General features: G+C 64.8%; 54 protein-coding genes and 1 CRISPR repeat array (1 of these 55 only partly in view). Of the genes, 37 read left to right on the forward strand and 17 right to left on the reverse strand.

What is annotated here, in order from left to right; genetic code table 11:
- The coding region (locus tag HBJ55_RS16315; protein WP_167117315.1) for a dienelactone hydrolase family protein at window positions 1–516 on the forward strand (516 nt) is incomplete at its 5' end.
- Window positions 513–1,595, forward strand: coding sequence for a C45 family autoproteolytic acyltransferase/hydrolase (locus tag HBJ55_RS16320; RefSeq protein WP_167117318.1), 1,083 nt, complete (start codon window positions 513–515; stop codon window positions 1,593–1,595). The genes HBJ55_RS16315 and HBJ55_RS16320, both read left to right, overlap by 4 nt.
- A gap of 21 nt (window positions 1,596–1,616) precedes the next feature.
- Here the strand turns inward: HBJ55_RS16320 and HBJ55_RS16325 are convergent, their stop codons facing one another.
- On the reverse strand, window positions 1,617–1,844 hold the full coding sequence (locus HBJ55_RS16325) for a hypothetical protein (RefSeq protein ID WP_167117321.1): 228 nt from the start codon (window positions 1,842–1,844) through the stop codon (window positions 1,617–1,619).
- Between the two features lie 185 nt (window positions 1,845–2,029).
- On the opposite strand from HBJ55_RS16325, the gene HBJ55_RS16330 reads away from it, so the two are divergent.
- Window positions 2,030–2,401, forward strand: coding sequence for a DUF6746 family protein (locus tag HBJ55_RS16330; protein WP_167117324.1), 372 nt, complete (start codon window positions 2,030–2,032; stop codon window positions 2,399–2,401).
- A 148-nt stretch (window positions 2,402–2,549) separates the two neighbouring features.
- Complete coding sequence (locus HBJ55_RS16335; RefSeq protein WP_167117327.1) at window positions 2,550–4,097, forward strand: alkaline phosphatase D family protein; 1,548 nt, start codon at window positions 2,550–2,552, stop codon at window positions 4,095–4,097.
- 54 nt (window positions 4,098–4,151) lie between these two features.
- Here the strand turns inward: HBJ55_RS16335 and HBJ55_RS16340 are convergent, their stop codons facing one another.
- Window positions 4,152–4,742, reverse strand: coding sequence for a DUF4202 domain-containing protein (locus tag HBJ55_RS16340; protein ID WP_167117330.1), 591 nt, complete (start codon window positions 4,740–4,742; stop codon window positions 4,152–4,154).
- Between the two features lie 161 nt (window positions 4,743–4,903).
- Between HBJ55_RS16340 and HBJ55_RS16345 the strand changes: the two genes are divergently transcribed.
- Window positions 4,904–5,326: a DUF6746 family protein gene (locus tag HBJ55_RS16345; RefSeq protein WP_167117333.1), complete on the forward strand. Its 423-nt coding sequence runs from the start codon at window positions 4,904–4,906 to the stop codon at window positions 5,324–5,326.
- A 72-nt stretch (window positions 5,327–5,398) separates the two neighbouring features.
- Window positions 5,399–6,400: an aldo/keto reductase gene (locus tag HBJ55_RS16350; RefSeq protein ID WP_240936162.1), complete on the forward strand. Its 1,002-nt coding sequence runs from the start codon at window positions 5,399–5,401 to the stop codon at window positions 6,398–6,400.
- A 112-nt stretch (window positions 6,401–6,512) separates the two neighbouring features.
- Window positions 6,513–10,874: a CRISPR direct-repeat array (repeat unit 29 nt; unit sequence CGGTTAATCCCCGCTCCCGCGGGGATCGG).
- A 110-nt stretch (window positions 10,875–10,984) separates the two neighbouring features.
- Here HBJ55_RS16350 and cas2e read toward each other — a convergent pair.
- From cas2e to cas3, 8 genes are read right to left on the reverse strand one after another with little or no spacing between them, the layout of a single operon-like run.
- Complete coding sequence (cas2e, locus tag HBJ55_RS16355) at window positions 10,985–11,278, reverse strand: type I-E CRISPR-associated endoribonuclease Cas2e (protein ID WP_167117336.1); 294 nt, start codon at window positions 11,276–11,278, stop codon at window positions 10,985–10,987.
- Window positions 11,278–12,198, reverse strand: a complete 921-nt coding sequence (gene cas1e / locus HBJ55_RS16360) for a type I-E CRISPR-associated endonuclease Cas1e (protein WP_167117339.1) — start codon at window positions 12,196–12,198, stop codon at window positions 11,278–11,280. The genes cas2e and cas1e overlap by 1 nt, the downstream gene beginning before the upstream one ends.
- 9 nt (window positions 12,199–12,207) lie before the next feature.
- The gene (gene cas6e / locus HBJ55_RS16365; protein WP_167117342.1) at window positions 12,208–12,906 is read right to left on the reverse strand and encodes a type I-E CRISPR-associated protein Cas6/Cse3/CasE; all 699 of its coding nucleotides are present in this window, start codon (window positions 12,904–12,906) and stop codon (window positions 12,208–12,210) included.
- Window positions 12,906–13,649, reverse strand: coding sequence for a type I-E CRISPR-associated protein Cas5/CasD (gene cas5e, locus HBJ55_RS16370; RefSeq protein ID WP_167117345.1), 744 nt, complete (start codon window positions 13,647–13,649; stop codon window positions 12,906–12,908). The genes cas6e and cas5e overlap by 1 nt, the downstream gene beginning before the upstream one ends.
- An 8-nt stretch (window positions 13,650–13,657) precedes the next feature.
- Window positions 13,658–14,731, reverse strand: a complete 1,074-nt coding sequence (cas7e, locus tag HBJ55_RS16375) for a type I-E CRISPR-associated protein Cas7/Cse4/CasC (protein WP_167117347.1) — start codon at window positions 14,729–14,731, stop codon at window positions 13,658–13,660.
- 33 nt (window positions 14,732–14,764) lie between these two features.
- Window positions 14,765–15,430, reverse strand: a complete 666-nt coding sequence (gene casB, locus HBJ55_RS16380) for a type I-E CRISPR-associated protein Cse2/CasB (protein WP_167117351.1) — start codon at window positions 15,428–15,430, stop codon at window positions 14,765–14,767.
- A complete protein-coding gene (casA, locus tag HBJ55_RS16385) occupies window positions 15,427–17,109 on the reverse strand; it encodes a type I-E CRISPR-associated protein Cse1/CasA (protein ID WP_167117354.1) in 1,683 nt (560 codons plus the stop codon). The genes casB and casA overlap by 4 nt, the downstream gene beginning before the upstream one ends.
- Window positions 17,106–19,796: a CRISPR-associated helicase Cas3' gene (gene cas3 / locus HBJ55_RS16390; protein WP_167117357.1), complete on the reverse strand. Its 2,691-nt coding sequence runs from the start codon at window positions 19,794–19,796 to the stop codon at window positions 17,106–17,108. The genes casA and cas3 overlap by 4 nt, the downstream gene beginning before the upstream one ends.
- Before the next feature lie 150 nt (window positions 19,797–19,946).
- Between cas3 and HBJ55_RS16395 the strand changes: the two genes are divergently transcribed.
- Window positions 19,947–20,816: a WYL domain-containing transcriptional regulator gene (locus tag HBJ55_RS16395; protein ID WP_167117360.1), complete on the forward strand. Its 870-nt coding sequence runs from the start codon at window positions 19,947–19,949 to the stop codon at window positions 20,814–20,816.
- A 24-nt stretch (window positions 20,817–20,840) separates the two neighbouring features.
- Here HBJ55_RS16395 and HBJ55_RS16400 read toward each other — a convergent pair whose 3' ends face one another.
- Together HBJ55_RS16400 and HBJ55_RS16405 are read right to left on the reverse strand one after the other, a co-directional pair.
- Window positions 20,841–21,434: a malonic semialdehyde reductase gene (locus HBJ55_RS16400; RefSeq protein WP_167117363.1), complete on the reverse strand. Its 594-nt coding sequence runs from the start codon at window positions 21,432–21,434 to the stop codon at window positions 20,841–20,843.
- A 63-nt stretch (window positions 21,435–21,497) separates the two neighbouring features.
- Window positions 21,498–22,532: a LacI family DNA-binding transcriptional regulator gene (locus HBJ55_RS16405; RefSeq protein WP_167117366.1), complete on the reverse strand. Its 1,035-nt coding sequence runs from the start codon at window positions 22,530–22,532 to the stop codon at window positions 21,498–21,500.
- Window positions 22,533–22,641: 109 nt separating this feature from the next.
- On the opposite strand from HBJ55_RS16405, the gene HBJ55_RS16410 reads away from it, so the two are divergent.
- From HBJ55_RS16410 to HBJ55_RS16435, 6 genes are read left to right on the forward strand one after another with little or no spacing between them, the layout of a single operon-like run.
- Entirely contained in the window at window positions 22,642–23,646 is a 1,005-nt protein-coding gene (locus HBJ55_RS16410) for a TRAP transporter substrate-binding protein (protein WP_167117368.1), read from the forward strand.
- A gap of 3 nt (window positions 23,647–23,649) precedes the next feature.
- Window positions 23,650–24,147, forward strand: coding sequence for a TRAP transporter small permease (locus HBJ55_RS16415; protein ID WP_167117371.1), 498 nt, complete (start codon window positions 23,650–23,652; stop codon window positions 24,145–24,147).
- On the forward strand, window positions 24,144–25,421 hold the full coding sequence (locus tag HBJ55_RS16420) for a TRAP transporter large permease (protein WP_167117374.1): 1,278 nt from the start codon (window positions 24,144–24,146) through the stop codon (window positions 25,419–25,421). Before HBJ55_RS16415 ends, HBJ55_RS16420 begins: the two co-directional genes overlap by 4 nt.
- A 6-nt stretch (window positions 25,422–25,427) precedes the next feature.
- Complete coding sequence (locus HBJ55_RS16425) at window positions 25,428–25,973, forward strand: VOC family protein (RefSeq protein WP_167117376.1); 546 nt, start codon at window positions 25,428–25,430, stop codon at window positions 25,971–25,973.
- The gene (locus tag HBJ55_RS16430; RefSeq protein ID WP_167117378.1) at window positions 25,970–27,217 is read left to right on the forward strand and encodes a RuBisCO large subunit C-terminal-like domain-containing protein; all 1,248 of its coding nucleotides are present in this window, start codon (window positions 25,970–25,972) and stop codon (window positions 27,215–27,217) included. Before HBJ55_RS16425 ends, HBJ55_RS16430 begins: the two co-directional genes overlap by 4 nt.
- Window positions 27,218–27,219: 2 nt before the next feature.
- The gene (locus HBJ55_RS16435; protein ID WP_167117380.1) at window positions 27,220–28,431 is read left to right on the forward strand and encodes a four-carbon acid sugar kinase family protein; all 1,212 of its coding nucleotides are present in this window, start codon (window positions 27,220–27,222) and stop codon (window positions 28,429–28,431) included.
- Here the strand turns inward: HBJ55_RS16435 and HBJ55_RS16440 are convergent.
- Window positions 28,345–28,569 (reverse strand): tryptophan-rich sensory protein, encoded by a 225-nt coding sequence (locus tag HBJ55_RS16440; protein ID WP_167117382.1) that lies wholly within the window; start codon window positions 28,567–28,569, stop codon window positions 28,345–28,347. The genes HBJ55_RS16435 and HBJ55_RS16440 overlap by 87 nt on opposite strands.
- Before the next feature lie 115 nt (window positions 28,570–28,684).
- Here HBJ55_RS16440 and HBJ55_RS16445 point away from each other — a divergent pair, with 115 nt between their 5' ends.
- The 13 genes from HBJ55_RS16445 to bktB all read left to right on the forward strand — a co-directional run bounded on the left by HBJ55_RS16445 (window position 28,685) and on the right by bktB (window position 42,973).
- Window positions 28,685–30,214 (forward strand): winged helix-turn-helix domain-containing protein, encoded by a 1,530-nt coding sequence (locus HBJ55_RS16445; protein ID WP_167117384.1) that lies wholly within the window; start codon window positions 28,685–28,687, stop codon window positions 30,212–30,214.
- Between the two features lie 152 nt (window positions 30,215–30,366).
- Complete coding sequence (locus tag HBJ55_RS16450) at window positions 30,367–31,203, forward strand: class I SAM-dependent methyltransferase (RefSeq protein WP_167117385.1); 837 nt, start codon at window positions 30,367–30,369, stop codon at window positions 31,201–31,203.
- A gap of 108 nt (window positions 31,204–31,311) precedes the next feature.
- A complete protein-coding gene (locus HBJ55_RS16455; RefSeq protein ID WP_167117387.1) occupies window positions 31,312–31,977 on the forward strand; it encodes a hypothetical protein in 666 nt (221 codons plus the stop codon).
- 115 nt (window positions 31,978–32,092) lie between these two features.
- The gene (locus HBJ55_RS16460) at window positions 32,093–32,992 is read left to right on the forward strand and encodes a metal ABC transporter permease (protein WP_167117389.1); all 900 of its coding nucleotides are present in this window, start codon (window positions 32,093–32,095) and stop codon (window positions 32,990–32,992) included.
- A gap of 143 nt (window positions 32,993–33,135) precedes the next feature.
- Window positions 33,136–33,285, forward strand: a complete 150-nt coding sequence (locus HBJ55_RS16465) for a hypothetical protein (protein ID WP_167117391.1) — start codon at window positions 33,136–33,138, stop codon at window positions 33,283–33,285.
- Window positions 33,285–34,019, forward strand: a complete 735-nt coding sequence (locus HBJ55_RS16470; RefSeq protein ID WP_167117393.1) for a metal ABC transporter ATP-binding protein — start codon at window positions 33,285–33,287, stop codon at window positions 34,017–34,019. The genes HBJ55_RS16465 and HBJ55_RS16470 overlap by 1 nt, the downstream gene beginning before the upstream one ends.
- Window positions 34,016–34,906: a metal ABC transporter permease gene (locus HBJ55_RS16475; protein ID WP_167117395.1), complete on the forward strand. Its 891-nt coding sequence runs from the start codon at window positions 34,016–34,018 to the stop codon at window positions 34,904–34,906. The genes HBJ55_RS16470 and HBJ55_RS16475 overlap by 4 nt, the downstream gene beginning before the upstream one ends.
- Before the next feature lie 30 nt (window positions 34,907–34,936).
- Window positions 34,937–36,040, forward strand: coding sequence for a metal ABC transporter solute-binding protein, Zn/Mn family (locus HBJ55_RS16480; RefSeq protein WP_167117397.1), 1,104 nt, complete (start codon window positions 34,937–34,939; stop codon window positions 36,038–36,040).
- Between the two features lie 162 nt (window positions 36,041–36,202).
- A complete protein-coding gene (locus HBJ55_RS16485; protein ID WP_206022715.1) occupies window positions 36,203–37,312 on the forward strand; it encodes an SMP-30/gluconolactonase/LRE family protein in 1,110 nt (369 codons plus the stop codon).
- A gap of 449 nt (window positions 37,313–37,761) precedes the next feature.
- The gene (locus HBJ55_RS16490) at window positions 37,762–38,982 is read left to right on the forward strand and encodes an ABC transporter substrate-binding protein (RefSeq protein ID WP_167117399.1); all 1,221 of its coding nucleotides are present in this window, start codon (window positions 37,762–37,764) and stop codon (window positions 38,980–38,982) included.
- A gap of 42 nt (window positions 38,983–39,024) precedes the next feature.
- Entirely contained in the window at window positions 39,025–40,584 is a 1,560-nt protein-coding gene (locus tag HBJ55_RS16495) for a fatty acyl-CoA synthetase (protein WP_167117401.1), read from the forward strand.
- A 3-nt stretch (window positions 40,585–40,587) separates the two neighbouring features.
- Window positions 40,588–41,745 carry an acyl-CoA dehydrogenase family protein gene (locus HBJ55_RS16500; protein ID WP_167117403.1) on the forward strand — a complete coding sequence of 386 codons (1,158 nt, stop codon included), beginning with the start codon at window positions 40,588–40,590 and terminating at the stop codon, window positions 41,743–41,745.
- Between the two features lie 40 nt (window positions 41,746–41,785).
- Window positions 41,786–42,973, forward strand: a complete 1,188-nt coding sequence (bktB, locus tag HBJ55_RS16505) for a beta-ketothiolase BktB (RefSeq protein ID WP_167117405.1) — start codon at window positions 41,786–41,788, stop codon at window positions 42,971–42,973.
- On the opposite strand, the gene HBJ55_RS16510 is transcribed toward bktB, so the two are convergent.
- Window positions 42,974–43,981, reverse strand: a complete 1,008-nt coding sequence (locus HBJ55_RS16510; RefSeq protein ID WP_167117407.1) for an AraC family transcriptional regulator ligand-binding domain-containing protein — start codon at window positions 43,979–43,981, stop codon at window positions 42,974–42,976. It lies immediately after the preceding gene.
- Between the two features lie 119 nt (window positions 43,982–44,100).
- Between HBJ55_RS16510 and HBJ55_RS16515 the strand changes: the two genes are divergently transcribed.
- The 6 genes from HBJ55_RS16515 to HBJ55_RS16540 all read left to right on the forward strand — a co-directional run bounded on the left by HBJ55_RS16515 (window position 44,101) and on the right by HBJ55_RS16540 (window position 50,720).
- The gene (locus tag HBJ55_RS16515; protein WP_167117410.1) at window positions 44,101–44,784 is read left to right on the forward strand and encodes an ABC transporter ATP-binding protein; all 684 of its coding nucleotides are present in this window, start codon (window positions 44,101–44,103) and stop codon (window positions 44,782–44,784) included.
- Complete coding sequence (locus tag HBJ55_RS16520) at window positions 44,784–47,282, forward strand: FtsX-like permease family protein (protein WP_167117413.1); 2,499 nt, start codon at window positions 44,784–44,786, stop codon at window positions 47,280–47,282. The genes HBJ55_RS16515 and HBJ55_RS16520 overlap by 1 nt, the downstream gene beginning before the upstream one ends.
- Window positions 47,279–48,439, forward strand: coding sequence for a lipocalin-like domain-containing protein (locus tag HBJ55_RS16525; RefSeq protein WP_167117416.1), 1,161 nt, complete (start codon window positions 47,279–47,281; stop codon window positions 48,437–48,439). Before HBJ55_RS16520 ends, HBJ55_RS16525 begins: the two co-directional genes overlap by 4 nt.
- A gap of 19 nt (window positions 48,440–48,458) precedes the next feature.
- Window positions 48,459–49,373, forward strand: a complete 915-nt coding sequence (locus tag HBJ55_RS16530; protein WP_167117419.1) for a LysR family transcriptional regulator — start codon at window positions 48,459–48,461, stop codon at window positions 49,371–49,373.
- 81 nt (window positions 49,374–49,454) lie between these two features.
- Window positions 49,455–49,898, forward strand: coding sequence for a DoxX family protein (locus HBJ55_RS16535; RefSeq protein ID WP_167117422.1), 444 nt, complete (start codon window positions 49,455–49,457; stop codon window positions 49,896–49,898).
- Window positions 49,899–49,982: 84 nt separating this feature from the next.
- Complete coding sequence (locus HBJ55_RS16540) at window positions 49,983–50,720, forward strand: DODA-type extradiol aromatic ring-opening family dioxygenase (protein WP_167117425.1); 738 nt, start codon at window positions 49,983–49,985, stop codon at window positions 50,718–50,720.
- Window positions 50,721–50,733: 13 nt separating this feature from the next.
- Here HBJ55_RS16540 and gloA read toward each other — a convergent pair whose 3' ends face one another.
- Window positions 50,734–51,267: a lactoylglutathione lyase gene (gloA, locus tag HBJ55_RS16545; RefSeq protein WP_167117427.1), complete on the reverse strand. Its 534-nt coding sequence runs from the start codon at window positions 51,265–51,267 to the stop codon at window positions 50,734–50,736.
- Window positions 51,268–51,401: 134 nt separating this feature from the next.
- On the opposite strand from gloA, the gene HBJ55_RS16550 reads away from it, so the two are divergent.
- A complete protein-coding gene (locus tag HBJ55_RS16550) occupies window positions 51,402–51,923 on the forward strand; it encodes a C40 family peptidase (RefSeq protein ID WP_167117429.1) in 522 nt (173 codons plus the stop codon).
- 58 nt (window positions 51,924–51,981) lie between these two features.
- Window positions 51,982–52,596 (forward strand): thiamine phosphate synthase, encoded by a 615-nt coding sequence (gene thiE / locus HBJ55_RS16555; RefSeq protein WP_167117431.1) that lies wholly within the window; start codon window positions 51,982–51,984, stop codon window positions 52,594–52,596.
- Between the two features lie 45 nt (window positions 52,597–52,641).
- Here thiE and mntR read toward each other — a convergent pair whose 3' ends face one another.
- The gene (gene mntR, locus HBJ55_RS16560) at window positions 52,642–53,124 is read right to left on the reverse strand and encodes a manganese-binding transcriptional regulator MntR (protein ID WP_167117433.1); all 483 of its coding nucleotides are present in this window, start codon (window positions 53,122–53,124) and stop codon (window positions 52,642–52,644) included.
- Between the two features lie 166 nt (window positions 53,125–53,290).
- Here mntR and HBJ55_RS16565 point away from each other — a divergent pair, with 166 nt between their 5' ends.
- The 3 genes from HBJ55_RS16565 to HBJ55_RS16575 are packed head-to-tail and all read left to right on the forward strand — an operon-like array spanning window position 53,291 to window position 55,902.
- Complete coding sequence (locus HBJ55_RS16565; protein WP_167117436.1) at window positions 53,291–54,202, forward strand: metal ABC transporter solute-binding protein, Zn/Mn family; 912 nt, start codon at window positions 53,291–53,293, stop codon at window positions 54,200–54,202.
- Entirely contained in the window at window positions 54,195–54,983 is a 789-nt protein-coding gene (locus HBJ55_RS16570) for a metal ABC transporter ATP-binding protein (RefSeq protein WP_167117439.1), read from the forward strand. Before HBJ55_RS16565 ends, HBJ55_RS16570 begins: the two co-directional genes overlap by 8 nt.
- Window positions 54,984–55,026: 43 nt before the next feature.
- The gene (locus HBJ55_RS16575; protein WP_240936164.1) at window positions 55,027–55,902 is read left to right on the forward strand and encodes a metal ABC transporter permease; all 876 of its coding nucleotides are present in this window, start codon (window positions 55,027–55,029) and stop codon (window positions 55,900–55,902) included.
- Window positions 55,903–55,920: 18 nt separating this feature from the next.
- On the opposite strand, the gene HBJ55_RS16580 is transcribed toward HBJ55_RS16575, so the two are convergent.
- Window positions 55,921–56,442, reverse strand: the 3' portion of a protein-coding gene (locus tag HBJ55_RS16580; protein WP_167117446.1) for a DMT family transporter. It continues 354 nt past the right edge of the window; the window shows 522 of its 876 coding nt (coding positions 355–876); its start codon lies off the right edge, out of view; the stop codon is at window positions 55,921–55,923.

Genomic DNA, 56,442 nt, shown 5'->3' on the forward strand with positions numbered 1-56,442 from the left:
TTCGCCGTCGACCTGTTCGGCCAGGGCAACCGCCCCGAAACCACCGAAGCCCGCCAGGCCGCCACCCGGGCGCTCTACTCCGACCGCGAGCGCATGCGCGAGCTGACCCTTGCCGGCCTGGCCGAAGCCCGCGAGCAGGAAGCCGCCGAAAACGTGGTGATCATGGGCTACTGCTTCGGCGGGGCCGTGGCGCTGGAGGTCGCCCGTTCCGGCGAGGCCGAAAACGTGGCCGGCTACACCAGTTTCCATGGCGGCCTGGCCACACCGGAGGGCCAGGAGTGGCCCGACGAGGTGCCCCCGCTGCTGATCGCCCATGGCGGTGCTGATACCAGCGTGACCATGGAGGACGTCAGCGGGCTGGTGGAGGAGCTGGAAGCCATCGAGGCGACCTACACGATGGAGATCTACTCAGGCGCCCCGCACGGCTTCACCGAGTTCGAAAGCGAGCGCTACCAGGAACGCGCCGACAAGGCATCCTGGGCCGCCTTCCAGACCTTCCTCGAGGAGGTGCTATGAACCAGGCCCGGCCATTGACCATGACCGAACTGGCGGGAAGCCACCACGAGGTCGGCGCGGAACATGGCCGCATCCATCGCCACCTGATCCAGCGCGGCATCCAGGTCTATGGGCAGCTGTTCCACGATTTCGTCGGCATCCGCTGGGAAGAGGCGCGCGACCGGGCCTGTCACTTCGAAGCCCAGATCGCCCAGGGCTTTCCCGAGATTCTCGAGGAGATGAACGGCATCGCCTGGGGTGCCGGGGTCGATTTCATCGACATCCTGACGCTCAACTGCCGCAGTGAGATCGCCCTGGCCCATGCCAGCGGCGGCTGTTCGGCCTTCTCGCTGCAGCGACACGGCCGGCAGTGGCTGGCCCAGAACTGGGACTGGCGCCACGATCAGCTCGATAACGTTGTCGCCCTGCACATCCAGGGCGACGGACGCCCCGCGCTGGTCAGCATCGGCGAAGCCGGCATGGTCGGCAAGATCGGCCTGAATGCCCACGGCATCGGCGTTTGCCTCAACGCCATTCGTTCGCAGACCTGCGGCCCCGGCCTGCCGGTCCACATTGCCCTGCGCAAGATCCTCGAGAGCGAAGACATGCAGAGCGCGCTCGCCGTGGCCACCCACGACCGGGTATGTTCACCCGCCCACTTCCTGCTCGCCAGCGCTGAGGTCGGTAACGAAGGGGGCCAGGCCGTCGGCCTCGAGGTGCAGCCCGGCGAGCCGGGGCGCATCACACCGCGCGGTGGCATCGTCACCCATACCAACCACCTCTACGCCGAGGACACGCCCTGCCCAGTGCAGGACTTCCCCCGCGTCGACTCCCACCCGCGCCTGTGCCGGCTCGACGCGCTGCTCCACGACGAACTGGCCGCGGATGCCGGCATCGACGAGGCCAGGCTATTCGATGTACTCAGCGACCATCAGGGGGCGCCGATGTCGATCTGCCGCCACTTCAACCCCGACCAGCCCGCCGAGGAGCGCATGGAAACCCTGTTCTCGGTGGTGATGAACCTGAGCGAGCGGCGCCTGACCCTGCGCCACGGCAAGCCCTGTGAGAACGATGACAGCCTGAGCATCACTCTGGGCTGATGCGGCCCAGCCGCGCACTGGTCACAGCTCCCCTTTCAGGTAACGCTCGGAAGTGAGCAGGAACGAGCGCCGGAACAGATCGTGAATGGCCTCCTCACGGCGCAGCTGGAGCAGCGCCCATTCCTCCTCGGAGACACACGTATCCTGGCGCGGGTATTTCCAGGCCAGGCGCACCGAGCCCGAGGTGGCATCGCAGATCTGCAGTGAGGGGTTGGCCCCGCGGTTGGCGGTGTTGAAGCAGTACGGCATGGCGACCTCCGTTCGCGCAATTAATGATAACAATTATCATTAACCACGAAGAATCTAGTCCTCACCCTGACCTCTGTCAAATGCCACGAAGAAAAATCATTCTCGTTCTCTTTCTTCCTTGCTCGTCCTCGTCGCGGATGGTACACAGGATAACGAATACCATTCTCATTTGATGGAGACGAACCATGAAGAAACTCTTACATTCCGTCCTGCTGTCCGGCCTGATGGTCGCGGCTATCGCTCAGGCCAGCACCCCCACCGAGCATTTCGAGGGCGAGCCCGCCGACACCCTGAGCCAGGCGGTGGCCAACTTCTCCGAAACCAACCAGCAACTGGCCGAGCTGCTCGCCCAGGACGAACTGAGTATCGAGGATCTCGGCACCATCCACGAACTCACCTACACCCTGGAAAACGCGCTGGAGAAGATCAACGAGGAAGCGGACGCGATGGCGGTCAACCTGGAGGAGGTACACCTGGGTTCCGAGACCGGCGACTTCGAACGCGTGCAGAGCCACGGCGCCGACTACCTGGAAGCGGCCCAGACGCTGGTGCCCTGACCTGATCTAACCCGCGGCGCCACGGCATCGCGGCGATCTCCTTCCGTCGGGCCACTCGATCTCGCCCCGAGGTGTCACTTCGCTGCCAAGCCGCTGTCATGGCGTCCTGCCAGGATACTGGGGTCTTCCCCAACCTCAGGTGCCGACCATGCGTTTGACGCGACGAGATCTGTTGAGCCTGGGCCTGAAAGGGGGTGCCGTCCTGGGCACCTCCCTGGCCGCGCCCTCCATCATCCTGGCCGAGAGCCGCCGCCCCGTGATCACCAGCGGCGTGATGAGCGGCGACATGCTCGCCGACCGCGCCATGCTCTGGTCGCAGGTCGACCGGCCGGCCCGAATGCTGATCGAGATCGCCGACAACCCCGAGTTCCGTGGGGCTCGTCAATTGCTCGGCCCCGAGGCCCTGCCGGCCACCGGCCTGACCGCCAAGCTCGACGCCACCGGCCTGGGCGGCATGGATACTGCCCACTATCGCATCCGCTTCGAGGCACTGGACGACCACCGCGCCATCAGCGAGCCGGTCATCGGCCAGCTGCGCCTGCCTCCGGTGGCCCGCCGCGACGTGCGTTTCGTCTGGTCCGGCGACACCGCCGGCCAGGGCTGGGGAATCGACGAATCGCGTGGCGGCATGACCACCTACGACACCATGCTGCGCCAGCGGCCGGACTTCTTCATCCACTCCGGCGACACCGTCTACGCTGACGGCCCGCTGCAGGAGAGCGTAGAACTGCCCAATGGCGAGCTGTGGCGCAATCGAGTGATGCCCGCCAAGCTCAAGGTGGCCGAAACCCTGGACGAGTTCCGCGGCCAGTACGCCTATAACCTGCTCGACGCCAACGTGCGTCGCTTCAATGCCGCCGTGCCCATGCTCGCCCAGTGGGACGACCACGAAACCACCAACAACTGGTACCCCGGCGAGATCCTCGACGACGACCGCTACAGCGAGAAGAACGTCTCGCTGCTCGCCGCCCGCGCGCGGCACGCCTTCCTCGAAAACATGCCGCTGCGCCAGCGCCCCGAGGCCCCCGGGCGAATCCATCGCCGTTTCGCCTACGGCCCCAGCTTGGAGATCTTCATGCTGGACATGCGCTCTCACCGCGCAATCAACAGCCGCAACCGGCAGGCCGGCGGCGAGGAGGCCACCTTCCTCGGCCAGGACCAGTTGCGCTGGCTGCTCGACGGCCTGCGCCAATCCCGGGCGACATGGAAGATCGTCGCCTCGGACATGCCCATCGGGCTGATCGTGCGTGACGACGACAACTTCGAGGCCATCGCCAACGAACACCACGGCGAGCCCCTCGGCCGCGAGCTGGAGATCGCCGGACTGCTCAAGGCGATCCGCGACGAAGCCATCCACAACGTGGTGTGGCTCACCGCCGACGTGCACTACACCGCCGCCCACCACTACTCGCCGGAGCGCGCCGGCTTCCAGGAGTTTGCCCCCTTCTGGGAGTTCGTCAGCGGCCCCCTGCACGCCGGCACCTTCGGCCCGGGCGAGCTCGACGCCACCTTCGGCCCCGAAGTGGTCTTCCAGAAGGCACCGCCGGATGGCCGCGCCAACCTGTCACCCGCCGAGGGCTACCAGTTCTTCGGCCAGGTCGACCTGGACGGCGAGAGCGAAACCCTAACCGTCACCCTGATGGACTCAGCCGGCGAGGCCCTGCATCGGCAGGTTCTCGAGCCGCAAAGGGCTTGAGTGCCGAAGAGTGAACTGAACGATAGCCGCGCTGCCACGGTCGTGGCAGTGCGGTTACCCCGCCAGCGCCTCTTCCACCACTGCCCGCGCCTCGTCGCTCATGGGCAGTTCCAGCGCCAGCTCACGGGCACGCGGCGACATCTTCTTCCAGGTCATCTGCACGATGCGCACCAGGTGCTCGTGCTCCACCTGCTTGGAGAAGTCGGCAAAGTAGTTCTCGAGGAACACCAGGCAGGCGCAGTCCTCCACCGCCTGGGTGCCCGGGTCGCGGCCCAGGCCCTGCTTGCGTATCATCCGGGAAACCTCGGCGGCGTCCTCCGCGGAATAGCCGGCCGCTTCCATCACCCGCGCCGTGGTTTCACCGGCCCGCTTGCCCTGGTCGCGACGCCAGGTGAGATAGCCCACGCGCCCTTCCGGGTACTCACTGCGCGGCACCTCCCAGCGCTGCAGATGCTGCGAGCGCACGGCGAGCTGCACCAGCTCGCTCGGCGCGTCTTCCACCCGCTCCAGCCAGGCGCTCATACGCCCCGCATGCCACAGCTCAAGGGGCACGCTTTTACCGTCGACCTCCACCCGGCGAGGGTCTCCGGCATGCAAGACATCGAGCTCGGCGATGGCACGCTGAAACGGCGTTTGATCTGGCATAGGGATATCCTTGCAAGTCGTTATTGCCACAGCATACCGCATCCGAGCATGGCGCCGACAATACAACTCTTCTTAGCCAGCCCAAGAGAGATGGCTTGTAAGCCTCTGAATTCCAACTAACTTAATAACATTGCCATCGAACACCTCGAAGAGGTATCGCCATGAGACGCAGCGTCCCGATCTTCTTTCTCGCCCTGCTCACGTTCGGCGTCGCGCATGCCATAGCGCAAGATGCCAGCGTCGCCCCCGCCGACGATCGAGTCGAAGCGGAACTCAGGCAGGAACTCGAACAGACCCAAGGCCAACCCGTCGAGACCCTCCAACAGGCCGTGGATGCCTTGGAGCTGCGCAACGACCTGCTCGACGTACTGATGAAAAAGGAAGAACTGACCGACGGCGACCTGGCCATCATCCAGCAGCTCACACAAGACATCGAAAACGCCTTGGCGAAGGTCGAGGAAGAGGTCGGCACCATGCGTGAACGCGTGCAGGAAGTGCGCGCAGGCGCCGAAAGCCAGGGTCAGGAAGGCATACGCGAAAGCGGCAGGAAATACCTGAACCAGGTCAGGACGCTGATGCAATAAGGCATGTTCTCTTGCGGGGTAAGCTCCGGGCTCGGCATGATAAAGCACCCTAACCCTTGACCCGGAGCCCGCATGTCCTTCTTCTCTCGCCTCAAGGAAGTGGCCTCGCCCACCATCGGCCTGGGCTGCATGAATCTCTCCCACGGCTACGGCAACCTGGTTGCCGAGGCCGAAGCGCTGCGTGCCCTGAATGAAGCCTTCGAGATGGGCTACCGCCACTTCGACACCGCCACCCTCTACGGCGCCACGGCCAACGAGCGGGTGGTAGGCAAGGCCCTTGCCGGCAAGCGCCACGAGATCCTGCTGGCCAGCAAATGCGGCATGGCGATGGACCCCGAGCTGGGCAAGAAGGTGATCGACGGGCGACCCGAGACGATCCGCCGGCAGTGCGAGGCGAGCCTCGAGCGTCTGCGCACCGACCATCTGGACCTCTACTACCTGCATCGCCTGGATCGCCAAGTGCCCATCGAAGAGAGCGTCGGCGCGCTGGGGCGGCTGGTGGAAGAGGGCAAGGTACGCGCCATCGGGCTCTCGGAAGTTTCCGCCACCACCCTGCGCCGCGCCCGGGTCGAACACCCCATCGCCGCAGTGCAGTCCGAATACTCGCTGTGGACCCGCAACCCTGAGATCGCCCTGATCGACGCCTGCCGCGAAGCCGACACCGCGATGGTCGCCTTCAGCCCCCTGGGCCGCGGCTTCCTGGCCGGCGCCGTAACGGAGACCAGCCAGCTCACCGAGAACGACGTACGCCGCGGCATGCCCCGCTTTAGCGCCGAGAACCTGCCGCACAACCTGCGCCAGCTGGAAAAGCTCCGGGCCATCGCCCGCGAACAGGAAGTAACCACCGGCCAGCTCGCCCTCGCCTGGCTCATCGCCCAAGGCGACGACGTAATCCCCATCCCCGGCACCCGCTCCATCGCGCACATGCGCGAAAACCTGGCGGCCGAAGAACTGTGCCTGGATACCGCCACCCTCCAGCGGCTGAGCGAACTGCTGACACCCGATCAGGTGGCTGGCGTTCGTTACAGCGAAGCGCTGCAGGCGGAGATCGATACGGAGGAGTTTGGGGAGTAGGACGAGCAGGAATCGGGATGCAGCTCTACCATTGAGCTGCACCCAAGACGGCCTGTTTTCCCCGCCACTACGAGGAACAAAGCCTCACTAGTGAAACAATAAGCCGGTATTAGGGTTTATCCCCGCTCCCGCGGGGATCGGTCTGGGCGATGGGCCGGGAAAGCCAAAGCGCTCGGTTAAGCCCCGCTCCCGCGGGGATCGGAATTCCTGGCCGCCCAGCAGCTCGCACAACTCCGGTTAATCCCCGCTACTGTGGGGATCGGCCCTTGGTGCTGGATAACGGCGCCGAACTGCACGGTTGAGCCCCGCTCCCGCGGGGATCGGGCGTCGATGAGGTCCAGCAGCATCACGCCTCCTGGTTAATCCCCGCTCCCGCGGGGATCGGGGTATAGCATTCCTCAAGTACCCGTGCACTGCCGGTTAATCCCCGCTCCCGCGGGGATCGGACCCCAACACAGTTTACGAAGCCGTTTTTCGACGGTTAATCCCCGCTCCCGCGGGGATCGGTCAAGAACGGTGCGCTCGAGCACGACACCGAACGGTTAATACCCGCTCCCGCGGGGATCGGGCCTGACGATGGCAATCATCGCAGCACTGACCCGGTTAATCCCCGCTCCCGCGGGGATCGGACCCGGGCATTGATCGGCTGGGCGGCCTTGCCCGGTTTATTCCCGCCCTCGCGGGGATCGGGCCCTAGCCGTCAGCTCGTCGCGCACGAAGCGCGGTTTATCCCCGCCCTCGCGGGGATCGGGACAATCGAGCCAATCGGCGTATTGATCACGTCGGTTTACCCCCGCCCTCGCGGGGATCGGGAAGGCTTGTGCAGCTTCACACACCCAGCGGGCGGTTAATCCCCGCTCCCGCGGGGATCGGTGGCAGATCAGCTGTTTGCCGTTGGCGAATACCGGTTAATCCCCGCTCCCGCGGGGATCGGTTCACGGTGCCATCCACTTCGGCCAGGTCCAGCGGTTAATCCCCGCTCCCGCGGGGATCGGTCAGAAAGGCGTGAGGTAGCCATTACGGGCAGCGGTTAATCCCCGCTCCCGCGGGGATCGGTTGATGCGGTTGGCGTGCTCGGTGACCAGGGCCGGTTTATCCCCGCCCTCGCGGGGATCGGCCGCCCTCAAGCGGGCGGCCGCGCAATGACGTCGGTTTATCCCCGCCCTCGCGGGGATCGGAATACCTCGTCGAGAGTACAGTCGACCCCGTGCGGTTTATCCCCGCCCTCGCGGGGATCGGACCTGCAGGCGCTGCATCTCGCGCTCCTCATCCGGTTTATCCCCGCCCTCGCGGGGATCGGTGGCCCTGTACTGTGCGGCGCGCGGAGCCAAGCGGTTTATCCCCGCCCTCGCGGGGATCGGCGAGGCGTCGATCAATTCACTCGTATCAGCTGCGGTTTATCCCCGCCCTCGCGGGGATCGGGCACGACGACCTGCCGGCCATGGACGACGACGAGGTTTATCCCCGCCCTCGCGGGGATCGGATGGGCGTCTCGCCGATGCGAAGATTCTCAATCGGTTTATCCCCGCCCTCGCGGGGATCGGCGACCAGCTCCGGTCTTACCCAACGCTTATCGCGGTTTATCCCCGCCCTCGCGGGGATCGGTGGTCGGGTATCAATCCGCTGACGGTGATCTGCGGTTTATCCCCGCCCTCGCGGGGATCGGCGGTGACCGTAGCCCGCCGGCAGCAGCTTTTGCGGTTTATCCCCGCCCTCGCGGGGATCGGTATTCATCCAACGGGGCAGCGGGTTACTCGACCGGTTTATCCCCGCCCTCGCGGGGATCGGGAGGATACCGGCCTGGACGATGCCACGCTCGACGGTTTATCCCCGCCCTCGCGGGGATCGGTTCTCATCTCGTTGACCGAGGGTGCCGTAACGCGGTTTATCCCCGCCCTCGCGGGGATCGGCGCACACGAGCCGTCAGAACTGCGACATCAGGCGGTTTATCCCCGCCCTCGCGGGGATCGGTGACCCGGTAGTCCATGAGGTAGTGGATCAGCCGGTTTATCCCCGCCCTCGCGGGGATCAGCGAAAAGCAGAAGAGCAAGCCGGCCATGTCGCCGGTTTATCCCCGCCCTCGCGGGGATCGGGCTGTGGTACTCATGTCAACGTCACTGCCAGGCGGTTTATCCCCGCCCTCGCGGGGATCGGTCAGGTAGACGATACGCTCGTCTTGCCGAGCACGGTTTATCCCCGCCCTCGCGGGGATCGGTCGGCGAAATCCTGATAGACCCCGTAAGCAAACGGTTTATCCCCGCCCTCGCGGGGATCGGGCCTCGCTGCGCCACTGCTCGTCATTGGCGGCCGGTTTATCCCCGCCCTCGCGGGGATCGGAAGGTTTTCGGCCAGATCGCGCAGCTCGGCTACGGTTTATCCCCGCCCTCGCGGGGATCGGTACCAATGAAAACATTACTATCTCTAGCGCTACGGTTTATCCCCGCCCTCGCGGGGATCGGGACTGCGCCTCGAGCTCCACGCCCTTGCCGTGCGGTTTATCCCCGCCCTCGCGGGGATCGGCTAGCTGCTCGTACTTTCGATCCGCAAGGGGCCGGTTTATCCCCGCCCTCGCGGGGATCGGGAATAGTCCCTATGCTGGCGATTGGAACGTTACGGTTAATCCCCGCTCCCGCGGGGATCGGCGGATCAGCGGCCGGGTCGGTCGGTGCGTCACCGGTTAATCCCCGCTCCCGCGGGGATCGGTCATCTATGCTGCCGCCCTCTGCCAGCCACGACGGTTAATCCCCGCTCCCGCGGGGATCGGCCCGGTAGGAAATGCAGGATTTAGTTGTTCGCCGGTTAATCCCCGCTCCCGCGGGGATCGGCCCTGAACGTTGATGACGTGAACCTCGGCATGCGGTTAATCCCCGCTCCCGCGGGGATCGGGAGCGGCACCCAGATTCCAACTACCTGGCAGCCGGTTAATCCCCGCTCCCGCGGGGATCGGGGCAACGCCATAGGCGCCGTGCTCGACAAGTACGGTTAATCCCCGCTCCCGCGGGGATCGGTGGGCCGTCCGCTACTCCGGCGAGTGTTACAACGGTTAATCCCCGCTCCCGCGGGGATCGGGCCGACACAGCAAGAGGGACACGACATGTTGACGGTTAATCCCCGCTCCCGCGGGGATCGGTCCGCGACCGTTGCTCATACGCCACCTATCAGCGGTTAATCCCCGCTCCCGCGGGGATCGGCTCTGTTACGCAATCGAGGAAGGCCCGGCGAGCGGTTAATCCCCGCTCCCGCGGGGATCGGCTCGATATTGCCGGGATTGTTGTTGCGGATGCCGGTTAATCCCCGCTCCCGCGGGGATCGGCAGATAATTGAGCGTACTGTTCCACATATTCGCGGTTAATCCCCGCTCCCGCGGGGATCGGTTGGACTGCGTCCGCATCGTGGTCTCCGTGTTCGGTTAATCCCCGCTCCCGCGGGGATCGGGTTCATACAATCCGCCCAGGTCACAATGATGCGGGTTAATCCCCGCTCCCGCGGGGATCGGTCTCGGTGTAGCTCCGGGTCAATGAAAAGACCCGGTTAATCCCCGCTCCCGCGGGGATCGGTAGTGTCAACTCATGCCGGACAACACCGTTTTCCGGTTAATCCCCGCTCCCGCGGGGATCGGATTCCTGAGCCCTGGCAACCGCCGGGGCTTTTCGGTTAATCCCCGCTCCCGCGGGGATCGGTTTGTCCCGCAAATGCCGAATCCGTTCGATTTCGGTTAATCCCCGCTCCCGCGGGGATCGGAACTGGCTGGTGAATTTCCACCTGCCGATTAGCGGTTAATCCCCGCTCCCGCGGGGATCGGGGTCAGGGGTCATAGTTCGGGCTCCAATGGTCCGGTTAATCCCCGCTCCCGCGGGGATCGGTTGCTCCCACTCGACCGCGTAGCGCTCAGCCGCGGTTAATCCCCGCTCCCGCGGGGATCGGCGTGGCGTGTCCGAAATAGCTGATTATGTCGGCGGTTAATCCCCGCTCCCGCGGGGATCGGGCCCTCACCATGCGCCGCGAGATACTCGACACCGGTTAATCCCCGCTCCCGCGGGGATCGGTGCAGGTTACGGTTCATGTCGATGGCCCTCGGCGGTTAATCCCCGCTCCCGCGGGGATCGGCTGCGCCAGCAGCCGGCGTACGTATGCCGGGCCGGTTAATCCCCGCTCCCGCGGGGATCGGGACCTGCACGGGGAATGACCATGCGTAACGTCCGGTTAATCCCCGCTCCCGCGGGGATCGGATATATTGATTCGCTGGCTCATCGGGTTATCTCCGGTTAATCCCCGCTCCCGCGGGGATCGGGAGCCAATGTGAATTCCTGGCGCTGGAACGAGCGGTTAATCCCCGCTCCCGCGGGGATCGGCGCGAGGGTGGTAGCGACGGCGGCCTGGCTCGCGGTTAATCCCCGCTCCCGCGGGGATCGGTGGGGCCGCAGGTACTTGTCAGGCGCCGTGCCCGGTTAATCCCCGCTCCCGCGGGGATCGGACTAATCGTAGACAATTGATCTAAAAAAGGAAAATCGCCGTTGGTTTTTCCACCGGCGATTTTGCCTATTTTTTGTACAGACTAATTTCTTAAAGAGCCAGGATAATCAGCTACTTAACCTCCAAGGGGGTAAAGCGTACCAAGCGCAGTCCGTCATGATCCCAAGGCTCACGACGATTCGAGCCGTATGTTTGGAATTCAAAACCGGACTCATGATTGCTGGCCCAGGCCATCACGACATTGCCTTCCTCCGCCAGCGCATTGATCTGCTCCCAGATCATCTCGCGAATACGCCTGCTGACATCGCCGACATAGACTCCAGCGCGTACCTCGAGCAGCCACACGGCGAGCCTGCCGCGTAGACGGGGCGGTACGGCTTCGGTCACTACGACTAGCATGGCCATCAGCCGCTCCTGTGCCCGGCATCGCCCACGGAAGCAGGCTCCGGTATGGCCGGTGGCACGGCTTCGGGGGCTGGCGGTGGTGGTTCGATATCCCCTGCTGATAGAACTTCTTCGATCAACGGGATTAGGCTCTGGAGCAGCCTCGTCTGTCGGAAGGCATCGCGGCAGGCAATACGCACCTCCCGCTCTGGCAGAGGTGGGTTGCGCGCCGCCACGCGGAAAGCCGCAGGAACAACCGTTTCGAACTTGACGATATCGGCAATATCGTAGACGAAGCTCTTTGGCTTTCCGGTGTGCAGAAAGCCAATGGCTGGCGCATAACCCGCCGCCAGAATTGCTGCTTCAGTCACCCCGTAGAGACAAGCGGTGGCAGCGGAGAGGCATTGGTTGACGGTATCGGAAGCATCCCATTGGCTCGGATCGTAACGGCGCCCTGTCCATTTGATGCCGTACTGTTTGGCCAATTGTTGATACGTCTTGCGCACACGAGCGCCTTCAATTCCACGCAACTGTTCAATACTGCGCCGCTCAGGCGCCGGCTCACCGAAGCGCAGCTCGAACATCTTGCGCACCACCTTGAGCCGCAGCTTCTCCTCCAGGACCAATCTGGCCTGATAAAGCAGCTTGTCGGATCGGGCACCGCCAGGCTGCCCTGCGCTGTAGAGCCGCACGCCGGCATCCCCAACCCAGATCAGTAGGGTGCCCACCGCCGCGGCAAGCTTGATGGCCGCATGGGAGACTCTGGTGCCAGGCTCGAGCAGCAGGCAGGCAACCGAGCCGACCGGTATGTGCATGCGCTCGCCGTTGACATCGTCGATCACCACGAAGGCGCCATCACGTACGTCGATCTGGCCCATGCCGATGAAGATCATCGACATGCGATCCTTGATAGGAATGGGTTTGAGGGGGATAAAGCTCATGTCACCCCCTCAAGGTCGACGCAGCATCAGCAATCCACAGCCAAACGCCTTGGCACGGCCGATACCATGAGCCAGTGTTTCGACCAAGCGCCCCGGATCGGTCACTTCCAGAAGCCCTTCATAATCGACGCTGGAAAACCGAATGGCATCGCGCCGACCGGGCTTGTGGAGAGCATGCTGACGATAGGCGCCCACATTGGGCTTGACCGGTAGCCGAAATCCCCAGGATTCGGCCCGTGAGGCCAGCCAATCGTGAGCGGCATTGTCCATGGCCTCTACGCAGGCTCGACTGCTGCGGGCATCACCCGACTCAAAAGGAAACTTGGCGGCCATCAAGACATCGGCACGCTGCCCTCGTTTGCCCTCTACCGCCTTGGCTACCGTCGGATTGGCGCGAACACGAAACGCTAACTGCTCGCCTACCTCCAGCGCTGGGGCGAACGGCTTGCTCTGTACATCGAGCAACCCCGCTACTGCCACGGGTTCGCGATCAGAAAGCATGTAGAACAATGGCAGCCCTTTGGGCGCTTGGTCCGGCCCTGTGGGCTCCTCCATTTCCTGGCGGAACAGGAAAGGGCGAGCCTCCGAGTGGTCGGGAAAAAGTTGCCAAAGGAGCTGATGGGCACCGTAGGCGCCACCGCCCATGATTTCGAATAGCAGCTCACGGGAAAGGCCGTTGAGGTCCACACGTACGCGGGAAAGAAACATCAGCTGCCCTCCTCGAGGCGGACGAAGCGGCGATATTCGATACGCGGCCCAAACTGCCACCGCCTACGGTTGAGCGGGCTGTCCCAGATATCGTTGGACTCCACCCCCTCCTCTTTACCATCGAGCATGGCCGCTTCACCCTCCCAGCAATAAAGCGACTCGCTGGACAGGCGAAGCGCTTGCTGCTCATCGCGAATCAGTTTGGGAAACTCTGTATCGAGCGCTTCTTTCAGCCGCTCTGCGGTTACACGGCGTGGATCCAGTGGGGCTGCCGGCGGGCACGCCTTGCGGCCAAGATACAACGGGAAGTGCGGTGTCTTGAGGGCTTGCTCCAGCGTCTCCAGTGTCAAAGTAGCCCCTGGTGTCAGCCATACGGCAACGGTCCAGAGCCCATCACAGCGGTAGTCACGGCTGGAGAGAATGGTGTTGATAACTTTGCGTGGCGCACTCAGCTCGTCACGGCGTGTGCGGTACACAACGCCCTTGCGCTCGCCCGGCACCTGAGCCGTATGGTAATCGCGCAGCAGGATTCCCGGCGAACGCTGCTTGACCGCCACCCGCACGCTTTCATGCAGCTCGTTCTGCCCTTCATCGTCATCACGCCGAATGCCGAGTGCTGCACCAAGCAGGCCCAGAATAGCGCCACGTCCCGGATGGGTAGCGCTGGGACGAGTTTCGCCTACCGCGGGTTCGCCCCAGCTGGCTAGCGGCGCGTAGAGCCGGAAAACGAGATATTCCGTCATTACGCACCTCACTGGTCGGCTTTTAGGAAATCAACCAGCTCTGCCAGGCTCCCCTGCACTACCTCACCCTCAAGCAGTGGACCACGATAGTCCGGCTCGGCAGCGACGACAAAGCGTCGCTCAGCACCGGCACCATAGGCGGTATCGAAAGCTTTGGCCTGCTTTTCGAGCCGTTCGATGGCTTCTACGGCCTGGTCTTGACCGCTAACCGGGCGCAAGAACGACACTGACAGCGAGCGGGGCTGTTGTTCACCCTTTTCGGCAAGCAGATAGCTGGCATGAGCGCGAGAACCAAAGCTGTTCTGCTTGCCCTTGGGCGAGGTTCTTGCCGCAGCTTCGACCAGAGCGGCAATCGCCCTGTCGGCAAGCTCGGTGTCACCCTTCAGGTTTTCCACGAGCTGGTTGCGGTCGATGCAGACGTAGCTGTAAAACAGCCCCGCCCCATAACCGGCCTCGCCGACGTGAGCAGCACCGCGATGCTCATTTCCCGTATTGAGATCATCTACGGCAGTGAAATAGTCATCTTCTACTTCAGCAGCGTGCACGGTAATGGCATGAGCCACCTGGCAGGCTGCTTCCACATTGAACTCAGGAACCGCGGCCAGCATGCGGCCGAACAATGCAATATCGGCAGCTGTAGGCTTATGTCGCAACAAGTCGAGGTCTTCCTTTTCAGGCGACCGCTTTTCATTGGCAAGGGTATCGACCAACGCATCGACTGCTGCCTGCTCTTCGGGGCCGATGTGTACGAGCTGGCTGGTTTCCAGCTCGCCCTTGGCCACCTCACCGAAGACTTTGGCAATATCGGTTGCCCATTCGCGAGCCTCTTTCTCCTTGATACCTTTTGCGAGCAGCTGCTTTTCGGCCTCGAAACCGATGCGCTTGGTACGGTAACCACGATGTTGACCGATGGCCTCTTCAAACAGCGCCGAGGTGCGCCATGCGCGCTTGAGGCTCTGGGAAGAGACACGAAGGCGCTTGGCACCGCCCATGATGGCAGTCTTGGGACGGCCCAGATCGTCACGATTGAGATTGGCCGGTGGATAGGAAGTCAGCAGGTGCAGTTGGATGAAGTGGCTCATGTGTCAGCTCCCTGTTTCTTAATAGAGGTTCGATTAGTCGTTATCGCGCTGGTATTGCAGTAGAGCGCCGAAGTAGTCATTGGCCCACTGAAAGGCCAGGCGTTGTGAAGGTCGGCTGGCAGCCCAACCTTGCGACTCGCGCCACCTTTCAGCCCACCAGAGGGCAACGTTATCCGCGAGGTAGACCGCACTGACATCTCTCTTGTCGATCAGCGCCAATGCGCGACGCAGATGAGTAATCAGCTCCTCGGGCGAGCGACAGGCCAGCAAGCGTTGGAAGCGCAGCTCACTCATATGAGGCTTCCCAGTTTCTTTCTTCTGTTTGCCCAGCTGGCTACCCAAAGTGGCACCGGGGCTTTCGGCCCTTACCTCGGCCAGCACTAGCGCGATGCATGCCCAGGTTTGCAGCCGATGATGCTTCTCTCTTTCCCCTTCAGGCGCTGGCAACCGGCGCCATAAAAGCCGAAAACCTTCGGTCAGCATGGCGGCCTCCGCGGTATCGCAACGCCTGAGCGTGGCCCGCACGCCCTTTGGCCACGGTGGTGTATCACTGAAGGCCTTCAGTTCTGCTGCCGGCAGGGTCAAACGCTGCCACCAGCAACGCACCTGAAAAGCCTCGTCCACACTAATCGCGAGCAGCCGCTCTTCCGGTACCAGTCGGGCTTCACTTACCGCCTCAGCGGTCGTCGCCTCACTCATGACATCCTCTCCGTTGCCTTGTTTTTTTGGTCAGCCGTTAGGCTGAAGCCTCCCTCTTTTGCAAATTGCTGAATGAACTTGCTCCCCTTGCTTCGCCCAGAGAGCCAGGCCAAGAGATTTCGCCGTGCCTGGATGATACGGCGCATATCCAACTCTTCATGGGGGCCGCTGAGAGACAGAAGTTCGAACAGGCGAAGCGATTCTCGCCTCAAATCGACATACCAGCTTTCAGCGACGTGAGAAGGCATGTGGATGTCTTGCCCGTTCTGAAGAGCTTGACGCAGTGCGAATAGATTTCGAAAGAAAGCAGCCTCGGTCGCATCGTACAGTTGCTCATCGATGCTACTCATATCGCCCTTGGCATCGGCAGGACGAGAAAACCAGGCACCTTTTATCTGGTAGCGCAGCATCCAGGCGACTTGGCGCGCAAGCTCGGTAAAGGCCTGCACCCAGCTCCTGAATATTTCCTCGTGCTTGGGTGGAATGGCTATCAGCGGCATCTCGACACCATACCAACAGCGGGGCTTCATGTTGTCCATGTCATAGCCAAAGGCCCAAAGGCGCACCTGTTTCAATAGCCGCTCGTCTATGTCCCCTTCGCGCTGAGCTTCTTCGCTCGCCGGAGCCTTGCCATGCAAATAATCGTGCACAACTGCGGCTGGCAGTGCTCCACTCGACTCCGCATCCTGCAGCACCAGATGCGACCAGTGGCGGTAGCCCAACCCACCTGGCTGACCTTTCTGCGAGAGCGGCGGCTCGTTCGGTTTCTTGGGATCCTGCCGGTAGGGTGTCAAAGGGTGCAGCCAAGGACCGTCATAGTTGGCACCATAATTCTTGGCCCGGATCTCCCGAACGAAGCGCGTCGTCTCTCTTCCGCACAGATCACACTGACACGCACCATTCTCGAAGAGCAGGCGGAACCGGCGTGGCATGGCCCAATAGGGATGCAAAGGATGTACTTCGTCCGGCGTCACAACGGCGCCCTTCTTATCGCTGACACGAGTTGGCCCCATCCAGGGAAAGAGCGTGTCGTTCTCGGGCTTGGCTTCGAGGTTGCGCCCGCCTGCTCCAACAACCGAAGCCGTAGGCATGACATTCAGCCAAAGCCGCTGCCAGAGCGTGGCATCCGCTCGCTCGGGCAACACCAGAGTCGTTAGCGGCCCACCACCCCGTAAACCCACGCGATACCCCGCCCCACCAGACGGTGCATTGATCTGCAAAGTGAAGAGAGCAAGCGCTGCACAGTCGGAGCAGGCGACTTCGACACGCCCACGCTTGGTGAAATGATCGGTGTTGAGCTTGATACCGTTGGCACCGGGGGAGTCGATCAGCAGCCCTGCGACCGGTGAGGGATTGGCCTCCTCAAGAAGATCAAGATCCTGCATGAAGCGCGGCCCATCGCCATCCAACTCGAAAGCGGCTGACAGTGGCGAAAAAGCGCTTGCTAGCTCCTCGATTGCCGGGGGTTCCAGATATCGATTCAACCAGTCGTCGTGACTCTTGGGCGGAAGCGCCGTCTGCAATAGCCCGATCAGAAACTGATAGGCCGCGCCTTGAAAGTCGGCTCGAGGCAGCGCCAGATCGAGAATATCCGGATCGGCGATAGAGGATGGGGAGTGATAGTTAATCCCCCCATCTCTGGTTCGCATGGGTAGCCAATTAGCTCTGATTAGGTTCACCGTGCCTCCTCCTTTAGTCCCGCCGCGTTAAACTGGCAACCAAATGTCCTGTCATAACCCGCTGTACCGTCCTCTTCGGCCAACCAGGGCTGCACGAAGCGCAGCGCTTTGTAGTGCTCCTGCAAGGCTTCCCATTGGGTCTGGTAGCTTGCTGGCAGCTCCACCAGTTTCTTGGCCTGGCTCTGGCGCAGCTTGAGCTGGCTGAGCATGTCGGCATGGCGCTCGCCCTCGGCCCATAACGTCAGGGTGCCCATGGCATCACGCTTGAGCAGCGCCACGTTGACGGTAGGCTCGTCGATCAGCCGGGTACCGATCTCTTGCTCTTCCTGCCATTTGTGGCGATCCCAGACATATCCCGCCTCCAGCTCCAGTGCGCTGTAGAAGGCCTGAGACCCGGCAATTTGCTGCTGTCCTCGCTGCACAATACGCGCCTCATGCAAGCCATCCGGTACTTGGTCGATCACCACCCCATACACAGCCTCAATAAGCTCACGTGCCTCTTCCGGCATGCGAATCGCCTCGAGCTGCCGAAGCACACGCTGGGTTAGCCATAGGAGTGAGGTATCCCGATAAACCGCCTGGGTGCCGGGCAGCGCACGCTTCACCCACTGGGCATCGGGCTCTTCCTCCCATGCTGGCGCCAGCACTCGCAGCACAGGCAGGCGGCGCGGGCCACGCTGGTGACGTTGCAGCCTCCCCGCGCGCTGAATCAGCAGATCGATAGGCGCAAGATCGCTGATCATCAGATCGGCATCGCAGTCGAGCGACTCCTGAAAAACCTGCGTAGTTACAACAACTTGACCTTCACGAGCATCAGATTTAGACGCCTTACCGAAGCGACAGAGAACATCGGACTCGATGCGCTGACGGTCCAGCATGGCGAAGCGGCTATGGAATAGCAGGCACCGCTCAGGTTGAGGATGGCGCTCCCGAATCGCCTCGTAAGCACGGATGGCGTCATCCACCGTGTTGCGCACCCAGGCAACGCACTCACCGTCCTCAACGGCTTCCATGACGATATCGAGCGCCTGCTCCTCCTCGGTCAGCCATTCCACGCCGACCCCACGCGATACCTCGGGACGCGAATCGAGGGAAACTTCACGAACGGCTGCACCGGAAACTTGGGTCAACAGAGGGAAATCACGACCCTCAAGCGAACCCGGGGGCAGGTTCAGCCCCTCCTGCCAGGCCGCTACCAACGCTTGCCGCATCGCTTGCGGCAAGGTAGCGGTCAGCAAAATAGCGCTGCCACCCTGACGGGCATGATGACTCAACAGCCGACTGAGCAGCGTCTGCATGTAGTGGTCATACGCATGTACCTCATCGACGATCAGCACTTTACGGGCCAGCCCGAAGAGCCGCAGCGACTGATGACGAAACGGCAGGACTCCCATGAGCGCTTGATCGATGGTGCCAACCCCAACCTCCGCCAACAGCGCCTTCTTGCGGGAATCGGCAAGCCAGCGGTTGCATTGCGCTGTGGCAGAGGCTTCGCCAGGACCATAGTCGAGATCCAGCGGCTGCGAGTTGTCGATGGCAGCCGAGAACGACTCGTTCAAGCGGCTGGCACCATGAGCCAGCACGAACGAGGGATTGGAATCGGGCGTGTAGAAGCGGCGATGCAAGGAGCCAAGCCGTTCGTACATGGCATTCGAAGTCGCCATGGTGGGCAAGGCGAAATAGAGCCCCTCGGCGTGACCGGCAGCCAGCAGGCGTTGCGCCAGAATACAGGCGGCTTCCGTCTTGCCGGCCCCCGTGACGTCCTCGAGTATGAAAAGCTGGGGCTCAGACGGTATTGATAGTAACTCAGCCTCTTTCTGCAACGGCGTGGGTACAACTTCGCGACCGTCGAACCAAGCCTCGAGGCCAGAGTAAGGCAAGGGTGTGAGTGGCTGAGTAAATCCTGCCTTTCGTAGAGCCGTCTCCGCCCTAGGCACCGCGCAGCATTCCCAATACTCGGCCAAGGACATCCGGTCCTGGCAGTAGTCGAAGTGCTCCTGGTTCGAACCCAGCCAGTCGCTGAGTGTCGCCCACCCCGAGATGGTCCAGCTCAACGACAGGAAAGATGTTAGCCACTCTTCCGATAACAGCTGCTCAATGGGCCAATCGACATCAATCAAGTCGGCCCACTCGGCAACGAAGAGTTTTGCGGACTCCACATCACTGACGTGTTCATCTGAGCCAAAGAAAACCTCGAGACGGAGCTGGTCCGCTTCGACGGGCTGGCCATGGTGGCCAAAGAAGGGATTCACCAATGCTTTGATTGCGTTACGCCGCCGCTGCCTTTCCCCAAGATCAAGCGCGACTTCCGGCCAGTGCAATACTCCTTCATCCAGCCAGTCGAGCCAGCACTCACGCCATAGCAAAAGACCCAGCCGGTCATGGCGTACGGTGTATTCGTACCGCTCGATGGGCGCAGCCAGCTCTACCCCCTCGGGTCGTGCCAGCCCTTGGAAAGTACGGGAGAACTTGCCGAGATCGTGCAATCCCAACAGGAAGACGAAGAAACTGCGCAGCGCCTCGGGCGACATCTCGAGCCGTGCCGCCAACAGCTGCGTCAATGGTCTCTCCGGAGCAAGCAGGTGCCAACCGACGGCAGCCACGTCAAGGCTATGGTAGGGCAGGAGATGACAGCTTGCGCCTTGCGAGCCTGGTTTCGCTTTCCCCCAATAGAGCCAATAGGTCACCGGCGAACTCCCTTTCGTTTGTCGTTCTCACTGCCGTCCATGTAATCACTTGTTAGGATGGGTAACTAGTGATGTATATCAAACCAGCGTACCAGGCAGCCCGGTCAGCCAATCGTCCGCTCATGTTCGCTGAGTCCACGGAGAAGGCCCATGACGGAATCGACCCCACTGCCGTGGGATACGCTGGCACGTTATCGACTGATCGAAGTGTTGGCGCTATGGGAAGGCAAGGTGGCCGCCTCGCAGATAGGACGAGCTTTCGATATTGGCAGGCAGCAATCTCAGAAAATCCTCCGCCAATACAGGATATTGGCGCCTGACAATCTTATCTATGACGAATCAAAGAAAGGGTTTGTACCCACGAATGACTTCAAAACGCGCTTTACCCAAGGTCGGGTCGAAGAGTACCTACATCTGCAAGGAGCGAATCATCAGCTCGACTCACCGTTTACGGGATTGAGCTTGGGGGCAGCCAACACCGAGGCCCTGCCGATGCCCAGCCGTGAGATCTCTCCCTTGGTGGTAAGAGAAATCGTCAAGGCTGCTCGACAAGGTTTGAGGCTGGAAGTTAATTACGCTTCGTTTTCCAACCCTCAGGGTGAGGATCGTATTCTTGTGCCGCATACGCTGGTATTCGCCGCCAACCGCTGGCATGTCCGAGCGTTCTGCGAGAAACACCTGCAGTACCGTGATTTCGTACTGAGTCGATTTCGTGATGTGCCGGAGCCTTGCGGCAGCATGCTAGACAATCACGATGGAATGCACGATGCCGATTGGCATACGCAGGTAGAGGTTCGGCTGATTCCCGATCGCCGACTGCTGGAAGTCGAGCGCTCTCTAATTGCCAGGGATTACGGAATGGAAAACGGGGAGCTGGCACTGACTTGTCGTGGCCCACTCGTGCTGTATGCCTTGAGGGAGATGGGCCTCAATCCTCAGCACAGCGAAGTCAACCCGCGCGCTCAGCAAGTCGAAATAGCCAACCGTGAAGAACTGACCAGGTGGATACGCTGGGATTGAGCTTTTTCACGCCGGTAGCAAGCCTCAAACTACCTCCGCCACTTCCTCAAACGCCAACCTTGCCCCTCTTGCCCGCTGGCTTTCGGGGTCGCCTGCGCCCAGGTTGACCAGGAAGTTGCTCTTGTAGCGGCCGTCGGGGAAGAACTCCTCGTCGACCATGGCGTTGTCGAAGCCGCTCATGGGGCCGACGTCCAGACCCAGCATGCGGGCGGCGATAATCAGGTAGGCGCCCTGCAGGGTGCCGTTGCGCCAGGCGGTGTCGCTGGTCGTTTCGGGGTTTTCGGCAAAGCGCTCGCGGGCGTTGGGCGAGCTGGGAAACAGCTTGGGCATGTGTTCGTAGAAGCACGTATCGACGGCGACGATCACGGTGACCGGGGCTTCATGAGCCTTGTCGCGGTTGGCTTCGGAGAGCGCCGGCAGCAGGCGCGACTTTCCCTCTTCGCTCATCACGAAGACGTAGCGGGCCGGCTGGCAGTTCATCGAGGTGGGGCCCCACTTCAACAGGTCGTAGAGCCGGCGCAGGGTGGCCTCGTCGACGGGCTCCGGCCGAAAGCCGTAGTGGGTGTGCGCTTGGCGGAAGACGGTATCGAGCGCGGTGTCGTCGAGGGGCGGTCGCATGGGGTCTCCTGCTGCAATGGGGTTTTGGCCCCTGTGGCCGTGCCTGGAAGTGATCGCCTCGTATCACATGACATGATGCGCTGCGGGCAAATTTTCGGAGAAGTAGATTTCCATGGCCACCGGGGCCATGTCCGCCTGTTCACCTGTCGCCGCGGCAATGGCTCGCGAATAGATCAGGTCGGGGCTCTGGGTGATGACGGCATCCATCGTTCCATCGAGTAGCATGCTACGAGTATCGGGCGTCAGTCCATGACCTATGAAACAGATATCGGCATCACGTCGCGATTCACGCAGTGCTCGTCCGATGCCATCCGACGCACCGCCCACGTTGTAGATGCCCACGATATCGGGATGCGCTTCCAATAGGCGGCAGGTGTTCTGGTAGTTCTCGTCACGATTGTCGTGCCCTTCGTGCGGGCCGATCACGCTCAGGTAGGGGAAGTTCGCCTCCGTCAGGGCGAGAAACCCCATCTCGCGCTCCATGTGAGCACGGTAGGCCCGGCTCGCCGCAATGAGCGCCAGCTTGCCCGAGGTGACATGACAGAACCGCCCCATGATCTGGGCGGCGGTGCGCCCCGCAGCGAAGTTGTCGATACCGAGATAGAGGTGCCGGTTCGAGCTTGGCAGGTCGGAAATGATGGTGATGATGCGTTTTCCCGCCATCACGAGTTCGTCGATGGCCTGCCTCACTCGTGGATGGTCGATGGCCATGAACACGACGGTATCCGCGCTTCTGCCGTAGCGCCTCAGCGCCTGCACCAGCGCATCGGGGTTGAAGCTCTCGATGAAGTGGCTCCTGACCTTGACCGGCCCGGGCGAGAGATCCGCCAGTTCGCGCACGCGCGTATTGAGCCCGGTGAGATAGGGGTTCGTTCCCCTGGGCAAAAGAAAGACCACCTTGGCGAAGCGCGGGCCTAGCCGTTTGCTCAACTCCTCCTCATCCATGTAGCCGATGTGCACGGCCGCTTCGAGCACCCGGCGCAGCGTGGCCTCCCGCACGCCAGGGCGACGGTTCAGAACGCGATCCACTGTCGCCGTCGATACCCCTGCCATGGCGGCAATATCCGGTATCAATGGCCGTTTTCCATCAAAAACCATCAAAAAGTCCTCATTGCCCCTGCGGAGGATCCTGCCCTAGCCTTGAGAATCGTAGGGCACGAACATCATTACCTACAAATAAATAAAAAAACATCATCCGGAGAACGTCATGCTTAACAATATCTACAAGCTCGGCCGCCTGACGGCCGTGGCAGGTGCGCTGGCCGTGAGCGTTGGTACGGCGGCGGCCCAGGAAGTCACCCTGCGCTACGGCCACATGCACACGCCGAACTCGATCGCCGGCATGCAGGCCGAGTGGCTGGCCGAAGCCATCGCGGAAAAGACCAACGGCGAGGTCGCGGTCGATATTTTCCCCAATTCGCAGCTCGGCAAGCTCCAGGAGCTGGCCGAAGCAGTATCGACAGGATCGATCGCCATCTCCCACAACACGGCAGGTGCGATCGGCTCGCTTTACCCTCCCTTCGCCGCGTTCGATACGCCCTACCTGTACCGCGACATCGACCACTTGATGGCGGTGATGGATGTAGATTCGCCCGTCATGCAGGAGCTCAACGAGGGCCTGGTTGACGCTTCCGGGGTGCGCTTGCTCTACGCCTTCTACTTCGGCACCCGCCACCTGACGACCAATCAGGAGATCAAGTCGCCGGACGATCTCGAAGGCGTCAAGATTCGGTCCATTCCCTTCCCGATCTATATGACCACCGTCGAAGGAATGGGCGCGGTTCCCGTTCCCGTGGATTGGGCCGAAGTGCCCACGGCATTGGCAACCGGTGTGGTCGAAGGCCAGGAGAACCCGGTCAACGTGGTCGTCTCTTCGAAACTGAATGAGGTGCAGAGCCACATGATGCTGACCGGCCATATCAGCGCCGCCCAGGTCATCGTCATGAACGACGACACCTGGCAGTCGCTGACGCCCGAGCATCGGAACGCCATCACCGAAGCCGCCGCCGAGGTTCGCGAGCGCGCCACCGCCGCCATGCTGGAGGCGGAAGCCGAGGATTTTTCCTCCCTGCGCGAAGCGGGCATGCACATCGTCGGCCCCGAGGATGGCCTGGACATCGAGGCGTTCCGCACCCGCGTCAGTGATCGTATTGCCGAGGAGTTCACCGCGCAGTACGGCGAGTTGTACGAGCAGATCGCGGCCGTTGACTGAACCATGAACGAGCACAAGCCGATTGTCGGGCGAGCGGTTACCTGGCTGACCCAAGCGTGCCTTGGGGTGGCGATGGGCCTCCTGGTCCTCATTGCCGTGCTGATCGTGACCCAAGTTGTGGCACGCAACCTGTTCGACACTGGCCTACCCCGGGTCGACGAGGCGGCCCGCTTTGCCGGCATCGCCATGGTCTATCTTGCCGCCCCGTTTCTGCTGCTGCGCGGCCAGCACGTGGCGGTCACGCTACTGGTGGACCTGCTGCCCCGGCTGGGGCGCCGGCTCTGCCTAGTGGTGGGCGAACTGGCAACGCTGGGGTTCTGCGTTCTGACGCTGTACGGCTTCTATCGCTTCCTTTTGCGTGCGGGGCGCTTCGCCACGCCGGCAATGGGCATGCCGAACCTGTGGTTCTACATGCCTGCGCTGGTTGGGCTGGTCTTACTCGCGGTGGTGGCCGCCTACCGCCTCGGCCTGTTGGCGAAGGGCAAGGAGGTCGAGGAATGACCGTTACCCTGCTCATGCTGTTCGCCCTGGGCCTGCTCATCGGCGCACCGGTAGCCGTCAGCCTTGGCCTGTCGGCGGGGCTCGTCATCCTGATCCATGACCTGCCGGTAACGGTGCTCGCCCAGCGGGCCGTGAACACCCTCGACAGCTCGCCACTGCTGGCTGTGCCGCTGTTCATACTGGCTGCCTCGCTGCTGGGTGCGACGGGTGTCACGACCCATCTCTTCGACCTGCTGCGCATGCTCGTGGGGCGAATCCGCGGTGGCATGGCCCACGTCAACGTGCTGGTCAGCCTGATCTTTTCCGGCATGTCCGGGGCGGCGCTGGCGGATATCGGCGCGCTCGGTGGCATCCAGATCCGCCAGATGGAACACCAGGGTTACAGTCAACGCTTCGCCTCGGGCATTACCATTGCAGCGGCCACCATCGGCCCCATTTTTCCGCCCTCCATTCCGCTGATCATCTTCGCCACGGCCGCCGAGGTGTCGACCATCCGCGCCCTGCTGGCAGGCGTGGTACCCGCCCTCGTGGTGGCCGTGGCACTGATGATCCAGGTCGCGGTGATGGCGCGCCGGCATGACCTGCCGCGCGATGACATCCGGCCCACCCTGCCCGCCATTCGGCGCAAGACGTGGATCTCGCTGCCCGCACTGCTCGCCCCCGTGCTGCTGGTTGGCGGCATGATCAGCGGCTTTTTCGGCCCCACCGAAGCGGCCGGGGTGACGGTGGCCTATGCCGTGCTGATCGGGTTGCTGATCTATCGCTCGCTCACCCTGGAGGGCTTCATCGGCTGCACGCGCGAAACGGTGCTGGCCACGGCCAACGTGCTGTTCGTCGTAGCGGCGGCGGCGCTCTTCGCCTGGGTATTGACGATGGATCGTGTGCCGGCACGGGCCGGGGCATGGCTACTGGAGGTATCGGAGAACCCGCTGGTCCTGCTGCTGATCCTCAACCTGCTGCTGCTGGTGGTCGGCATGTTCCTGGAGGCCATCGTGGCCATCCTTATCATTGCGCCCATCGTCACCCCGGCGCTATTGCAGGCAGGCGTTCCGCCCGAGCAGCTGGGTGTGGTCTTCGTGCTCAACCTGATGCTCGGGTTGCTGACACCCCCGGTGGGAATGAGCCTCTACATGGTCTCGATCATCACCAAGATGCCGTTGCAGTCGGTCATCCGCGGCGTCGCCCCCTTCTACCTTTCCCTTTTCGCAGCCCTTGCGCTGGTAACGCTGGTTCCCGGCCTTTCCACCTGGCTGCCCAACCTTGTCATGAAGTGAGATTCCATGAGCAGACATCTCGGCGCGATCCGCCAACTGGGGTACGTGGTAACGGATATCGAGGAAGCAATGGACCATTGGTCCCGGGTCATGGGCGTCGGCCCGTTCTTCTACAATCCGCGCGTGCCGATAGAGAACTACACCTACGAGGGTCAGCGGTACGAGGTTCACAACTCGGTCGCCCTGGCCAACTCGGGATTCATCCAAGTCGAGCTGATCCAGACCCGTAACGATGCGCCATCGATGTATCGCGACTTCCTCCAGGCAGGGCGCACCGGGCTCCAGCATGTGGCCTTCTGGACCGAAGACTACGACACCGATCTGGCCGCCATGGAGGCCCAGGGGTTTCGCGTCAAGATGAGCGGCGAGGTCGGCGTGAACGGGCGTTTCGCCTACTTCGATCGCGAGTACCATCCCGGCACGGTGATTGAGCTCTCCGAAGTACGTGGCCCCAAGGGCGACATGTTCCGCCTGATACGCGAGGCCTCGCAGGACTGGAACGGCAGCGACCCGGTCCGCCCCTTCCCCTCGCTCGCCAGGAACAGCGCATGATTCGCGCCTCGTATCTCTTGGAAACTCCGCTCGACCCTCAGGCGGTAGCGGAGATGATGGCCGGGGAGCAGAGCTCGGGAACCTTCGTGCGCGTGGAGGGCGAGACCGAAGCGCTTCGGGCTCGGTTCGGGGCCCGCGTCGTCAAGGTCGAGGTGCTCGACGAACGCGAACATCCCAGCCTGCGCAGCGCCTACCTGGAGCGCAAGGGTGTTCCGGGCCCATGGCGCCGCATCGCTGTGGAGATCGACTACCCCGAGGAGAACGTGGGCCTCAACCTGCCCAACCTGGCGGCCACAGTGGCCGGCAACCTCTTCGATCTGGGCGAGGTGACGGGGCTACGGCTCACCGGGCTGACCCTGCGCCCCGAGTACCGCGACCGCTACCCGCTGCCCCGGCTGGGCGTGGCCGGCACGCGCGCGGCGCTGGGCGTTCAGGAGAGACCGCTGTTCGGTACCATTCTCAAGCCCAATATCGGTCTCTCCCCCGAGGAGACCGCCGATCTGGTCGAGCGGCTGTGCGAAGCGGGGGTCGACTTCATCAAGGACGATGAAATCGCCGGCAACCATCCCCATGCCCCGGTACGTGAGCGAATCAGCGCGGTGATGGCGAGGGTGCGCCGCTGGCGGCAACGCAGCGGGCGCGACGTGATGATAGCGTTCAACATCAGCGACGAAGTGGATGCCATGCGCGGCCACGCCGAGCACGTCGAAGCGGAGGGAGGCAGTTGCGTGATGGCCAGCCTCAACTGGTGCGGCCTCTCGGCGATGCAAAGCCTGCGCGCCTCGACGCCGCTGGCCATCCACGGTCATCGCAATGGCTTTGGCGCCTTCGCCCGCCACCCGGCGCTCGGAATCGACTTTTCCGCCTACCAGGTGCTGTATCGCTTGGCGGGAGTCGACCATCTGCATGTCCACGGCATGGGCGGCAAGTTTGCCGACCTGACCGAGGAAGTGGCCCAGGCGGCGAAGCTCTCGCTGCAGCCGCTCGGAAATACGGACGACCGGGTGATGCCGGTATTCTCTTCGGGGCAGTGGGCGGGCACCCTGCCGGCGACGCTGACGGAAACCGGCAGCGCCGATTTCATGTTCCTCGCCGGTGGCGGCATCCTGGCACATCCCGACGGAGCCGCCGCGGGCGTCAGGAGCCTGCGCGAAGCCTGGGAGGCCATACAGGCCGGCGAACCGCTGCAAGCCCCCGGGCGCCCGGCGCTCGCGGCCGCGCTCGACTTTTTCGGAGCCCGCTAGGCATGCGCTACGTATTCGTTGCGGATGATTTCACCGGAGCGTCCGATACGCTCGCCACGCTGAGCCGGGCGGGCCTGCGGACGCGGCTCTACCTGGCCCCACCCACCCTAGCGGAAGTGCAAGACCTCGACGCCTTCGGTATCGCAACGGCATCGCGCAGCATGGAACGGGACGCCTTGACCGCCACCATGCAGCACATCGCCGAAGCCCTGAAGCCCCATGCGCCAGAGGTCATCCATCTCAAGGTCTGCTCGACCTTCGACAGCAGCGCTGCCGTTGGCAACATTGCCACTGCCATGAACGTGCTGAGCGAAGGCCTGGCCCCGGCTACTACTGTCGTCCTGGGCGGCCAGCCAAGCCTCGGTCGCTACTGCCTGTTCGGTAACCTGTTCGCCAAGGGAGGCGATGGCAACGTTCACCGGATCGACCGCCACCCCGTCATGCGGGATCACCCCGTCACTCCAATGCGCGAAGCGGACTTGCGTCGCCATTTCGCCAACCTGGGGCTGCCGAACCTGGCGCTGCTCGATCTCCTGGCGCTGCGCAGCGGCGGCCTACTGCCCGATAACCCGGTGCTGTGTGACGTATTGGACGAAAGCGACCAGCGAGCGCTCAAGGAGCGTCTGGCGAGCTCACCGTTTCCCCAGCTCTGGGTCGGACCGAGTAGCGTAGCCGAGACCTGCTTTCCCGAAGCCTCTCCACCTCAGTTGCCGGACTCCTTGCCCGGACCATTGCTGGTTTTCGTCGGTAGCCGTTCGCCCGTGACCGCTGCCCAGGTGGCAGCCGCCACCGGATTTACCAAGGTCGTCATTCCCGCCGGCACCCTCGCGCACCAGCCTGACGAACCCTATCGCAGGCTCCGCAAACTTCTGGCTTCGGGCAGTCATGTGCTGGCGGTGCTCGACGAAGACCTGAACCACGGCCTATCGCCTGCCGACATGGCGCAGCGCTCCGCCGAGCTGCTGGCCCGTTTGATGGCCGAGCATGCAGTCGGCACGGTGCTGGTGGCGGGGGGCGACACCTCCAGCCTGGCCATTCACGCCCTCGCCCCACGCAGCATCGACTATACGGGGCAGCTGTCAGCGGGCGTTGCTATCTGCTGCGCCCACTTCACGAATGGCGGACGGCTACCTGTCATTCTCAAGGGCGGCCAGATGGGCGGCATAGACTTGTTCGACCAGGTTCGAGCCATGGTTCAACGGGAACCGCGGTGACATGGCGGCTGGCGGCAGCGCACGTACCCGCTCAGCCCCGCCGGCATTGAGGAATCCCGCGAAGCCGACCCAGGCCAGATAGGGCACGAGCAACCAGCCGAACAGAGTCGCCAGCGATAGGCGAGATGCGGCGGTCATTGGGCACCTCCTTTGCGGCCAGGTATCGCAAGTGGACGAGGCGGTTGCGGGAACCCTGCACCATACTCTAAACCAGAGTAACGGCACTCAGGGAACGCCCGGACGGCGCAACGCCATGACTCTCCGGTTTGACGATTTCGAACTCGATACGGCGCACTATGAACTGCGTCGGCACGGCGAGCTGTGTCGTGTGGAGCCGATGGTGTTCGATCTGATCAAGCATTTCGCCCATCATCCGGATCGGGTCTTCCGCCGCGAAGAACTGATTGAGGCCGTATGGGCGGGGCGGGTCGTCTCGGATGCCACGGTCGCTTCCTGCATCAAGCAGGCACGTCGCGCGCTGGGTGATAGCGGGGATACCCAGACCTACATCCGGACGGTTCGCGGCCGCGGCTTCCGCTTCACCGCAAACGTCACCGAAACCGACGATGCCGCACCAGGCCGGCTCGCGATCGCCACCACCCCGTTCAGCTGCGACGACCCTTCTCTGCTCATTCTTCCGCTGCGCGCGCTGGCCGACACACCGGAACTGGTTCGGTTCGCCGATGCGATGACCGGCGAGTTGAGTTCCGTTCTCACGCGAATACCGTTGCTGCGCCTGAGCGCACGGAGTGGGCATTATCTCGACCGTCCGGTGACGCCGGCAGCGCGCGAGATTCACGAGGCACTGGGGGTCGATTACATCCTGGAAGGCAGCGTACAGGCTTGGCTCGACGAGGGCGCAGATCGGATTCGCGTCACTGTGCATCTGGCCGATGCCAGGGCCGGCTTTCGTCTGTGGGCCGAGACCTTCGCGCTGGCCGGCCCGGTGTGCGAGGCCCTTGATGTCGGCGTGCCCATGATCATCGCCAAGCTGGAACCGCAACTGCACCGAGCCATCTATCACACGGTGTGCAGCATCGATGGTGAGCGCAGCGCACGTCAGCTCTATCTCGAGGCCAGCGGTATTCTGGCGCTACAGGGCTGGCACCATGAGTCTTTCTCGGTCGCGGCCGACCTCCTGCGGCGCAGTTGGCGGCTGGAGCCGGGATTCGCCCTGGCGGCCGCCCATCTCTCGCTGGTTCGTGGCCTAGGGCACCGCTTCGGCCTGATGAGCGATCGCGAGCAGGCCTGGGCGGAAGCGCTCGATGCCGCCGAATGCGCATTGCAGCTCGACAGCATGGACTCGACCGTACTCGGTTATGCCGGCTGCGCGTTGGACGATATCGGTTACCCCGACCGTGGCGTGCCGATACTGCGCAAGGCCCTGGAGCTCAACCCCGCCAACGCACAGGCCTGGGCGGCACTCGGTTCGGCGTACCTGGCCTGCCATCGCCTGGACGAAGCGGTCGTTCACCTGCGCCATGGCATTCGCATCAGCCCGCTCGACAGCCGGCTGTCGATCTGGGGTGCGGTCCTCGCCCTGGCCTACCTGCTCCTTGACGATCGCAGCGCTGCCCGCGAGCAGGCGGAACTGGCCTGCCAGCGTGACGACCGCTGCTACATGCCTCGTATCGTGCTGGCCGTCATTCACCGGCTCGATGGCAGGCAAGACCTGGCGCGCAGGGTCCTGAGCCAGGCCTACCGCATCAAGCCCGACCTGACGTCCGAGCAGATCGTGGCACTGGTCGGACAGAAGCATGGCAAACGTTTGCTGGCGCTGTAGTACCGCCACGTCCCCGCCACGTAAATACCCGCAAATCCCCACGCAACCTTCAAGCCGGCGACTGCGGCACCGCATAGGCTGAGCTTGCCGTTCGGCTGCGCCTCAAGGTCACCGACGGCAACGATATGACAAACCACCAAAGGAGTTTTGCCATGACACTCTCTCCCTCGCTCGATTCGCCGGTGGCCAGCCCCGACTACGCGGCGATCAAGGCCAAGCAACAAACGGTTTGGGGCGCCGGTGACTATGCACGTATCGGCGTCACCCTGCAGATCGTCGGCGAACAGCTCTGCGAAGCCATGGATCTGCATGCCGGGCAAACCGTGCTCGATGTGGCCGGCGGCAACGGCAACGCCTCGCTGGCCGCAGCCAGGCGTTTTTGCAAGGTCGTCTCTACCGATTACGTCGAGACACTGCTGGCCAAGTCTGCCAAGCGTGCCGAAGCGGAAGGGCTGGCAATCGACTACCAGACAGCGGATGCCGAGGATCTGCCGTTCGCCGATGCCACTTTCGACAACGTGATCTCCACTTACGGGGTTATGTTCACGCCCAACCAGGGCCAGGCCGCCGCGGAGCTGCGCCGCGTGTGCAAGCCCGGTGGCAAGATCGGCCTGGCCAACTGGACTCCGGGGAGCTTCATCGGTCAGCTGTTCAAGGCCGTCGGCCGCTACGTAACGCCGCCGGCGGGGGTGAACTCCCCGGCTGCCTGGGGCACGCGAGACTTCCTCGACACGCATTTCGGTCCGTATGTGCAGTCGATCGAGGCCCAACCGCGGTACTTCACTTTCCGCTACCAGTCGCCCCAGCATTGGCTGGACGTGTTCAGCACTTACTATGGGCCGACACTGAAGGCGTTCGAAGCGCTGGATGTCGAAGCCGGCCAGGCGCTGCGCGGGGAGATCCTCGCTCTGATCGACTCTCGGAACCGCGCCACCGACGGCACCATGGTGGTGTCATCGGAGTATCTTGAGGTCATAATCACGCGGTAGTCGGGCGCGCTTGCCATTGCCGGGAACGCCATTTTGGCGCTCCCGGCTTTCGTCTTGTGCTGTAATGACAACGAACATGTATCTCCATGGCCTGACAAGGAATCCCTCATGCCCCGTTGCCGTTTGCTGCCTTTCGCGTGCGCTGCCTTGATGCTCTTCGCCTCTCCCTTGGCTTTGGCACAATCCACAGAGCGCGAATACCAGGCCTACGAGGACGCCTTGGCCCGTGGCGAGCGCCAGGCCAGCGTATGGCAGTACGGTTGGGCCGGGGTCTATGCCACTTCATTGGCATTCAATGGTTATCAGGCCAGCGAGGCGGACGACCGCGACGACCGTTACGATGCCCGCGTGGGCGTGGTGAAGTCGGCGCTGGCGCTGGCCGGCACGCTGATGGATGGCCAACCGCACCCGGCCGCCTACCGCGAGTTGCGCGAGGGCGATGGCAATATCGACAGCGCCCGCCGGCTGTTGCATGCGGTGGCGGAGGAAGAGCGCCAGCGCCGCAGCCTGCGGGCACGCCTGGGTTCGCTGGCGATCAATGCCGCTTCAGGGCTGCTGATCGGCGTGGGCGACGGCCGCGGCCGCGACGGAGCGATCAACTTCGCCACCGGCATGTTGATCAGCGAGCTGCAGTTGCAGACTCAGCCACGCCAAGCCTCGGTGGCGATAAACCGCTTCAAGCCGGCGCGGGTCTCGCTGGGCGATATTCACCTCGAAGGCGAGTATGCCCTGCTGGTAGCGCCCAATCAGTTGGGGGTCGCGCTGCGCTATTGAGAGGAACGGCTGAACGGCCAACGCCTCCTGGCATGGGTATTGAGAAAGCGGCCACTTGGCTTGCCTTGTTTTGTTATGATATAACATTTCCCCAAATAGCAGCCTGACACTCCCCATGATCGACACGCTTCTCTGGTGGCTCACGTCACCTTTCGAATACGCCTTCATGCGCCGCGCCCTGGCGGCCTGTCTGGCGCTCTCTCTCACGGCGCCGATTCTCGGCGTACTGTTGACGCTGCGCGGCATGAGCCTGATGGGCGAGGCGCTGTCGCATGCGATCATGCCGGGCGTGGCCATCGCCTTCTTGCTGGCCGGATTTTCCCTGCCGCTGATGATGCTTGGGGGCGTGCTGGCGGGTCTGGTCACCGTGGCGCTTGCCGGTGGCGTAACGCAGTTCAGCGGCCTCAAGGAGGATGCCGCCATGGCCAGCCTGTTCTTGATTGCCATGGCCGGCGGGGTGACCATCGTCAGCCTTTCGGGCAACGCCCTGGATCTCGGCCATGTCCTGTTCGGCAGCATACTGGCGGTGGATGGCCCCACGCTGGGACTGGTGGCGCTGGGCAGCAGCACGGTCCTGGTGGGCCTGGCGATCGCCTTTCGCGCCTTGGTGGTCGAGTGCCTCGATCCGCTGTTCCTTACGCTTCAGGGGCGACACGCCGGCTGGACGCACGCGCTATTCATGGTGCTGGTCGTGATCAGCCTGGTGATCGGCTTTCAAACGCTAGGCATTCTTATGGCGGCCGGGTTGATGCTGCTGCCCGCCGCGGCGTCGCGCTACTGGAGCCAGCGGCTCGAGGGCATGATCGCCATCGCCATCGGCATCGCCCTGGCGTCCAGCGTGGTGGGGCTGCTGGTGTCCTACCATGCTGGCCTGCCTTCCGGCCCTTCGATTATCCTGCTGGTGGGGCTGGGGTACTGCGCGTCGGTCGTTCTGGGCCCCCATCGTGGGTTAAAAACCGGCATCCGTTGGCCGAAGCGCGTCGTGCCGTCGCGGCAGGCCGGGCAGTTACGCTGACATGGTTCCCTTTTGCGTCGAATTCTGGATACTGCCGCCCTTGGATCGGGCGGTGACTGTCACCACCTTGTCGCAATGAAGACTCCCCCTTTGTCGGGCGTCTTGTTATGTTATATCTTAATTGGTTTTTGCGAGGGCCACTCATGGCACACCGCACGCATCGGCATCGCCCCGAGGGGCCGTGTCATTTTTCGTTGATGTCGCTTTCCGCCACGCGCCGTCTGTTGCTGGCTGCCGCGCCGCTGTGCGTACTCTGGCTCGCCGTCTCATGGGCGGCAGGGTGGTGGGGCTGATGGCCGAGACGCACGCGTCACGCCTGGAGCTTCACGATCTCCAGCTGGCCCAGGCCAACCGCACCGTGCTCGAGCACGTAAGCGGCCGTTTTCGCGACGGCGCAATCACCGCCCTGGTGGGCGCCAACGGCGCCGGCAAGAGCACCCTGATCCAGGGCATCATGGGCATGCTGCGCCCGGTGAAGGGCAAGGTGCGCTGCACCGTGCCCAAGGAGCGGCGCGCCTGGCTGCCCCAGCAGTTGGCGCTGGACCTCACCTTTCCCATGAGCGTGGAAGAGCTGGTGATGACCGGCAGTTGGCCGAGCCACGGCGCGCTCACCGGCTATTGCGCCCGCCACTACCGCCGTGGCCGCGAGGTGATGGCGCGCCTGGGGATCTCGCACCTGGCCCATCGCCCGCTGGGCGAACTCTCCGGCGGCCAGCGCCAGCGCGCACTGATCGGCCGCACCCTGATGCAGGAAGCCGAACTGCTGCTGCTCGACGAGCCCTTCGCCAACGTCGATGCGGAAACCGTCGAGGTGCTGATGACGGTACTGCGTGACATGGCGGCCGAAGGCGCCACCATCATCGTGGTCCTGCACGATATGGAACAGCTCGCTCGACTGGCGGAGGAAGTCGTGGTGTTGACGGGCGGTCACGCTCGCTGGACCACCGCCCAGGCCGTGCTGCAGAGCCAGCCTGCCAGCGTCGGTTCGGCACGGCTCGCGTTGGGCATTCCGGGGGTCGATGCATGATGGAGCTGCTTTACGAGTGGCTGATTGCGCCCTTCGATTACGGTTTCATGCGCCGCGCGGCGGTGGCCGGCCTGGCCCTGTCGCTGGCCGCTCCGCCCATTGGCGTGTTCCTGATGCTGCGCGGCATGAGCCTGATCGGTGACGCCATGGCTCATGCCATTCTGCCCGGCGTGGCACTGGGCTTTCTGCTGGCGGGTTTCTCGCTGCCGATCATGAGCCTGGGTGGCGTGCTGTCGGGGCTGTTGATTGCGGTGCTGGCGGGCAGCGTGTCGCAAATGACCGGGCACAGGGAGGACTCGGCCATGGCCAGTTTCTTCCTGATCTCGCTGGCGGCGGGGGTCATGCTGGTCTCGCTGGGTGGCAGCAGCGTCGATCTCACACATGTGCTGTTCGGCTCGATCCTGGCGGTGAACTCCACCGCGCTGGTGCTGATCGCGACGATCAGCAGCGTGATCGTGATCACTCTGGCGCTGATCTTCCGCGCCCTGGTGGTCGAATGCCTCGACCCGCTGTTCCTGCGCGGCCAGGGCATGCAGGGCAGCCTGGTGCACGGCATCTTCCTCGGCCTGGTGGTGCTCAACCTTACCGCCGGCTTCCAGACCCTTGGCACCCTGATGGCCGTGGGCCTGATGATGCTGCCGGCCACCACGGCGCGCTTCTGGAGCAAGCGCCTGGAGGGGCTGATTACCGTCGCCATTCTGCTGGCCGCTGTCGCCAGCCTCGGCGGCCTGCTGCTCTCCTACCACCTCAGCGTTCCCTCGGGGCCGGCCATCATCCTGCTGGCAGGCGCGGGCTATGTGCTCTCCGCGCTGCTCGGCCGCCACCATAGCCTGAGGGCGAAACTTCAGCGTCATGCCGTACCCCTCGGCGCACCAGAACCGCACTGAGTAAAACACTAACACCTGAGGAGGCTTTCCATGCGACACGTTACATCCGCCGCCCTGATGCTGGGCGCTTCGGCCATGCTGGCGCTGCCTGCCGCCATTGCCGCCGAACGCGTTCAGGTCGTCACCAGCTTCAGCATCCTGGCCGACATGGTGCAGAACGTGGGCGGCGAGCATGTGGAGGTCACCTCGCTGGTCGGCCCCGACAGCGATACCCATGTCTTCTCCCCCAGCCCGCGTGAGGCGCGCTCGCTCGCCGAGGCCGACCTGGTGGTGTTCAACGGCCTTATGTTCGAGGGCTGGATGGAGCGGCTGATCGATTCCAGCGACTACAGTGGCCCGCTGGTGACGGCCAGCGACGGCATCGACAAGCTCGACTACCACGGCCAGGACAACGCGCATGCTCACGGTCACGACGACCATGAAGATGACCACGACGACTATGGGCATGAAGACCATGGGCATGACGATCACAGACACGATGATCATGACGATCACGGCCAGGAAGAGGCGGCTGGCCACGACGATCACGACCATGGCGACGACGACCCGCACGGTTGGCAGGACCTGGCCATGGGCAAGGTCTACGTGGGCAACATTCGCGATGGCCTGATCGAGGCGGACCCGGACAACGAGGCCGCCTACCGGGAGAACGCCGAGCGCTACATCAACGAGCTGGAAGCCACCGACACCGAGATTCGCGAGCTTCTGGGCGAAGTGCCGCCTTCCACCAGCGTGATCACCGGCCACGACTCCTTCGGCTATTTTTCCAATGCCTACGGCATTCGCTTCCTCTCGCCGGTGGGGCTCTCCACCGAGGCCGAACCCAGCGCCGCCGACATGGCGCAGCTGATCGACGTGATTCGCGAGCAGAACGTACGCGCCCTGTTCCACGAGAACATGACCAGCCCGGCGGTGATCAACCAGCTCGCCGAGGAGACCGGCCTGCCCATCGCCGGCACGCTCTATGCCGATGCCCTGGCGACCGAAGGCGAGGCCAGCACCTACCTGGGCATGATGCGCCACAACGCCCAGGTACTGCACGATGCCCTGGCCGAGCCGGGCCACGACGACCATGGTCTCGATGGCGATGACCATGACGATCACGGCCATGACGACCACGATCACGATCACTAGTAACCTTCCTGCATGACGAAAAAGGCGCCACCTGCATGGGGCGCCTTTTTTGTTGCCTCGAACGGGCCCCATGCGCAAACACCAGGAAGCGCGACTAAGCTGGTAGGCCTCTCATCGCAATCGCCCCAACCCTGACAGAACAAACAGAAGGGAGGAAGCAGCATGCATGACGATACCCAGCACGACCTCGGGGAGGTGGCTCACCCACTGACGCGCCGTTCATTCCTCGGCGTGGCGGCGGCGGCAAGTGCAACGATGGCGCTCAAGCCTGGGCAGTTATTCGCTCAGGAGCGACCCTGGGACGGCTCTCTCGTGTCCTACCCCGACCCAGCCATCGAGGTCATCGACGAACGTTTCGGCGCCTACCGCCTGGCCAATGCGGCGGTCGAGCGCCTGGCTACAGGTTTTCGCTGGGCGGAGGGGCCGGTCTATTTCGGCGACGGCGGCTTTCTCGTCTGGAGCGACATCCCCAACAACCGGCAGATGCGCTGGCTCGAGGATACCGGCGATGTGAGCGTCTTCCGCCAGGCCTCAAACTACTCCAACGGCAACACGCGGGATCGCGAGGGGCGGCTGCTGTCCTGCGAGCACGACACGCGCCGCGTGACCCGCACCGAGCATGACGGCACCATCACCGTGCTGGCCGACGAGTTCGAGGGCAAGCCGCTCAATGCTCCCAACGACGTCATCGTGCACCCCGACGGTGGCATCTGGTTCACCGACCCGGGCTACGGCATCCTGATGCACTACGAGGGGCATATCGCCGACTTCGAGCTGCCCGAAGCCGTCTATCGCATCGATCCTGGCAGCGGCCGGTTAGAGAAGATGGCCGAAGTCTTGAAGCCCAACGGCATCGCCTTTTCGCCCGACTACTCCCGCCTGTACGTATCCGATACGGGTGGCACCCACACCCCCGGCCATCCCCACCAGATCCTGGTCTGGGACGTCGTGGACGACGGTACCCGCCTGGCCAACGAGCGCCAGTTCGCCGAGGTCGGGCCGGGCTTCATCGACGGCATGGCCGCAGACATGGACGGCAACCTCTGGTGCGGGGCGGTCTTCGGCGGCCTGTTCGATGCCGAGGACCACGATGGCGTCCACATCTATGCCGACGACGGCACACTGATCGGCAAGATTCACTTGCCGGAACCCTGCGCCAATGTCTGCTTCGGCGGCCGCAGGCGCAACCGTCTGTTCATGACCGCCAGCCAGTCGCTCTATGCCGTCTACGTCGAGACCCAGGGGGTCGCGGTCTGGGCCGGCAACACGTAGCCCCTTCCGCTAGAGGACGCCATACATGAGCGGAGGGAGCAGCCCTCCGCTCTTTTCGGCACTCTTCCTTCCATTCCTTCTTCCCGTTCTTCCTTAGCGCTCCTGCTTTACCTCTCCCTGACACTCGCCTGGCACGATCCGCCACCGCTCCGATCAGGCCCATTTGCCGGCCGCCCCAAAAGACGCCTCACCGACCTCTTTTTACCTCACGACTCGAGCCCTACCCACTTCGCGGCAACGAAAGAATGGCACGAAATGCAAAAATTGTGGCGCGATGGGTAAACCTGACGAATCGCTTTCTTCCTACCATGAACGCACGTGCCAAGGGCCAGCAGGCCTCTCACAGGCGGCCCACACCCTTTGCACAAAAGTTCACCAAACCATACACAGGCTTATCCACAACCTGAGCCGAACGCTACAACAACAGCTACAAGAACAAAGGCCACACAATGACAACGACACGCCGCTTCGCCCTGGGTGCGCTTGCCGCTTCCATTCTGTTCGTCGGCCAGACCGCGCAGGCCGAGATCACCGACAACGAGATCCGCATCGGTTATCTGGCCGACATGTCGGGCCCCTACCGCGACCCCATCGGCCCCATGGGGCTGGATGCCATCCAGATGGCCATCGAGGATGTCGGCGGCAGCGTGGCCGGCGCCAGCATCGAAGTCTTCAGTGCCGACGACCGCAACAGCCCCGACGTGGGTTCGAGCGTAGTGCGCGAGTGGATCGACCAACGCAACGTCGACATGGTCACCGGCCTGGTTGCCTCGTCGGTCACGCTGGCCGCCGTTCAATTGCTGGAAGAGGCGAACCGCCTGGGGCTGGTCAACGGCGCCGTCTCCTCCGGCGTGACCAACGAGAGCTGCTCGCCCAACCATATTCACTGGGTCTACGACACCTGGGCGATGTCCAACGGCACCGCCAAGGCGATCACCCAGGAGGGCCACAAGAACTGGTACCTGCTGAGTGCCGACTACTCTTTCGGCCATGCCCTGGAAGGCGACGTGGAGCGGGTGGTCAGCGAGAACGGCGGTACCGTGGTGGGCAAGGCGCGCCATCCCTTCCCCAGCAGCGACTTCTCCTCGTTCCTGCTGCAGGCCCAGGCCTCCGGGGCCGACGTGATCGCGCTCAACAATGCCGGCGCCGACACCATCAACGCCATTACCACCGCAGGAGAATTCGGCATCACCCAGGCCGGGCAGGTGCTGGCCGGCATGGTGCTGTTCAGCACCGACGTGCGCAGCATCGGCCTCGAGGCAGCCCAAGGGCTGCAGTTCACCAAGGCCTGGTACTACGACCTCAACGACGAGACCCGCGCCTGGGCCGAGCGCTTCCGCGAGCGCACCGGCAGCATGCCGACCATGGTTCACGCCGGGCTCTACTCCAGCACCCTGCACTATCTCCAGGCGGTAGATGCCGTCGGCACCGACGAGGCCCAGGCCGTGCGCCGCCAGATGGCCGATACGCCGATCAACGACATCTTTGCCACCAATGGCTACATCCGCGAGGACGGCCGCATGGTCCATGACATGTACCTGGTCGAGGTGAAGACGCCCGAGGAGTCGCAGAACGAGGATGACCTGTTCCGCGTGGTGCGCACCATTCCCGCCGAGGAGGCGTTCCGCCCGCTGTCGGAGAGCCAGTGTCACCTGGTCGACAACACCTGAGCGTTTCGTTCACGACCCATGAACAAGCACAAGAGGACCGTCATGAGCCATACAGTCGAGAATGCTCACAGCAGGATCCAGCAGAACACCATCGGCGCCGCGCTCAGCCGCAGCGCGCGCAAGCACCGCGACAGGCTGGCGCTGGCCTTCGAGGGCCGGCGCTGGAACTACACGGAACTGAACCGGGCGGTTAACCGGGTCGCCAACCGCCTGCTGGCGGCGGGCCTGGCCCCGGGCGACCGCCTGGCCGCCTACGGCAAGAATTCCGACGCCTACGTGATCGCCTGGTTGGCCTGCACCCGCGCCGGCCTGGTGCACGTGCCGATCAACTTCGCCCTGAGCGCCGACGAGCTGCGCTATATCCTCGAGCAGTCCGGCGCCGCCGGGCTGTTGAGCGATACGAGCCTGGCCGAAAACGTGGCCAGGGCCAGCGAAGGCCTCCCCCTCACGCTCGCCGGCACCCTGCACGCCGAAACGCAGGCGGGCTTCGACGTGCTGCAGGTGGCTCTCGACGAAGCCAGCGACGACAGTGAACCGAACGTGGCCGTCGCAGCCGACAGCCTGGCCCAGCTGCTCTACACCTCGGGCACCACGGCGGCGCCCAAGGCGGCGATGATGACCCACCAGGCGCTGCTCGCCGAGTACATGGCCTGCATGGTGGAGCTCGACATCAAGGACGACGAGCCGATGCTGGCTGCCCTGCCGCTCTACCACTCGGCGCAAATGCACGTGTTCCTGATGCCGGCGCTGCTGCTCGGTGCGCCCGTGCACCTGCGCATGGCGCCGCTGCCCGACGACTGCCTGGGCCAGATCGCAAGCCAGGGCATCGCCTCGTTCTTCGCCCCGCCCACGGTGTGGATCGGCCTGCTGCGCCACCCCGACTTCGATGCCTTCGACCTCTCCACGCTGAAGAAGGCCTACTACGGCGCCTCGATCATGCCGGTGCCGGTACTGGAAGAGCTGCAGCAGCGCCTGCCAGGCGTGGGGCTCTACAACTGCTACGGCCAGAGCGAGATCGCGCCTCTGGCCACGGTGCTGCGCCCCGAGGAGCACGCCGAGCGCCCGGCGTCGGCGGGCCGCCCCATTCTCACGGTGGAGACGCGTATCGTCGACCTGGAGATGAACGACGTGCCGCCCGGCGAGCATGGCGAGATCGTGCACCGCTCGCCGCAGCTGCTCACCGGCTACTGGGACAAGCCCGACATGACCGAGGAGGCCTTCGCCGGCGGCTGGTTCCACTCCGGCGACGTGGGCTACTTCGACGAGGCGGGCTATCTCTACGTGGTCGACCGCATCAAGGACGTGATCAATACCGGCGGCGTGGTGGTGGCCAGCCGTGAGGTCGAGGAGGGACTGTTCAAGCATCCCGCCGTCTCCGAGGTGGCCGTGATCGGCCTGCCCGATGCGAAGTGGATCGAGGCGATCACCGCCGTGGTGGTACCCCGCGAAGGCATGGAGGTGAGCGAGGAGGAGCTGATCGCCCACGCCAAGGACCACATGGCGCCCTACAAGGTGCCCAAGCGAATCCTGTTCGCCGAGGCCCTGCCCAAGAGCACCGCCGGCAAGATTCTCAAGCGCCACCTGCGCAAGGACCTGAGCTGACCCATGACTGAAACGCAAGACGACCTGACGCCGCTGTTCCACGACACCATTCGCCGCTTTCTCGAGCAGGAGGTGGCGCCTCACTACGAGGCGTGGGAAGCCGCCGGCGAGATGCCGCGTTCGCTGTGGCAGAAGCTCGGCGAGGCCGGCCTGCTGGGTATCGACCTACCCGAAGAGATGGGCGGCAGCGGCGCCGACTTCGCCATCGTCCAGCTGGCGCTGGAGGAGATCTCGCGTCAGGGCTTCGGCGGGTTGGCCAGCGCCTACAACATTCACGCCAACATCGTCATGCCCTACCTGCTGCACATCGCCACGCCGACGCAGCGCGAGCGCTGGCTGCCGGCCATGGCCCGCGGCGAGGCGGTCGGCGCCATCGCCATGACCGAGCCCGGCGCGGGCAGCGACCTGGCGGCGATGAAGACCCGCGCCAGCCGCACCGACGACGGCTGGCGGCTCGACGGCAGCAAGCTGTTCATCACCAACGGCCAGGTGGCCGACCTGGTCATCGTCTGCGCCAAGACCGACCCCGGCGCCGGCGCCCGCGGCGTGTCGCTGTTCCTGGTCGACACCGCGCTTGCCGGCTTCTCCCGCGGCCAGCCGATCAAGAAGATCGGCCAGCACGCCAGCGACACCGCCGAGCTGTTCTTCGACGACCTGCGCCTGCCCGAGAATGCCCTGCTCGGCGAGGAAGGCTCGGGCTTTGCCTACCTGATGCAGGAGCTGCCCCGCGAGCGCCTCGGCGTGGCGGCCCAGGCGCTGGGCGCCATGGAAGGGGCGCTGGCGCTGACCCTCGACTACGTGCGCGAGCGTCGCGCCTTTGGCCGCGCCGTGGGCGACTTTCAGAACACCCGCTTCACCCTGGCCGAGGTGCGCGCCCAGATCGACATGGGCCGCGCCTACTTCGAGCAGTGCGTGGCCAAGTACCGCCAGGGGGAGATGAACGCCACCGACGCCGCCATTCTCAAGCTGCAGCTCAGCGAGATGCAGTGCCGCACCATCGACGCCTGCCTGCAGCTGTTCGGCGGCTATGGTTACACCCGTGAATACCCGATTTCGCGCTTCTACCTGGATGCCCGCGTGCAGACGCTCTACGCCGGCACCTCGGAAATCATGAAGGAAGTGATCGCCCGCTCGCTGCTCGGCAAGAGCACGGTGGCCTGAGCGCTTCGACAAGATCTGAACGATAGACAGGAGAGACAAGATGCGGCTCGATTCCGTAGTCATTCTCGGCAGTGCCCGCACCGCCATCGGCAGCTTCGGCGGCAGCCTGGCCGGGCTCGCCCCGCATGAGCTGGGCACCGCTACCGCCCGCGAGGCGCTGGTCCGCGCCGGCGTCGAGGCCGGAGAGGTCGATCACGCCGTATACGGGCATATCATCACCACCGGACCGCAGGACGCCTATCTGGCCCGCCACATCGCGCTGGAAACCGGCGTGCCCGAGGGCGCGGCGGCGTTCAATGTCAACCGCTTGTGCGGTTCCGGGGTGCAGGCGATCCTCTCCGCCGCCCAGCAGATCGTGCTCGGCGACAGCCGCCTGGCGCTGGCCGGCGGCGCCGAATCGATGAGCCGCGGCGCCTATCTGCTGCCGCCCCAGGCGCGCAACGGGCTACGCATGGGCCACGCCAGCGTCACCGACCTGACCCTGGGCGTGCTCAGCGACCCCTTCGGCAGCGGCCACATGGGCGTGACCGCCGAGAACATCGCCAAGCGCTGCGGGCTCGGCCGCAAGGAGATCGACCGCTTCGCCCTGGAAAGCCACCGCAAGGCCGCCCGCGCCATTGCCGAGGGTCGCTTCGACGGGCAGATCGTGCCGGTCACCGTGCGCGAGGGCAAGAACGAGCGCCAGTTCGACCGCGACGAGCACGTGCGCGACGGTGTGACGCTGGAGGATCTCGCCCGGCTCAAACCCGCCTTCGCCAAGGAGGGCGTGGTCACCGCCGGCAACGCCTCGGGCATCAACGACGGCGCCGCCACGCTGGTGCTGGCCCACGCCGACGAGGCCGACCGCCGCGGCCTCGCGCCCCGCGCCCGACTGATCGCCGCCAGCACCGCCGGGGTCGAACCCAGCGTGATGGGCCTGGGGCCGATTCCCGCCGTGCGCCGCTGCCTCGAAGAGGCCGGACTCTCCATCGCCGACATCGACGTGATCGAGTCCAACGAGGCCTTCGCCGCCCAGGCCATGGCGGTGGCCCAGGAGCTCGATTTCCCCGCCGAGCGCCTCAATCCCAACGGCGGCGCCGTGGCGCTGGGGCATCCCGTCGGTGCCACCGGCGCGATCCTCACGATCAAGGCGCTGGCCGAACTGGAGCGCACCGGCGGCCGCTACGGGCTGATCACCCTGTGCATCGGCGGCGGCCAAGGCATCGCCCGGTTGATCGAGCGTTGCTGATCAGGCCATCGGTTGCGGCGCCCGCCGATAGGCGGCGGGCGAGTTGCCCGTCCAGCACTTGAAGGCGCGGCTGAAGCAGGCCAGGTCCGTGAAGCCCAGCTCGTCGGCAATCGCCGGCAGCGGCCGTTCGGAGCGGGTCAGCGCCTGGATGGCGAAGTCGCGCCGGAATTCGTCCTTCACCGCCTGGAAATGCGTGCCCTCGTCGGCCAGCCGACGCGCCAGGGTGCGCACCGACATGTGCAGCGCGCGTGCCACGTCGTGCACCGAGCCCGAAGTGGCCAGGTGCCGCGTGAGGTGCTCGCGCACCCGGTGCGACACCAGCCGATCGGCGAAGGAGACGTAGAACCAGTCGGCCGGCGCGCGGCGCAGGAAGGCGCCAAGGTGCTGTTTGGTCTGACGGATCGGTTGCTCGAGCAGGGCAGCGTCGAAGTAGATGGCGGTTTGAGGCCGCTCGAAGCTCACCTTGCCGGGATAGAAATAGAGGTAATCGGCGCTGTGCGCCGGCTGCGCATAGGCGCACTCCATCATTAGCGGCGGGATCTTGCGCGCGATCATCCACGAACTGATGCCGTGAAACAGCTTGAGCATCAGCTCGTGAACGAGAATGCGGCTGCCCGTCGGCGGCCGATATTCCACCAGCGCCACCCGCGCCAGGCCGTTCTCGACGCTGTACTCATAGCCGAAGTCGTCCAGCACGATGCGGAAGAACAGCGTGTAGCGATGCAGCGCCACCTTGAGCGTCGGCGCTTCCAGCACGCTCAGGCACAGCAGCTTCAGCGTACCCCCGCGCAGCGGCCTGGCGAAGAAGCCCGGCGTCTCGTCGTCGTGCTCGTTGACCAGCAGGCGGTAGAGCGTGGCGAACTGCTCCACGGTCACCCGCCCGTGAGGGGCGCTGAGTAGAAACGGCGATATCCCGGCGCGAGCAAGATACGCCTCGCGAGCCGCTTCGCTCTTGGGCACGCCGCGGAACAGCTCGTTGACGAAATGCATGGATACCGTGACGGACACGCCCCTCTCCCTTGGTTCGCCTGGCAGAACCGATCATGCCGACATGGTAAGTTACCTGCAGCCTTGGCCAGTTACTCTGCGACCATGGCATCATCGCCGCGACATCGACGGGAGCCGCCATGCTCGAATTCAACCAGGTGCACAAGGCCTATGCCACGCCCCAAGGGCCGCTCGAGGTGCTCACTGCCGTTGACCTCGAGCTGCGCCCCGGCGGGAGCCTGGCGCTGATGGGCGAGTCCGGCAGCGGCAAATCGACCCTGCTGCACCTGGCGGCGGGGCTCGACCTGCCGGATAGCGGCGAAGTGGTCGTCGCCGGCCGTTCGGTCTCTACGCTGGACGAGCCGGACCGCGCCCGGCTGCGCCGCGAGACCCTGGGGCTGGTGTTCCAGCAGTTCCACCTGGTGCCGAGCCTGAACGTAATCGACAACCTGCGCCTGCAGGCGCGGCTGGCCAAGCGTGAAACGCCGGAGTGGTCGGCGCATCTCATGGAGCGCCTGGGCCTTGCCGGTCTGGAACGACGCTACCCCGAGCAGCTTTCGGGCGGCCAGCAGCAGCGCCTGGCCATCGGCCGCGCGCTGGCGCCACGCCCCGCCCTGCTGCTGGCCGACGAGCCCACCGGCAATCTCGACGAAACCACCGCCGGCGAAGTGCTGGAGCTGCTGCTGGACCTGGTTCGCGAGGCCGGCAGTGCCCTGCTGATGGTGACCCACAGTCTCCGGGTGGCGGCCCCGCTGGACCGCTGCCTGCGGCTGACCCATGGCCGGCTCGAGCCGCCTTCCGGAGCGGAAGCGAGCCACCGCTGATGCTGACCGCCCTGGCGACACTGCTCTCGCACTACAAGCGCCACCCCGGCCAGCTCGCCATGCTGCTGCTGGGGCTGTGGGTGGCCGGTGCGCTGTGGAGCGGCGTACAGGCGATCAATGCCTCGGCCCGCGACAGCTACGCCCGCGCCGAGGCGCTGTTCAGCACCGGGCTCGACCGCCTGGAATACCGCGACGGCGAGCCACTGACCCGTGAGGATTTCGTGCGCCTGCGCCGCGCCGGCCTGCCCGTCTCGCCACTGCTCGAAGGCACGCTGGAAGCGCCCGACGGCACCGAGCTGCGCGTGATCGGTATCGACCCCTTCACCCTGCCCGGCGACAGTGCCTTCGCCGCCGCCTCGAGCCAGGGCGAGCTGACCGACTTTCTCACCCCGCCGTGGCAGACCCGCATCGCCCCGGATACCCTGCCTGCGCTGGGCGTGAACGCCCGCGAGGCCCCCGGCGCCGAGCCGCGCCTGGCCGCAGGCCGGCTGCCGCCGCTGGTGCTCTCCCCCATGCTGCCCCCGGGCACCCTGGTGATGGACATCGCCGCCGCCGCGGTGCTGCTCGACAGCGGCGAGCAGCTGTCGCGATTGGTTACTGCTCCCGAAGTGCTCGAACGCGCCCCCGAGGGGCTGGTGCTGACCCGGGCGGCGACGCTGGTCTCGCCCGGCCAGCTCACCGAGAGCTTCCACCTCAATCTCACCGCCATGGCGCTGCTTGCACTGGTGGTGGGGCTGTTCATCGTTCAGGCGGCATTGGGCCTGGCGCTGGAGCAGCGCCTGGGCATGCTGCGCACGCTGCGCGCGCTCGGCGTGTCGGGGCGCGGCCTGGTCGGGCTGCTCGCGCTGGAACTTGTGCTGCTGGGTGTCATCGGCGCCCTGGCCGGCATCGTCAGCGGCGTGTGGCTGGCCCGTGTGCTGCTGCCCGACGTGGCCGCCACCCTGGGCAGCCTGTATGGCGCCGATGTAGCGGTCACGCTCAACCTGCCTTGGCACTACTGGTTCGGCGGGCTCGGCGTCACCCTGGGCGGGCTGTTATTGGCCGGTAGCGGTGTACTGTGGCGAGCCGCCAGGCTGAGCGTGCTGGGCCTGGGCCAGGCCCAGGCCTGGCGCGCCGGCTTCTACCGCCAGCTGCGCGGCATGAGCCTGGCAGGAGGCGGCGTTGCGGCAGTCGGGCTCGTGCTGTGGGCGTGGATAGTACGTCAGCCGCCCGGCGAAGGGCTGCTGGCCGGCTTCGGCCTGATTGCCGCGCTGCTGCTGGCCAGTGCCCTGCTGCTGCCCCCGACGATCGCCCTGATCCTGGCCGGGCTCGGCCAGCTGGTACGGCGCCGGCCACTGGGGCAGTGGGCGCTGGCCGACCTGCAGCTGCAGCTGCCGCAGCTGGCATTGGCGATGATGGCGCTGCTGATCGCGCTCTCCGCCAACCTGGGCGTGAGCAGCATGGTGGGCGGTTTTCGCCTCACCTTCCTCGACTGGCTCGACCAGCGCCTGGTGGCGGACTACTACCTGCGCCCGGCCCCCGAGCAGTTCGATGCGGTACAGTCCTGGCTGGCCGAGCGTCCCGAGGTCGCCGAACTGCTGCCGACCCGCCATGCCGAGGCCACCCTGCTCGAGATCGAGAGCCCCGACGGATTGCGCGTGCCGCAGCTCCCGGTCGGCCTCTACGGCATCACCCCCGGCGAGATGCTGATCCCGAGCTGGCCGCTGCTCTCGACCCAGGCCGGTCGCGACGCCGCCTGGCAGTCGTTCGCCGCGGGCGAGGCGTTCGTCAACGAGCAGTTGGCCATCGACCAGAACCTGGCACCGGGCGACCGCCTGACGCTGACGGCCCCGAGCGGTCGGGAAACGCTGACGATTGCAGCCATCTACCCCGACTACGGCAACACCCGCGGCGAGGTGCTGCTGGCCACGCCGCAGTTGGCCGAACGCTTCGCCGCCACGCCCAGCTCGATCGGCATCGTACTCACCCTGGGTGCCGACGAGGTCGGGTTGCGCGACGCGCTGCGCCAGCGTTTCGAACTAGGCAGCGACGCGCTGGTGGATCAGCGAGAGGTGAAGCGGGTCTCCGTCGAGATCTTCGAACGCACCTTTACCATCACCCGGGCGCTCAGTGTGCTGACCCTGGCCGTGGCCGCCCTGGCCCTGCTCGCGAGCCTGCTGGCCCAGGCGCGGGAGCGCCGTCGCCAGCTCGCCCCGTTATGGGCGCTAGGCGTGCCGCGCGCCCGGCTGGTGACGGTACAGCTGGCACAGCTCGGCGGTATGGCGCTGGCCGTCGGCGCTCTCGCCGTGCCGCTGGGCAGCCTGCTCGCGCTGGGGCTGGTGGCGGTGATCAATGTCGCCGCCTTCGGCTGGCGCCTGCCGCTGCACGTCTTTCCCGGCGACATCGGCCTGACCCTGACGACCGCCGGCGCAGTGGCGCTGCTTGCCGCGGCGCTACCCGCGGCCCGCCTGTGGCGCACGCCGCCCCGCGCCCTGCTGGCCGAGGAGGGCGGCACATGAGGCCTTGGTTGGCTGTCGCGCTCCTGCTGCTGACGTTGGCCGGCTGCGGCGAGGAAACGCCATCCGGCGAACCCGCCGGCTTCGCCGGCCTGGGCGAGGCGGCCGGCAGCTTCGCCCAGGCCGGCCCGGACATTACACTGCGCTTCCCCGAGGATCACGCCGCCCACCCGGACTATCGCATCGAATGGTGGTACCTCACCGCCAACCTCGAGGACGAACACGGCGAGCCGCTGGGTCTGCAGTGGACCCTATTCCGCCAGGCGCTCACTCCTCCTGACCAGCAACCCGAGCCTACTCCATGGGCCTCCGATCAGCTGTGGATGGCACACATGGCGGTCTCCCGGGGCGATACCCATCGGGTGGCCGAGCGCTTCGCTCGCAGCCATAGCGCCAGCGACAGTAGCCAGGCGGGAGTGGTCGCCGAGCCGTTCGCGGCCTGGATCGACCACTGGCAGCTGGCCAGCCATGAAGAAACATCTGACGAAACATCAGGCGAAGCAAGCAAGACCGACACCTTCGCCGAGCTGCAGCTGACAGCTCACCAGGACGACGAACACGGTGGCTTCGGTTATGACCTGACGCTGACCGCCGAGGGGCCGCTGGTACTGCACGGCGAGGCCGGCTTCAGCCAGAAGGCCGCCGACGGCCAAGGCTCGTTCTACTACAGCCAGCCGTTCTGGCGCATCGAAGGCGAGGTGACGCTGGATGGCGAGACGCGCATGGTGAGCGGGCGCGGCTGGCTCGATCGCGAATGGAGCAGCCAACTGCTCGACGAACGCCAGCAGGGCTGGGACTGGTTCTCGCTGCATCTGGAGAGCGGTCACAAGCTGATGGCCTTCCAACTGCGCGGCGGCGGCGAGGACGGTGGCAACTACCGCTCGGGCACCTGGATCTCACCCGAAGGCGAGCCCACCGCACTGGCGCCGGACGCAATCGGCATGACACCGCTCGGCACCCGACGCGTGGCGGGGCGTGAAATACCCAACCGCTGGCGCCTGGAGGTTCCCGGCGCCGGACTCGATTTGGTCGTCGAGGCGCCCCATGCCGAGCGCTGGATGGATACCAGCGTGCCCTACTGGGAGGGTGAAGTGGTCGCACGCGATGCCGATAGCGGTGAAGATAAGGGCATCGGCTATCTGGAAATGACGGGTTACTGACGCTGCGCGAGGAGGGACCATGAACCTGCTGGACGCCATGACCGCCTACGTGCGCGTCGCCGAACTCGGCAGCTATACCCGAGCGGCGGAGACGCTGGACCTGTCGCGCACGCGGATTTCGCGGCTGATCATGGAGCTCGAGAGCCACCTGGGCGTGCGTCTGTTGCAGCGTACCACCCGGCGCCTGCATCTCACCGAGGCTGGCGAGAGCTACCTGGCTCGTGCCCAGGGCATCCTGCAGGCGCTGGAAGAGGCCGAAGCCGAGCTGGGCGCCGGCAGCACCGAGGTGTGCGGCCGGCTGCGGGTCAACGGCCCGATGTCCTTCGGCATGCGCTTTCTCTCCCCTGTCATTGCCCGCTTCATGCTCGAGCATCCTGCCCTGGAGGTACGCCTCGACCTCAACGATCGGCGGGTGGACCTATTGGAGGAAGGCTACGACCTGGCGATCCGCATCGGCAGCCTGCCCGATTCCAGCCTGGTGGCACGTCGCCTGGCGCGCTGCCGCATGATACCGTGCGCCTCGCCCGAGTACCTGGCACGCTTCGGCGAGCCGCGCACACTGGCCGAACTGGCCGAGCACCGCTGCCTGCGCTATCGCACGGCCAGCGGCACCGACTGGCAGTTCGGCAGTCAGCGCCTGACGGTCAATGGCCCGCTGGAGAGCAACAACGGCGACGTGCTGACCCAGGCCGCCGAGGCCGGGCTGGGCATCGCCCACCAGCCGAGCTTCCTGATCCACGAAAGCATCAGGAGCGGGCGCCTGGTGCCGTTGCTGATCGAAGAAGCCAGCGTGACCATCGGCATTCACGGCGTCTACCCCGCGCGGCGCCACCTGCCGGCCAAGGTCGAACGCCTGCTCGACTTCCTGGCCGAGGCCTGGGGGGATCCTCCCGAATGGGAGCGGGAGATGGGATTGTCGCCTCTCACGCAATGATGTTGTTCGTCGGGCGACGATTATCTCGGCACGCGCGCGGCGTAGAGTGAAGGCATCCCTGACAACAACGGAGCCCTTCCCATGCAAACACAAGCCACTCAAGCCAGCCCCGCGCTGGCCAGCGCCTCACAGAGCCAATCCCTCCAGGCCCATGCCACCGCCCTGCTGCGCGTGTCGCTCGGCGTCATGGCCCTGGCCCACGGCCTGCTCAAGGTCTTTGTCTTCACCGTGCCCGGCACCGTCGGCTACTTCGAGTCGATCGGCCTGCCCGGCTTCATCGCCTACCTGACCATCCTGGCCGAAGTCGGCGGCGGCCTGGCCCTGCTGCTCGGTGTCTACACCCGCTGGGTGAGCCTGGCATTGATTCCGGTACTGCTCGGCGCCGCCTGGGTGCATGCCGGCAACGGCTGGGTCTTCTCCAACCCGGGCGGCGGCTGGGAGTACCCGGTGTTCTGGGCCGTGACCCTGCTGGTGCAGGCCGGCCTGGGTAGCGGTAGCCTCGTGCTCAGCCGTCGCTTCGCCTGAGCGGCATTCGCCCCGCCGTCCTCCGCCCCCTATCATTCACAAGATGGCGTCGCCCCGCGGCGCCATACGTCGAGGAGCATCGCCATGTCGCCCAGCCTGTTCATTTCCCACGGCTCGCCCATGCTGGCCCTCACCCCGGGGCCGGCACACGACTTCCTGCGCCAGCTCGGCCGAACGCTCTCGCCCAAGGCCATCGTCGTGGTCTCGGCCCACTGGGCCAACGAGCGCCTGCTGGTGAGCACCAGCGCACACCCCGAGACCATCCACGACTTCGGCGGCTTCCCCCGCGCGCTTTTCGAGTGCCAGTACCCGGCACCGGGCGAGCCTGAGCTGGCATTGCGTCTGGCCCGCCAGCTCAACGCCGTGCCGATGGAGCGTGGCCTGGACCACGGCGCCTGGGTGCCGCTGTCGCTGATGTTTCCCGCCGCCGACGTGCCGGTGGTGTCGCTGTCGCTGCCGGTTACCTGGTCGAACCAGGCCTTGATAGAGCTGGGGGAGAAGCTGTCGAAGCTGCGTGAAGAGGGCGTGCTGATCGTTGGCTCGGGCAGCCTGACGCATAACCTCGCCGAGATGCAGGCAGAGGGCACGCCGATGCCGGCCTGGGTCGGCGAGTTCAGCGACTGGATACACGAGAAGCTGACGAACGGTGAGCGCAGCGCCCTGCTCAAGTGGGAAACCGCCCCGCAGGCGCGGCGCAACCACCCCACGCCCGAGCACTTCCAGCCGCTGCTGGTGGCGCTGGGCGCGGGCGGCGAGGCCAGCCGCCTTCACCACAGCGTGGAGCACGGCGTGCTGGCGATGGACCTCTACGCCTTCGCCTGAGGACGCCCGGCGGTCAGTCGCCCAATTGTGCCAGGCGGTCGGCCTGGACCACCTCGATCCAGTAGCCGTCCACGTCCTTGACGAACACCACGTTCTTCATCTTGCCCTGGTCGGAGCGCTTGACGAAGGTGACGTCGTTGGCGTCGAACCACGCCTCGGCGGCCTCGAGGTCCGGCACCGAGAAGCAGATGTGGCCGAAGCCCTGGGGCTCGGCGTTGCCGTCATGGTAGGCGAAGTCGTCCTGGCTCTCGGTGCCCCAGTTGTGGGTCAGCTCCAGCAGTCCCTTCTGGCGGAAGGTCCAGACCGTGCGCTCGCCCTCGTCCTCGGGCGCCTGCTCGCTCGCACCCAGCTTGGCCAGGAAATAGAGCGAGAAGCCCAGCTCTTCGAAATCGAGCCGGCGCAGGACCTGCATGCCGAACACTCGGGTATAGAAGGCCAGCGCCTTCTCCGGGTCCTTGACCCGCAGCATGGTGTGGTTGAGGCGAAAGCCCTGCGATTCCGCCGTTGGCGCCTTCACGCCGGGGTGCTGCTCTCCCTTGAAGCTCATGACTCTCTCCTTTGCGATGCATTCGGTAGCGACGATGATGCTTACCGCTTCGACGTTTTTCCAGCCGCGAGCGGCTGCCATGCCCCTCCGGTTCACGCTAAAGTAGGGAAAGTATCGATTCACGAGGACCGCCGATGCCGACCTCACCCCTCACTGCACCGAGGCCAAGGCATTACGCCGCCGGGCGTTGGCTGTGCCGCTTGGTTGGCCTGTTGGCGCTGACGCTGATGGCCGGCTGCGCCAGCCGCGACCTGGCGACCCATGATCCAGGCCCCGGCTCGGAGGGCCTCTCCATCGAGCGGGCACTGATCCTGGCCAGTGCGAAGAGTGCGCTGGGCACGCCCTATCGCTATGGCGGCAATACCCCGGCGGGGCTCGACTGCTCGGGGCTGGTGGAGATGGCCTACGGCGCGGCGGGCATCCGGGTGCCGCGCACCGCCGACGCGCAGTACCGCGCCCTGCCCACCGTGAAGCAGGCCCAGCCCGGCGATCTGCTGTTCTTCGGCGACCGGCGCAAGGCCACCCATGTGGGTATCTATCGCGGCAACGGCCAGATGATTCATGCCCCCGGCAGTGGCCGCAAGGTCACCAGTGTGCCGCTGCATATCGACTACTGGCAGGAGCGCTTTCTGGGCGCCGCCGGCCTAGCGCCCTGACGACGCGTCTAGTGGCGGGTATGATCGGGGCATGATCCATTCCCTTGCGGTGAGATACATGCGCCTAGATCTTTCCCTCTATCTGGTAACCGACCCTGAACTCTGCGTCCGCCATGGCCTGGTGGAAACCGTGGTGGCCGCGGTGCGCGGCGGTGTGACTATCGTGCAGCTGCGCGACAAGCAGGCCTCAGACGACGAACTGATCGACCAGGCGCGGCGCCTCAAGGCGGCGCTGGCCGGCAGCGGCGTGCCACTGATCATCAACGATCGCCTGGCGGTGGCGGTGGCGAGCGGCGCCGATGGGCTGCATATCGGCCAGGACGACGGCGACGTGGCCGCGGCCCGGGCCGAGCTGGGCGAGGGCGCGATTCTCGGCCTCTCGGTGCAGAACCACGACCAGCTCGCCCGACTCGACCCGGATGCGCTGGACTACCTCGGCCTGGGCCCGGTGTTCGCCACCTCGACCAAGCGCAACCACGCCACGCCGCTGGGCTTCGATGGCCTGGCATCATTGGTGGCGGCCAGCCCCCTGCCGGCGGTGGCCATCGGCGGTCTCAAGGCCGAGCATGCGCGCCGGGTACGCGCGACCGGAGCGAAGGGGCCGGCGGTGGTATCGGGGATCTGCGGCCAGCCGGATCCGGAAGCCGCCGCCCGGGCGTTCTTCGAGGATTGAAAGACATGGGAATGGCGGACAGACGCGTGGCGGAAGAACCGGCACTCAGGAGCTGCGGCTCTCCTGCTCACGCGTAAAGCGCTGCATGATGTCCAGGGTTTCCTGGCTGACGTGGTGCTCCATGCCTTCGGCATCGATGCGCGCGATACGGTCGCTGACGCCGAGGGCACGCAGGAACTGCAACACGATGGCGTGTCGCTGGTTCGACATGGCCGCCATCGCTTCCCCTTTCTCGGTCAGGAACAGCGAGCGATAGGGCTTGCTGGAGACCAACCCCAGTGACTTCAGCCGGGTCACCGTTTTCGACACCGTGGCCTGGCTGACCCCCATGCGGGCGGCGATATCCGTCGAGCGCGCCTCGCCCTGATGCTCCAACAGGTCGGCGATCAGCTCCACGTAGTCCTCGAGAAGCTCGGTTTCATGGGCATTGCGCACGGCAGCGTACTGCTGCGCATGCTGGTCGCTGGGCGGCAGGGCATCCGCCTGGCTAAGGCGATCCGGCGTTACTTCGTTCGGGGAATCGGTCATCGCGCCAATATAGCCAAAGTGCTCATAGGGCAGCAACCGTGCACCGATAGAGATTTCCTACTACCCTACAAGTTAACCTTGGCTAAAATACTAGCTGTGCACTTAGAAACTCACTGTAACGAAACAACCTACATACAACGGCCCTGACGTCAGAGGAGAGTGACCGATGCCGGTTCCCAAGGGACTGATGCTGCTCAGCGCCCTCGCGCTAGCCCTGCCGACCATCACCCATGCCGAGGAGTCTCCGCTCAGGGTGGCGGCCACCTTTTCCGTGCTGGGGGACCTGGTGCGCGAGGTCGCGGGCGATGACGCCGAGGTGGAGATACTGACCCCCGTCGGCGCGGAAGTGCACGAGTGGGAGCTGGTGCCGAGCAACTTCATCGCGCTCGAGAAGGCCGATGTAGTGTTCTACAACGGCTATGGCCTCGAGCAGTGGATCGGCCAGGTCGAATCCACGGTGGGTGACGGCGTGCCGCTGGTCGCCCTGGCCGAAGAGAGCGGCTACGCCACCCAGCCGATCGCCACCGGCGACTTCGCCGGCGAGTCCGACCCGCACATGTGGATGGACCCGCGCGCCGCTGCCGAATACGCCCGGGTGATCGCCGAAACCCTTGCCGAGGCCAGGCCGGACGCTGCCGAGGCTTTCCAGGAGCGCGCCGAGGCGCTGGAGGAGTCGCTGCACGCCCTGCACGACGAACTTACTCAGACCCTCGCCGACCTTCCCCAGGAGCAGCGCCTGCTCATCACCAGCGAAGCGGCCTTCCTCTACTTCGCCGACGCCTTCGGTTTCGAGCACGACGGCATCTGGGGCAACAATGCCGAGCAGGAGGGCTCGCCGAATCAGGTCATGCGCATCGTCGACAAGATCGAGGAGCGCCAGCCGGCCGCCATCTTCTGGGAGAGCACCATTTCCGATCGCCACGTGCGCAGCGTTGCCAGCGAGACCCAGGTTGAGATCGCCGGCCCGCTCTACGTCGATTCCCTCAGCGAGCCGGACGGTGAGGCACCGGACTATGCCGGCATGCTGCGTCACAACGTCCAGCTACTGCTCGACAACCTGGGAGGTGAACATGATTGACCCCGTTCCGGCGTTGCAGGCGCGTCGGCTCTGCGCGGCCTACCACCAGCAGACCGTGCTCGAGGACATCACCCTGTCGCTGCCCCAAGGGCAGTGGACGGCCATTGTCGGCCCCAACGGCGCCGGCAAGTCGAGCCTGCTCAACCTGGTGATCGGCAGCCTTGCGCCGCTGCGTGGCGAACTGCGGATTCTCGGCAAGAGCCCCGCCTCTCAGCGCCGGGCCGGCAACATCGCCTACATGGCCCAGCAGGAGCACATGGAGTGGGACTTCCCTATTTCGGTACGCGACACGGTGCTGACCGGCCGCTACGGCCTGATGCGCCATGACCCGCTGTGGCAGCGCCTGGTGCCCCGGCACTGGGCCAACCCCAGCCATCGGCAGGCCGTTGAGGCCGCCCTGGAGGCCGTGGACATGGCGGATTACGCTGCACGCCCCATCGGGGCGCTGTCCGGCGGGCAGAAGAAGCGCGTGATGCTGGCGCGCGCCCTGGCCCAGCAGGCCAGGATTCTGCTGCTCGACGAGCCTCTGGCGGGCGTGGACCCGCCCAGCGAGGCGTTGATTCTCGCCACCCTCGAACGCGAGCGCAGCGCCGGGCGCACCGTCATCATGGTGACCCATGACATGCCGAGCGCACGCGTCCATGCCGACAATGTGCTACTGATCAACCGTACGCTGGTCGGCATGGGCACGCCGGACGAGATGCTCAGCGACGCCATGCTGGCACGCCTGGCGGTAGGAGCGCCCGAAGCCAGGCATGGAGGCACCCGTGTCGCAGCTTGAGCCTTTCGCTTTGGGCGTGATCGATGCCCTGACCGCGCTGCTGATGATGGCGGTCAACCTGCTGCCGGAGAACCTGGCCGCCCCCTTCGAATACCGCTTCATGCAGCGCGCCCTGCTCACCTCGGTACTGGTGGGAGCGATCTGCGGGCTACTCTCCTGCTATGTGGTGCTCAAGCGCTGGTCGCTGCTGGGTGATGCCATCTCCCATGCGGTGCTGCCCGGCGTGGCCGTCGCCTACCTGCTGGGCTGGCCGTTCTTCATCGGCGCTTTCGTCACCGGTGCGCTGACCTCGCTGGGCATCGGTGCCATCGAGCGCCATACCCGCATCAAGTCGGATGCGGCCATGGGGCTGATGTTTACGGCCGCTTTTGCGCTGGGCATCGTGATCATCAGCAAGATCGCCACCAGCACCCACCTGATGCATATCCTGTTCGGCAACGTGCTGGGCGTGAAGACCTCGGCGCTGCTGCTGACCCTACTGGCCAGCCTGGTGGCACTGCTGGCGATCTGGCTGGCCTATCGCCCGCTGCTGCTCTATACCTTCGACCCACAGCAGGCCCAGGCGCTGGGGTTCAATACCGGCGCCATCCACTACGGGCTGATCATGCTGCTGACGCTGACCATCGTCGCCAGCCTTGAAACAGTGGGCATCATCCTGGTGGTGGCGATGCTGATCACCCCCGGCGCCACGGCGCACCTGCTCACCGACCGCTTCACCACCATGCTGGCCATTTCGGTTGCCGTCGGCGTGACCTCCGCCGTGGTGGGGCTGATGCTCTCGGTGTCGCTGGATGTCGCCTCGGGCGGCACCATCGTGCTGGTGGCCTCGAGCCTGTTCCTCGTCGCCCTGCTGGCCGCCCCCAGGCATGGGCTGGTGGCCCGCCATTGGCGGCGCTGGCGGCTCAACGCTCAGGCATGATTAGGCTTAGTAAGAAAACTAGGAGGTCGGGCGGCGCTTCAGGGTCGTCCGACGATCGTGATAGGCGATCGCCAGGCCGCTGCCGATGATCAGCGTACTGCCGACGAAGACCCATACGTCGGGCATCTCGCCCCAGAACCACCAGCCCAGCAGCACCGCCCACAGCATGGCGGTGTAGTCGAAAGGCGCTGCGATGGCCGCCGGCGCATGACGAAAGGCTAGGGTGATGAAAGCCGTGGCCCCAACCCCGATGATTCCCGCCCCGAGGAAACCCAACCAATGCCAGGGGTGGGGGTTTTGCCATACCCACGGCAGCGTCACGGCGGTCAGCAGCATCGGTACCAGCGTCATGTAGAAGACCATCGCCCAGAGATGCTCGCGTGCACCGTAACGCCGCGCAGTGATCATCATCAGCGCATAGAAGACGGCCGCCGCCAACAGCGACAGCGCCCCGGGATGAAAGGCGTCGCCGCCGGGGCGCACCACCACCAGTACCCCCACGAAGCCCAGCACGGACGCCGCCAGCACCGGGGGATCGAT

It is taken from the genome of Billgrantia bachuensis (genome assembly GCF_011742165.1).
GTDB classification, from domain to species: Bacteria; Pseudomonadota; Gammaproteobacteria; order Pseudomonadales; family Halomonadaceae; genus Halomonas; species Halomonas bachuensis.

Coding starts and splice junctions, on each gene's coding strand:
- HBJ55_RS16320 (WP_167117318.1), top strand. CDS start 513: ATGAACCAGGCCCGGCCATTGACCATGACCGAACTGGCGGGAAGCCAC.
- HBJ55_RS16325 (WP_167117321.1), bottom strand. CDS start 1,844: ATGCCGTACTGCTTCAACACCGCCAACCGCGGGGCCAACCCCTCACTG.
- HBJ55_RS16330 (WP_167117324.1), top strand. CDS start 2,030: ATGAAGAAACTCTTACATTCCGTCCTGCTGTCCGGCCTGATGGTCGCG.
- HBJ55_RS16335 (WP_167117327.1), top strand. CDS start 2,550: ATGCGTTTGACGCGACGAGATCTGTTGAGCCTGGGCCTGAAAGGGGGT.
- HBJ55_RS16340 (WP_167117330.1), bottom strand. CDS start 4,742: ATGCCAGATCAAACGCCGTTTCAGCGTGCCATCGCCGAGCTCGATGTC.
- HBJ55_RS16345 (WP_167117333.1), top strand. CDS start 4,904: ATGAGACGCAGCGTCCCGATCTTCTTTCTCGCCCTGCTCACGTTCGGC.
- HBJ55_RS16350 (WP_240936162.1), top strand. CDS start 5,399: ATGTCCTTCTTCTCTCGCCTCAAGGAAGTGGCCTCGCCCACCATCGGC.
- cas2e (WP_167117336.1), bottom strand. CDS start 11,278: ATGGCCATGCTAGTCGTAGTGACCGAAGCCGTACCGCCCCGTCTACGC.
- cas1e (WP_167117339.1), bottom strand. CDS start 12,198: ATGAGCTTTATCCCCCTCAAACCCATTCCTATCAAGGATCGCATGTCG.
- cas6e (WP_167117342.1), bottom strand. CDS start 12,906: ATGTTTCTTTCCCGCGTACGTGTGGACCTCAACGGCCTTTCCCGTGAG.
- cas5e (WP_167117345.1), bottom strand. CDS start 13,649: ATGACGGAATATCTCGTTTTCCGGCTCTACGCGCCGCTAGCCAGCTGG.
- cas7e (WP_167117347.1), bottom strand. CDS start 14,731: ATGAGCCACTTCATCCAACTGCACCTGCTGACTTCCTATCCACCGGCC.
- casB (WP_167117351.1), bottom strand. CDS start 15,430: ATGAGTGAGGCGACGACCGCTGAGGCGGTAAGTGAAGCCCGACTGGTA.
- HBJ55_RS16395 (WP_167117360.1), top strand. CDS start 19,947: ATGACGGAATCGACCCCACTGCCGTGGGATACGCTGGCACGTTATCGA.
- HBJ55_RS16400 (WP_167117363.1), bottom strand. CDS start 21,434: ATGCGACCGCCCCTCGACGACACCGCGCTCGATACCGTCTTCCGCCAA.
- HBJ55_RS16405 (WP_167117366.1), bottom strand. CDS start 22,532: ATGGTTTTTGATGGAAAACGGCCATTGATACCGGATATTGCCGCCATG.
- HBJ55_RS16410 (WP_167117368.1), top strand. CDS start 22,642: ATGCTTAACAATATCTACAAGCTCGGCCGCCTGACGGCCGTGGCAGGT.
- HBJ55_RS16415 (WP_167117371.1), top strand. CDS start 23,650: ATGAACGAGCACAAGCCGATTGTCGGGCGAGCGGTTACCTGGCTGACC.
- HBJ55_RS16420 (WP_167117374.1), top strand. CDS start 24,144: ATGACCGTTACCCTGCTCATGCTGTTCGCCCTGGGCCTGCTCATCGGC.
- HBJ55_RS16425 (WP_167117376.1), top strand. CDS start 25,428: ATGAGCAGACATCTCGGCGCGATCCGCCAACTGGGGTACGTGGTAACG.
- HBJ55_RS16430 (WP_167117378.1), top strand. CDS start 25,970: ATGATTCGCGCCTCGTATCTCTTGGAAACTCCGCTCGACCCTCAGGCG.
- HBJ55_RS16435 (WP_167117380.1), top strand. CDS start 27,220: ATGCGCTACGTATTCGTTGCGGATGATTTCACCGGAGCGTCCGATACG.
- HBJ55_RS16440 (WP_167117382.1), bottom strand. CDS start 28,569: ATGACCGCCGCATCTCGCCTATCGCTGGCGACTCTGTTCGGCTGGTTG.
- HBJ55_RS16445 (WP_167117384.1), top strand. CDS start 28,685: ATGACTCTCCGGTTTGACGATTTCGAACTCGATACGGCGCACTATGAA.
- HBJ55_RS16450 (WP_167117385.1), top strand. CDS start 30,367: ATGACACTCTCTCCCTCGCTCGATTCGCCGGTGGCCAGCCCCGACTAC.
- HBJ55_RS16455 (WP_167117387.1), top strand. CDS start 31,312: ATGCCCCGTTGCCGTTTGCTGCCTTTCGCGTGCGCTGCCTTGATGCTC.
- HBJ55_RS16460 (WP_167117389.1), top strand. CDS start 32,093: ATGATCGACACGCTTCTCTGGTGGCTCACGTCACCTTTCGAATACGCC.
- HBJ55_RS16465 (WP_167117391.1), top strand. CDS start 33,136: ATGGCACACCGCACGCATCGGCATCGCCCCGAGGGGCCGTGTCATTTT.
- HBJ55_RS16470 (WP_167117393.1), top strand. CDS start 33,285: ATGGCCGAGACGCACGCGTCACGCCTGGAGCTTCACGATCTCCAGCTG.
- HBJ55_RS16475 (WP_167117395.1), top strand. CDS start 34,016: ATGATGGAGCTGCTTTACGAGTGGCTGATTGCGCCCTTCGATTACGGT.
- HBJ55_RS16480 (WP_167117397.1), top strand. CDS start 34,937: ATGCGACACGTTACATCCGCCGCCCTGATGCTGGGCGCTTCGGCCATG.
- HBJ55_RS16485 (WP_206022715.1), top strand. CDS start 36,203: ATGCATGACGATACCCAGCACGACCTCGGGGAGGTGGCTCACCCACTG.
- HBJ55_RS16490 (WP_167117399.1), top strand. CDS start 37,762: ATGACAACGACACGCCGCTTCGCCCTGGGTGCGCTTGCCGCTTCCATT.
- HBJ55_RS16495 (WP_167117401.1), top strand. CDS start 39,025: ATGAGCCATACAGTCGAGAATGCTCACAGCAGGATCCAGCAGAACACC.
- HBJ55_RS16500 (WP_167117403.1), top strand. CDS start 40,588: ATGACTGAAACGCAAGACGACCTGACGCCGCTGTTCCACGACACCATT.
- bktB (WP_167117405.1), top strand. CDS start 41,786: ATGCGGCTCGATTCCGTAGTCATTCTCGGCAGTGCCCGCACCGCCATC.
- HBJ55_RS16515 (WP_167117410.1), top strand. CDS start 44,101: ATGCTCGAATTCAACCAGGTGCACAAGGCCTATGCCACGCCCCAAGGG.
- HBJ55_RS16520 (WP_167117413.1), top strand. CDS start 44,784: ATGCTGACCGCCCTGGCGACACTGCTCTCGCACTACAAGCGCCACCCC.
- HBJ55_RS16525 (WP_167117416.1), top strand. CDS start 47,279: ATGAGGCCTTGGTTGGCTGTCGCGCTCCTGCTGCTGACGTTGGCCGGC.
- HBJ55_RS16530 (WP_167117419.1), top strand. CDS start 48,459: ATGAACCTGCTGGACGCCATGACCGCCTACGTGCGCGTCGCCGAACTC.
- HBJ55_RS16535 (WP_167117422.1), top strand. CDS start 49,455: ATGCAAACACAAGCCACTCAAGCCAGCCCCGCGCTGGCCAGCGCCTCA.
- HBJ55_RS16540 (WP_167117425.1), top strand. CDS start 49,983: ATGTCGCCCAGCCTGTTCATTTCCCACGGCTCGCCCATGCTGGCCCTC.
- gloA (WP_167117427.1), bottom strand. CDS start 51,267: ATGAGCTTCAAGGGAGAGCAGCACCCCGGCGTGAAGGCGCCAACGGCG.
- HBJ55_RS16550 (WP_167117429.1), top strand. CDS start 51,402: ATGCCGACCTCACCCCTCACTGCACCGAGGCCAAGGCATTACGCCGCC.
- thiE (WP_167117431.1), top strand. CDS start 51,982: ATGCGCCTAGATCTTTCCCTCTATCTGGTAACCGACCCTGAACTCTGC.
- mntR (WP_167117433.1), bottom strand. CDS start 53,124: ATGACCGATTCCCCGAACGAAGTAACGCCGGATCGCCTTAGCCAGGCG.
- HBJ55_RS16565 (WP_167117436.1), top strand. CDS start 53,291: ATGCCGGTTCCCAAGGGACTGATGCTGCTCAGCGCCCTCGCGCTAGCC.
- HBJ55_RS16570 (WP_167117439.1), top strand. CDS start 54,195: ATGATTGACCCCGTTCCGGCGTTGCAGGCGCGTCGGCTCTGCGCGGCC.
- HBJ55_RS16575 (WP_240936164.1), top strand. CDS start 55,027: ATGATGGCGGTCAACCTGCTGCCGGAGAACCTGGCCGCCCCCTTCGAA.